This window comes from Arthrobacter oryzae, assembly GCF_031454875.1.
Classification (GTDB): domain Bacteria; phylum Actinomycetota; class Actinomycetes; order Actinomycetales; family Micrococcaceae; genus Arthrobacter; species Arthrobacter oryzae_D.
This window is the reverse complement of the sequence record NZ_JAVDRQ010000011.1, coordinates 57,672-115,342: the sequence shown is the minus strand read 5'-3', so window position 1 is coordinate 115,342 and position 57,671 is coordinate 57,672. Positions and strand designations below refer to the sequence as shown.

The 57,671-nt window shown below is 62.5% G+C and carries 56 protein-coding genes (2 of these 56 cut by a window edge); 19 read left to right on the top strand and 37 right to left on the bottom strand.

The genetic code is table 11. The features are described 5' to 3' along the window. From J2805_RS18965 to J2805_RS18925, 9 genes are all read right to left on the bottom strand, one after another. Nucleotides 1-1,576 carry the 5' portion of a type IV secretory system conjugative DNA transfer family protein gene (locus tag J2805_RS18965; RefSeq protein ID WP_309979020.1) on the bottom strand. 143 nt of this gene lie to the left of the window's left edge, so only the first 1,576 of its 1,719 coding nucleotides appear in the window; its start codon is at nt 1,574-1,576; the stop codon falls past the left edge of the window. After that, a complete protein-coding gene (locus J2805_RS18960; protein WP_309979018.1) occupies nt 1,573-3,195 on the bottom strand; it encodes an ATP/GTP-binding protein in 1,623 nt (540 codons plus the stop codon). Before J2805_RS18960 ends, J2805_RS18965 begins: the two co-directional genes overlap by 4 nt. Next, nucleotides 3,192-4,754 (bottom strand): hypothetical protein, encoded by a 1,563-nt coding sequence (locus J2805_RS18955; protein ID WP_309979016.1) that lies wholly within the window; start codon nt 4,752-4,754, stop codon nt 3,192-3,194. Before J2805_RS18955 ends, J2805_RS18960 begins: the two co-directional genes overlap by 4 nt. A gap of 27 nt (nt 4,755-4,781) precedes the next feature. After that, complete coding sequence (locus J2805_RS18950; RefSeq protein ID WP_309979014.1) at nt 4,782-6,533, bottom strand: hypothetical protein; 1,752 nt, start codon at nt 6,531-6,533, stop codon at nt 4,782-4,784. An 88-nt stretch (nt 6,534-6,621) separates the two neighbouring features. Next, nucleotides 6,622-7,401, bottom strand: a complete 780-nt coding sequence (locus J2805_RS18945; protein WP_309979012.1) for a hypothetical protein — start codon at nt 7,399-7,401, stop codon at nt 6,622-6,624. Between the two features lie 3 nt (nt 7,402-7,404). Beyond that, entirely contained in the window at nt 7,405-7,749 is a 345-nt protein-coding gene (locus J2805_RS18940; protein ID WP_309979010.1) for a hypothetical protein, read from the bottom strand. Nucleotides 7,750-7,759: 10 nt separating this feature from the next. After that, nucleotides 7,760-8,947, bottom strand: a complete 1,188-nt coding sequence (locus tag J2805_RS18935) for a MinD/ParA family ATP-binding protein (protein WP_309979008.1) — start codon at nt 8,945-8,947, stop codon at nt 7,760-7,762. A 40-nt stretch (nt 8,948-8,987) separates the two neighbouring features. After that, nucleotides 8,988-9,521, bottom strand: coding sequence for a hypothetical protein (locus tag J2805_RS18930; protein ID WP_309979005.1), 534 nt, complete (start codon nt 9,519-9,521; stop codon nt 8,988-8,990). Continuing rightward, the gene (locus tag J2805_RS18925; protein ID WP_309979003.1) at nt 9,521-10,594 is read right to left on the bottom strand and encodes a M23 family metallopeptidase; all 1,074 of its coding nucleotides are present in this window, start codon (nt 10,592-10,594) and stop codon (nt 9,521-9,523) included. Before J2805_RS18925 ends, J2805_RS18930 begins: the two co-directional genes overlap by 1 nt. A gap of 295 nt (nt 10,595-10,889) precedes the next feature. Between J2805_RS18925 and J2805_RS18920 the strand changes: the two genes are divergently transcribed. Continuing rightward, complete coding sequence (locus J2805_RS18920) at nt 10,890-11,225, top strand: winged helix-turn-helix domain-containing protein (protein ID WP_309979001.1); 336 nt, start codon at nt 10,890-10,892, stop codon at nt 11,223-11,225. 266 nt (nt 11,226-11,491) lie between these two features. After that, nucleotides 11,492-12,562, top strand: a complete 1,071-nt coding sequence (locus J2805_RS18915; protein ID WP_309978998.1) for an alpha/beta hydrolase family protein — start codon at nt 11,492-11,494, stop codon at nt 12,560-12,562. Between the two features lie 2 nt (nt 12,563-12,564). Here the strand turns inward: J2805_RS18915 and J2805_RS18910 are convergent, their stop codons facing one another. The 3 genes from J2805_RS18910 to J2805_RS18900 all read right to left on the bottom strand — a co-directional run bounded on the left by J2805_RS18910 (nt 12,565) and on the right by J2805_RS18900 (nt 14,444). Beyond that, nucleotides 12,565-13,416 (bottom strand): hypothetical protein, encoded by an 852-nt coding sequence (locus J2805_RS18910; protein ID WP_309978996.1) that lies wholly within the window; start codon nt 13,414-13,416, stop codon nt 12,565-12,567. 63 nt (nt 13,417-13,479) lie between these two features. Next, nucleotides 13,480-13,926 carry a hypothetical protein gene (locus J2805_RS18905; RefSeq protein WP_309978994.1) on the bottom strand — a complete coding sequence of 149 codons (447 nt, stop codon included), beginning with the start codon at nt 13,924-13,926 and terminating at the stop codon, nt 13,480-13,482. Beyond that, the gene (locus J2805_RS18900; RefSeq protein ID WP_309978992.1) at nt 13,923-14,444 is read right to left on the bottom strand and encodes a hypothetical protein; all 522 of its coding nucleotides are present in this window, start codon (nt 14,442-14,444) and stop codon (nt 13,923-13,925) included. Before J2805_RS18900 ends, J2805_RS18905 begins: the two co-directional genes overlap by 4 nt. Nucleotides 14,445-15,109: 665 nt before the next feature. On the opposite strand from J2805_RS18900, the gene J2805_RS18895 reads away from it, so the two are divergent. After that, nucleotides 15,110-15,343: a hypothetical protein gene (locus J2805_RS18895; protein WP_011689691.1), complete on the top strand. Its 234-nt coding sequence runs from the start codon at nt 15,110-15,112 to the stop codon at nt 15,341-15,343. A 193-nt stretch (nt 15,344-15,536) separates the two neighbouring features. Next, on the top strand, nt 15,537-17,387 hold the full coding sequence (locus J2805_RS18890) for a MarR family transcriptional regulator (protein ID WP_396134422.1): 1,851 nt from the start codon (nt 15,537-15,539) through the stop codon (nt 17,385-17,387). Between the two features lie 137 nt (nt 17,388-17,524). On the opposite strand, the gene J2805_RS18885 is transcribed toward J2805_RS18890, so the two are convergent. After that, nucleotides 17,525-18,223: a hypothetical protein gene (locus J2805_RS18885; RefSeq protein ID WP_309978985.1), complete on the bottom strand. Its 699-nt coding sequence runs from the start codon at nt 18,221-18,223 to the stop codon at nt 17,525-17,527. Next, a complete protein-coding gene (locus J2805_RS18880; protein WP_309978983.1) occupies nt 18,220-19,161 on the bottom strand; it encodes a ParA family protein in 942 nt (313 codons plus the stop codon). Before J2805_RS18880 ends, J2805_RS18885 begins: the two co-directional genes overlap by 4 nt. Nucleotides 19,162-20,291: 1,130 nt before the next feature. On the opposite strand from J2805_RS18880, the gene J2805_RS18875 reads away from it, so the two are divergent. After that, entirely contained in the window at nt 20,292-20,900 is a 609-nt protein-coding gene (locus J2805_RS18875; RefSeq protein ID WP_309978981.1) for a recombinase family protein, read from the top strand. Nucleotides 20,901-20,986: 86 nt separating this feature from the next. Here J2805_RS18875 and J2805_RS18870 read toward each other — a convergent pair whose 3' ends face one another. Next, nucleotides 20,987-21,706, bottom strand: coding sequence for a TetR/AcrR family transcriptional regulator (locus J2805_RS18870; RefSeq protein ID WP_309978979.1), 720 nt, complete (start codon nt 21,704-21,706; stop codon nt 20,987-20,989). A gap of 102 nt (nt 21,707-21,808) precedes the next feature. Here J2805_RS18870 and J2805_RS18865 point away from each other — a divergent pair, with 102 nt between their 5' ends. From J2805_RS18865 to J2805_RS18855, 3 genes are read left to right on the top strand one after another with little or no spacing between them, the layout of a single operon-like run. Then, entirely contained in the window at nt 21,809-22,615 is an 807-nt protein-coding gene (locus J2805_RS18865) for a DUF4386 domain-containing protein (RefSeq protein WP_309978977.1), read from the top strand. A 5-nt stretch (nt 22,616-22,620) separates the two neighbouring features. Next, nucleotides 22,621-23,214 carry a hypothetical protein gene (locus J2805_RS18860; RefSeq protein WP_309978975.1) on the top strand — a complete coding sequence of 198 codons (594 nt, stop codon included), beginning with the start codon at nt 22,621-22,623 and terminating at the stop codon, nt 23,212-23,214. Next, the gene (locus J2805_RS18855) at nt 23,211-24,170 is read left to right on the top strand and encodes an NAD-dependent epimerase/dehydratase family protein (protein ID WP_309978973.1); all 960 of its coding nucleotides are present in this window, start codon (nt 23,211-23,213) and stop codon (nt 24,168-24,170) included. Before J2805_RS18860 ends, J2805_RS18855 begins: the two co-directional genes overlap by 4 nt. A gap of 428 nt (nt 24,171-24,598) precedes the next feature. On the opposite strand, the gene J2805_RS18850 is transcribed toward J2805_RS18855, so the two are convergent. Together J2805_RS18850 and J2805_RS18845 are read right to left on the bottom strand one after the other, a co-directional pair. Beyond that, nucleotides 24,599-25,081, bottom strand: a complete 483-nt coding sequence (locus J2805_RS18850) for a tetratricopeptide repeat protein (protein ID WP_309978971.1) — start codon at nt 25,079-25,081, stop codon at nt 24,599-24,601. Between the two features lie 263 nt (nt 25,082-25,344). Next, entirely contained in the window at nt 25,345-25,602 is a 258-nt protein-coding gene (locus J2805_RS18845; RefSeq protein WP_309978969.1) for a hypothetical protein, read from the bottom strand. Between the two features lie 489 nt (nt 25,603-26,091). On the opposite strand from J2805_RS18845, the gene J2805_RS23975 reads away from it, so the two are divergent. Continuing rightward, nucleotides 26,092-26,733 (top strand): class I SAM-dependent methyltransferase, encoded by a 642-nt coding sequence (locus tag J2805_RS23975; RefSeq protein WP_396134430.1) that lies wholly within the window; start codon nt 26,092-26,094, stop codon nt 26,731-26,733. Nucleotides 26,734-26,750: 17 nt separating this feature from the next. Here the strand turns inward: J2805_RS23975 and J2805_RS18840 are convergent, their stop codons facing one another. The 13 genes from J2805_RS18840 to J2805_RS18785 all read right to left on the bottom strand — a co-directional run bounded on the left by J2805_RS18840 (nt 26,751) and on the right by J2805_RS18785 (nt 38,067). Next, nucleotides 26,751-27,287, bottom strand: a complete 537-nt coding sequence (locus tag J2805_RS18840; RefSeq protein WP_309978967.1) for a GNAT family N-acetyltransferase — start codon at nt 27,285-27,287, stop codon at nt 26,751-26,753. Nucleotides 27,288-28,358: 1,071 nt separating this feature from the next. Next, a complete protein-coding gene (locus tag J2805_RS18835) occupies nt 28,359-28,550 on the bottom strand; it encodes a hypothetical protein (RefSeq protein ID WP_309978965.1) in 192 nt (63 codons plus the stop codon). 254 nt (nt 28,551-28,804) lie between these two features. Next, complete coding sequence (locus J2805_RS18830; RefSeq protein ID WP_309978963.1) at nt 28,805-29,044, bottom strand: hypothetical protein; 240 nt, start codon at nt 29,042-29,044, stop codon at nt 28,805-28,807. A gap of 1,770 nt (nt 29,045-30,814) precedes the next feature. Continuing rightward, nucleotides 30,815-31,357, bottom strand: coding sequence for a GNAT family N-acetyltransferase (locus J2805_RS18825; RefSeq protein ID WP_309978961.1), 543 nt, complete (start codon nt 31,355-31,357; stop codon nt 30,815-30,817). Nucleotides 31,358-32,532: 1,175 nt separating this feature from the next. Then, entirely contained in the window at nt 32,533-33,519 is a 987-nt protein-coding gene (locus J2805_RS18820) for an SDR family oxidoreductase (RefSeq protein WP_309978958.1), read from the bottom strand. Nucleotides 33,520-33,620: 101 nt separating this feature from the next. Continuing rightward, a complete protein-coding gene (locus tag J2805_RS18815; protein ID WP_309978956.1) occupies nt 33,621-34,460 on the bottom strand; it encodes a helix-turn-helix transcriptional regulator in 840 nt (279 codons plus the stop codon). A 251-nt stretch (nt 34,461-34,711) separates the two neighbouring features. After that, nucleotides 34,712-34,990: an ATP-dependent DNA ligase gene (locus J2805_RS23970; protein WP_396134419.1), complete on the bottom strand. Its 279-nt coding sequence runs from the start codon at nt 34,988-34,990 to the stop codon at nt 34,712-34,714. A 42-nt stretch (nt 34,991-35,032) separates the two neighbouring features. Then, on the bottom strand, nt 35,033-35,317 hold the full coding sequence (locus tag J2805_RS18810; protein WP_309978954.1) for a hypothetical protein: 285 nt from the start codon (nt 35,315-35,317) through the stop codon (nt 35,033-35,035). A gap of 44 nt (nt 35,318-35,361) precedes the next feature. Beyond that, on the bottom strand, nt 35,362-35,505 hold the full coding sequence (locus J2805_RS18805; RefSeq protein ID WP_309978952.1) for a hypothetical protein: 144 nt from the start codon (nt 35,503-35,505) through the stop codon (nt 35,362-35,364). A gap of 55 nt (nt 35,506-35,560) precedes the next feature. Continuing rightward, entirely contained in the window at nt 35,561-35,962 is a 402-nt protein-coding gene (locus J2805_RS18800; protein ID WP_309978950.1) for a hypothetical protein, read from the bottom strand. Continuing rightward, nucleotides 35,963-36,283: a hypothetical protein gene (locus tag J2805_RS18795; RefSeq protein WP_309978948.1), complete on the bottom strand. Its 321-nt coding sequence runs from the start codon at nt 36,281-36,283 to the stop codon at nt 35,963-35,965. 44 nt (nt 36,284-36,327) lie between these two features. Continuing rightward, nucleotides 36,328-37,626 (bottom strand): Y-family DNA polymerase, encoded by a 1,299-nt coding sequence (locus J2805_RS18790; RefSeq protein WP_309978946.1) that lies wholly within the window; start codon nt 37,624-37,626, stop codon nt 36,328-36,330. A 9-nt stretch (nt 37,627-37,635) separates the two neighbouring features. Beyond that, nucleotides 37,636-38,067 carry a LexA family protein gene (locus tag J2805_RS18785; RefSeq protein ID WP_309978944.1) on the bottom strand — a complete coding sequence of 144 codons (432 nt, stop codon included), beginning with the start codon at nt 38,065-38,067 and terminating at the stop codon, nt 37,636-37,638. 275 nt (nt 38,068-38,342) lie between these two features. Here J2805_RS18785 and J2805_RS18780 point away from each other — a divergent pair, with 275 nt between their 5' ends. The 3 genes from J2805_RS18780 (at nt 38,343) to J2805_RS18770 (ending at nt 41,689) form a co-directional block, all read left to right on the top strand. Beyond that, a complete protein-coding gene (locus J2805_RS18780) occupies nt 38,343-38,969 on the top strand; it encodes a hypothetical protein (RefSeq protein ID WP_309978943.1) in 627 nt (208 codons plus the stop codon). A gap of 24 nt (nt 38,970-38,993) precedes the next feature. Then, the gene (locus tag J2805_RS18775; protein ID WP_309978940.1) at nt 38,994-41,438 is read left to right on the top strand and encodes a S26 family signal peptidase; all 2,445 of its coding nucleotides are present in this window, start codon (nt 38,994-38,996) and stop codon (nt 41,436-41,438) included. A gap of 68 nt (nt 41,439-41,506) precedes the next feature. Next, nucleotides 41,507-41,689: a hypothetical protein gene (locus tag J2805_RS18770; protein WP_309978938.1), complete on the top strand. Its 183-nt coding sequence runs from the start codon at nt 41,507-41,509 to the stop codon at nt 41,687-41,689. Nucleotides 41,690-42,130: 441 nt separating this feature from the next. On the opposite strand, the gene J2805_RS18765 is transcribed toward J2805_RS18770, so the two are convergent. The 5 genes from J2805_RS18765 to J2805_RS18745 form a co-directional block, all read right to left on the bottom strand. Then, nucleotides 42,131-42,583, bottom strand: coding sequence for a GNAT family N-acetyltransferase (locus J2805_RS18765; RefSeq protein ID WP_309978937.1), 453 nt, complete (start codon nt 42,581-42,583; stop codon nt 42,131-42,133). Between the two features lie 4 nt (nt 42,584-42,587). Then, entirely contained in the window at nt 42,588-43,277 is a 690-nt protein-coding gene (locus tag J2805_RS18760) for a helicase associated domain-containing protein (protein WP_309978935.1), read from the bottom strand. A 154-nt stretch (nt 43,278-43,431) separates the two neighbouring features. Next, entirely contained in the window at nt 43,432-43,713 is a 282-nt protein-coding gene (locus J2805_RS18755; RefSeq protein WP_309978933.1) for a winged helix-turn-helix transcriptional regulator, read from the bottom strand. After that, on the bottom strand, nt 43,710-44,114 hold the full coding sequence (locus tag J2805_RS18750; RefSeq protein ID WP_309978931.1) for a VOC family protein: 405 nt from the start codon (nt 44,112-44,114) through the stop codon (nt 43,710-43,712). The genes J2805_RS18755 and J2805_RS18750 overlap by 4 nt, the downstream gene beginning before the upstream one ends. A gap of 1,740 nt (nt 44,115-45,854) precedes the next feature. Beyond that, nucleotides 45,855-46,865 carry a hypothetical protein gene (locus J2805_RS18745; protein ID WP_309978929.1) on the bottom strand — a complete coding sequence of 337 codons (1,011 nt, stop codon included), beginning with the start codon at nt 46,863-46,865 and terminating at the stop codon, nt 45,855-45,857. Nucleotides 46,866-47,935: 1,070 nt separating this feature from the next. Between J2805_RS18745 and J2805_RS18740 the strand changes: the two genes are divergently transcribed. The 7 genes from J2805_RS18740 to J2805_RS18710 all read left to right on the top strand — a co-directional run bounded on the left by J2805_RS18740 (nt 47,936) and on the right by J2805_RS18710 (nt 55,491). Further along, a complete protein-coding gene (locus J2805_RS18740; RefSeq protein WP_309978928.1) occupies nt 47,936-48,727 on the top strand; it encodes a hypothetical protein in 792 nt (263 codons plus the stop codon). Between the two features lie 361 nt (nt 48,728-49,088). Continuing rightward, a complete protein-coding gene (locus J2805_RS18735; protein ID WP_309978927.1) occupies nt 49,089-49,709 on the top strand; it encodes a recombinase family protein in 621 nt (206 codons plus the stop codon). A gap of 356 nt (nt 49,710-50,065) precedes the next feature. Next, nucleotides 50,066-50,974, top strand: coding sequence for a DNA-processing protein DprA (gene dprA, locus J2805_RS18730; protein ID WP_309978925.1), 909 nt, complete (start codon nt 50,066-50,068; stop codon nt 50,972-50,974). 564 nt (nt 50,975-51,538) lie between these two features. Further along, complete coding sequence (locus tag J2805_RS18725) at nt 51,539-52,564, top strand: DUF4192 domain-containing protein (protein WP_309978923.1); 1,026 nt, start codon at nt 51,539-51,541, stop codon at nt 52,562-52,564. A 183-nt stretch (nt 52,565-52,747) separates the two neighbouring features. Then, nucleotides 52,748-52,900, top strand: coding sequence for a hypothetical protein (locus J2805_RS18720; RefSeq protein WP_309978921.1), 153 nt, complete (start codon nt 52,748-52,750; stop codon nt 52,898-52,900). 417 nt (nt 52,901-53,317) lie between these two features. Beyond that, entirely contained in the window at nt 53,318-54,658 is a 1,341-nt protein-coding gene (locus J2805_RS18715) for a ParB/RepB/Spo0J family partition protein (RefSeq protein ID WP_309978919.1), read from the top strand. 224 nt (nt 54,659-54,882) lie between these two features. Beyond that, nucleotides 54,883-55,491, top strand: coding sequence for a hypothetical protein (locus J2805_RS18710; protein WP_309978917.1), 609 nt, complete (start codon nt 54,883-54,885; stop codon nt 55,489-55,491). A gap of 631 nt (nt 55,492-56,122) precedes the next feature. On the opposite strand, the gene J2805_RS18705 is transcribed toward J2805_RS18710, so the two are convergent. Together J2805_RS18705 and J2805_RS18700 are read right to left on the bottom strand one after the other, a co-directional pair. Beyond that, nucleotides 56,123-57,304 (bottom strand): hypothetical protein, encoded by a 1,182-nt coding sequence (locus tag J2805_RS18705; RefSeq protein WP_309978915.1) that lies wholly within the window; start codon nt 57,302-57,304, stop codon nt 56,123-56,125. Nucleotides 57,305-57,366: 62 nt separating this feature from the next. Then, nucleotides 57,367-57,671, bottom strand: partial view of a nitrilase family protein gene (locus J2805_RS18700; RefSeq protein WP_309978913.1) — the end only. 592 nt of this gene lie beyond the right edge of the window; 305 of the gene's 897 nt are visible here — the last part of the coding sequence; its start codon lies off the right edge, out of view; it ends in the stop codon at nt 57,367-57,369.

The window sequence follows — 57,671 nt, the reverse complement described above, 5'->3', positions numbered from 1 at the left end:
TGTAATGCATGAATGCTTCCCCCACCGGCAGTTGCTGAATCTCGCTGCCGCGGATCACGGGCCGTTCTTCGTCGCTGATCGTGCGGGATGACCCGTTCCGTCCCTGGGAGGTGGAAACCCGCTGCTTGCGGGTGGTCCCGGCTGCGCGGGCGATCTTGTCGAGTTCATCGAGTTCTTCCAGGCCCGGCAGGAACAGCCGGATGGAGGAGGTGCCGCGGATCGCCGTGGCAGCCTCGGAGCCCCACCGTTGGCGGTTCTGCGCGAATGACTGGCTGAACCCGATGATGCGGATCCCGCGGCCGCCGGAGTCCGAGAGTGCGCCGGCCATGTCCGGGATCGCGGCAACGTTCGGCGCTTCATCCAGGACCATCGTCAGCACCGGCCATAGCCGGCCCCCGGGCAGGTTCTGTGAAATGCGCTGGCCTTTGCGGAACATGAAGTCGGCGAACATGGCCACCAGCGGTGCTACCGGCGACCGCTCACCGTCGGTAAGCAGGTACATGGTGTTCGGTCTGTCCAGGAACTTCTCCATATCGAACCCCTCGCCCTTATCCGGGCTCAGAATGTGCATCGCCTTGGGCGAGGACAGCGGTTCGAGCAGCCCAGCCAGTGTCTCCTGAATGGAGTCAACCGTTTCCCCTGCCCGGGATTCCGTCAGCGCCCGCAGCCGCGTGGTGAAGGCCGCCGGGGCCTTGTGCTGGGTGAGAATGTCCAGCGGTTCGGCATTCGAGAAATCGTTCGTCCACTTCACCACGTCCTCGATGCCTTTCCCGCCCAGGGCTGCGGCGTGCAGGAACCGGCCGAGGATGGCTGCTGCCTTGGAGTTGAAGAAGTCGCCGTTTTTCACGTCCCCCATGGGCTGGGCACCGGCCCAGGCCTTCCCGCGCGCCAGGGCTTCGTCCGGATCTTCGCAACCGTCGATGACGTTCCACCGGACTTTGTTGTCCCAGCCTGAAATGTCCTGAAGGTCAAACACGGACACTTCCCCTTTGCGCTGCCGGGCTACGGCCGTGAGCATCAGCAGGTCATTCTTCGTGGACGTGGCGATCACAGCACCGGGTGCGTCGAGGACGATACCGACTGCCAGGAAGAGTGTTTTGCCGGAGCGCTGCGGGGCGAACACCCACATGGAATCCTCATGCTGAACGTAGAGGGTCTGACCGTCGAGCTTGCACAGCGCCACAATCATTTCGTCCTCGGTGGCCTCTGCGGGCAGCTCCAGGGATTGCCTGGCCTTGGCCAAGGCAGCCTTCTTGCCCATCCGCTTTTCCAGGTCCCTGTAGCGGGGCAGCCCGTCGTCACGGGTCGTCGTGGACCCGAACAGTGCGCTGAGAATCCCGGCACCAACAATGGCCAGCACGGACAGGACAATCAGGATCCACGTGGACGCGCCCGGCCAGACGAACTGACCGGCCTTGATCCTGGCCCAGAGAGCGGCGACGTCCGTCCACGGCATCCCCGTAGGCGTCAGCATCTCGCCAAGGAACGCCGATACCCAGGCCAGGGCCGCCAGCACCACGACGATCACGGCCAAGCCGATTTTCATGACGGTATCTGTCGAGGTCTTGCTGCTCATGCCGGTACCTCCATACCGGTCAGTTCTTCGTTAACGGCGATGGTGCTGGCGGATTTCATGGCACTGTCGGTGTCGGTCAGTTCAATTTCGAGCGGGCTGCGGATATGGATGGCTTCGAACGGGTCATGGCTGCCGATCTTGAACAGGCAGGTGCCCTTGACCAGCCGGGAGATGACGTCGGCGGATCCCGGCGGCAGGTTGAACATCTGCTCACAGGCCAGGGCGTCCGCGGTCTTCTGCTGTTTGTACAGCAGGACGGTTCCGCATTCCTTGAGCATGGCGATGGCCGGACTGTCTTCGGGAATGTCGGAGATGTGGTGGAACGCGAACTGGCACGAGAGGGACAGTGCACGGGAGAGCTTGGTGTTGCGCCGGGTCACGGTGGCCACCGAGCCCTGCACGGTGTGCCAGGCTTCCTCGATCAACAGGGTTGTCGGGACCGGTGTGCTCTGCCGGTACAGGGTGTTCGCGAGCCAGGTGTTGATGATCGTCATGACGATCGGCAGCGCCGGGCCGTCCTCCGGCAGCAGGGAGACGTCAAAGACGGTCAGGCCGCTGTTGAGCCGGATGTTCTCGCTGGTGGGTCCGTCGATGAGGCCGGCCAGGTCGTCCTCGATCATGCGTTCGAGTTCAAAGGCCGGGTCCTGGCCCCACTCGCGCAGCTCGTCCACGGTCAGCCCGGCCGCTTCCGCGACCTCCGGGGCCGGGGCGTAGAGGGCTTTGAGGATGTGCCCGATGTGCGCGATTTCCCCGGCAGCTTTGGCGTCGGCCAGGGCCTGGCGGTGGGCGACGCGGACGGCCTTGCCTTCCTTGGGGCTCATGGGCCGGCGGAGGGCTTCTTCCATGACGGCGCGGACGAGCATGGACTGACCGGCAGGGGTGGAAATCTCACCGTCGCCTGCTTCTTCATTCAGGCGGGCAGCGATGTCCGGATCCAGGATGTTGATCCGGGATCCGCCGCCGCCGATGCGGAACCGCACGGGGGCCACTTCAAGCTTTCGGGCCAGCGGCGTGTACTCGCCGCCGCCGATGTCGGTCTGGTACTTCTTATCGATCACGACGACGCGGCGGCCCAGAATGAGCTGGCGCAGTACGCCCCAGGTCTTCATGGCCGAGGACTTGGCCTGCCCGAGGTCACCGATGTAGCACACGTTCGGGGACTCAATGGTGTCCCCGTAGGCGGTGAAGGGATCATGCACGATCATCCACCCGGACCCCGCATCCACCCCGAACACCAGCCCGCGGTGGGACGTCGGAGGGGACGCGATGGCCATGTGCGAGAATTCCATTTGCCGTGTGGAGGACTCCACACCAGGTGCGGCCGGGTCATAGAACCCGAGCCGGGAGGCGAACTTCCACTTACGCTCGTGGTGCCAGCGCGTCGCGGCGTTGGCTTTCGATTCCGCCTGCTCCCGTCGTTGGGCTTCCTTCTTTTCCGCCTTTTTCGCGGCGGAGAAGGACACCGGACGGTTGCGGTCCAGGCCATCGGCCGTGGTCTGCGCCGCTGCAGCGTCCAAGGTCAACTGTTCGGCCCGTGCCTGGGTCCGGAGTGTCCGGCGGGATTTGCGGGCCACGGCCCACGGCAGGCTGAACCGCTTGACGTTGTTCGTGGTGGTCATCGGATTCCCCTTGTGAACGGCATGGTGGTGATCAGGGCAAGGTCGTTGCGGTGGTCCATCCAGTCAATGAACTCGATACCGGCATCGGAAGCGGCGGCCTCAACGATGTCGGTGGTGGACAGGATCTCGTCCTCGTTCTCCACGGCGAACGAGATGTACAGCGCGTAGGCGGCGCCGTGGTGCCCGGATCCGGGCTTCAGGTCCAGGAGGCGCTGGTGGGAGGCGTCCAGCAGGACATCGTCCGAACCGTCGGTCACGACACCGGACTTATCAATGGCCTTCTTCTTCGCCCGGTCCATCGCCGCGTCGGTACGGGCCTTGGAGCGGGCACTGCGGGCATCCTCAAGCTCCATGACCATGGACACCGAATGCACCACGGCCGGCTGGATGCCGCTGATCACCGCTTCCAGCGCTTCGACCGGGATGGCCTGGGGGCTGAACGCCGACGCCGGCACGTACCCGGTACGGATGCGCCAGTGGTTGTTGACGACCAGAGCCAGCGGAGAGGCCCCGCCATCAAGGTGCTGCCAGCAGTCCATCAGGTCCGCGCCCTCATAGTCGTCAATGTCGAAATCGGGGTCCTGCAGGTGGCGCAGCAGCGCAGCCATCGCCCGGGCACCGAGGGGGCGGAAGTCCAGGATCGAACCCATCATCGTGGCCTGGGACATGGCCGAGCGGACTTCCTGATAGATCGCCTGGCCGATTCCCTCATCCCCGCCACCGAGGGCGTCAGCACGGCGGAACAGAGCCCCGGAGCTGGGGATCCGGAACGTCTCATAGGTCCGATGCTGCTCGGACCGTGACCGCACCGTTTCGCAAAGCGCCCCGTAGGACTCCAGCAGAATGTGGGGCACGTTCCTGGCTACCCGCTTCTTCACCCACAGCAGGTGATCGGCTGAGTCCATCGGCACGGCCCGGGCCAGAGATTGCACATGCGTCACCAGGGACTGGCGGCGGGCCAGCCGGGCAAGGTACTGGCCGCGGGCCACATGCCCGGATTCCTTCCGGTGCTCCTCCCGGATTGCCGAGGACGAGCCGAGGATTTCCATGGTGACCGTGTAGTAAGCCTTTTGGATCTTGCCCTGATGGCGGAAGACCACCATCGGCCCTTCCGGAGTGTTCACCGTGAAATGGCGCACGGTGCCCACCATCAGCGGCGCATTGTCCTTGTGGCTGACCGGGATCTCGATCATGCCCTTCCCGTCCGCCCGGTGCCTGTCCTTCTTTCCGGCCTTGACCATCCGGGTCTGGGGCCGGGCCTTGACCGGGACGAAAGCCAGAGACTCGTTCTGGCGCCGCAGCTTCTTGTGTTGTGCCTCTACGAAAAGAGCACCCAGGGAACGGTGTCCGGAGAACTTGTTGGGCGTGGTCAGGATGACCCCGGCCAGGACCAGGACGGCGGCGATGACCAGGCTGACAACCTGGCTGCCGCCGGCCATAACCACCAACAGCGCCGTACCGACGGCCGCGGACAGGCCGATCCATTCCGGGGCTGTCCGGTTTCCACCGAACAGGCCACGGCGCTGGACCTCGCCGCCGACAACAACCATTCTTCCCATGACTACTACTCCCTGCCTGTACTGCTCTTACCGGCCACTGATGTGGTCGGTATCCGGTGCCATCGAGTGCGCGGCGCGCTGACCCCGGATCGAGGCCTGACGCGCGGTTTCCCGGCCCGCCAGCAGGAACGCCGTCGCGCCCCCGGCGGCGATCTTGACCGAGCCCCGCCCAACCGATGCCGCGCCGGTCCGCACGGCCTGAGCCGCTTTGCCACCGCCGGTCCCTGCACGGTCGGCCTTCTGCAGCTCACCTACCGTCCGGGTCTCCTGCGGAGCCTTGGGCTCCTGGGCGTTGGCGAGCCGGCCTGCTGCACTCCGCCGGCCCTGTGTCCCAAGGCCTGCTGGGCCCTGATCCCCACCCGCCAGGCTCGATGTTCCCTGCATCGTGTTTTGCGGGGCCATGCTGCCGCCCTGACCGGTACTGCCGGTGCGTGAGGTCCCGGACTGGATCTGGGCGGTCCTGCGCTGCCTGATGGCAGCAGAGAGACCCGTCCCGGCACCAGCGACCATCGCTGCCCCGGCAATGGACTGCCGGTTGGCGCCCAGGCCGGTGGAGGAGGACGGCAGGATCGGCACGTACTTGAACAGCAGCGAGGGGGCGAACGCCAGGACGAGCATTCCCGCACCTGCGATGAACACCGATGAGGCGTTCACCATGCCGTCGTCAACGCCTTCGCCGCTGAACGCCGGGCGGGAGGCGATGAAGCTGAACACCGCGCCCATCATCAGCAGCAGCAACGGCTTGGAGAGGGCAATGCCGAGCCACAGGGCACCGGTCTTGCCCACGCGCTCCCGGTATTTGGGATGGATCATGAAACCGATCATGAGAGCCAGACCGAGACCCAGCAGGTACAAGGCCAGCGGCTGCAACGCCAGCAGACCCAGAAGTGCCCACGCAGCAACGAACAACAGACCGAACAGGACCACGGCCGCTAAAGGCCCGAACGCGCCGCTGGACTCATACGAGGCGAACCGGGAAATCGCCACCCCGAAATCCGTTACCCGGCTGGAGGTCCAGAAAGCGACGGACTCAGTGATACCGGTAAGCCACCCGTTCACCACATATGCCAGAGCAGGGCCGAACAAAACCAGGATCATCGACACAGGCCCGTACCAAAGCAACGACTGCCGGGCCGAGTCCAGATCAATCTCCTCGTCCGATACGTCCTTCCAGAGCTTGAAATACATCAGCCCCATGATCAGGATCCCGATACCCGAGAACGCCCCCCAGGTAGTCCGGAATGAATCGTCAATCTCGAACGCGGAGACCTTCAGCAGGTCGTTCAGGACCTCGTTCGTGGCTTTCACGCCTTCGTCCTTGACAGTGTTGGCGAACTTTTCAAACCCGTCTTTCGCGTTGGCGATGAAAGCCACCGTGTCCACAGTGCCCAACACCACCTGACCACCAGGTGTCACCGCCAAAGCCGTACGAAGCACCGCCCCAGCAATCGGAACGAAGTCGTTCCATGCAGCTCCCTGAGCGCACCACGTGCTGGCCGTCGCAGGTGCACCAGCGCCGGACAGACCTGCGCAGAACGGCACGGTGTTCTTGCCGTCGTAGTCCAGCGCCTTTTCGGGCGTAGTCAGGAACGAGCCGAACGCCTTGGCAGAGGTGCCTTCACAGCCGCTGCCGCCCATTGCCCCAAAAAACCACGGATCGGCGCAGACTGACTTTGCCAGCTCGTGGTTGAGCCGGTCCCGGATCTGGTTCCGCTGGGCCTCCGGCAACCCGGCGAGGCGCTTGAGCTGGTCCGCGTTCAACTTCTCCGTTGTGTTCACCTCATCGGCCGCCTGAGCGGGGCCAGCGAACGCCACACCCATGCCAAGGAACAGCGCCAAAAAGACTGCGACGAGGCGGATCGTCCTGCTAGCGCTTAGCGTTTGCATACTCAACCCACCCCTCCCGGCTCTTGTCCTTGAAGAAGGCGGTGACCAGTTCATCCCGCAGGACCGGCGTGGTCTCACTTTCCATGTTGGTGCCCAGGCTCATCGGACCGCTGTCCTTGACCCGGCCACCGAAGTCCTCCTTGTCCGCGAGAATTGCGGCGTCGGAGACCTTCCAGTCACCGTCCCAGGCCAGCTCAAACGTGACCGTCTGAAAGACGCCGTTCGGAGCCTTGTTGACCCGGGCGGAAAGGGCTCCCGAGAACACCTGGACGACGGCCTTCTTCTTCTCTTCGCAGTTGGCAAGCCGGTACAAACCGCCAGCAGCTACGTCCGCGCGGGAGTACCACCCGCCATCAAAGGATCCGGGGACCTGGCTTTTCGCCTCGGCGAGCACGTTGTTTGCAAAAGTAGTCTTCTCGAACCATGGACCCGGCCTGGATACTTCAGTGAGGGTCCTCTTCTGCTGCGCCCAGGTATCAAGCTTTAGGTCCTTGATGAGGTGTGTGTAGTTGGCGGCGGCCTGGGCTGCGGAATCGCAAGTGCCGTTGTAGCCGGTGATGGTTTTGCCGTCACTTGCTTTCTTGGTACCGCCTTCGCCGATCTTGATATCGGAGACGGGAAACCCGAACCTCCCGGACGCCTGCAGCGAGCTTGGATCCGGCTCCCTGGCCGGCGCCGGGCGGTTGATCAGAATCACCGCAACAGCGACGGCCAGGATCGCTACCCCTACCGCCGTAAGTGCTTTCCAGTGCTTCCGCATCGGCTAGGCCCCCGCTGCGCTGGTCAAGGCCAGGATGCCGCCGAGGATGACACTGGCACCGGCGACGGCGGCGAAGGCGATCCCGCTCTTCTTCGCACCCGATGCGCCTTCCTCGATGTCGTCCGAGTGTCCGCGCTGCCGGGCAAAGCCCCACTTGGCCAGGTTCCAGAGGAACGCGGCCGCCACGAGAATCAGCGCCAAAGCCCAGATGCCGCCCAGGACAAGCTGGATGGCATTCTGGAACTTCACGCCGAACACGCTGATGTCAGGGGTGACCCCGCCCAGGGGGTTCTCGGCAGCGGGGACGGCAGAACGGATAATGATTTCGCTTGCGATGGTGCTGAACATGGTCATGGTCCTATCGGTTGATGGTCTTGGTTGAAGTAGTGCGCTTGTTGTCGGCGGCCAGGAGCCCGGCGGCGATTTCGGCCGAGGCCCGTTCGAACGCACGGCGGGCGGGGTCTCCGACGAGCTGCCAGTCGATGATGGAGCCGGTATCCAGCGCCCCGTCGTAGGGAATATCGATCAGCACCCGTACCGCGGAGGCAAGGTTCTCCCGGAGTTCGGCCTGCTCGGCGGCGGAGACCTTCGCCCCTCCGCCCTGGGTGACCAGGACAACCGCATTAGCTACCAGGTCTTTGTAATGCGGGTTGCCGGTGCGCTCGGACATGGACTCGAGCTGCTCGATCATCCGCAACGCGGAGACGACCGCGTTGCGCTTCAACGTCGTCGGGATCACCAGCTGGTCCGTGACCTCGATGGAAGCAAGCCAGTTGGCTGACCGGGTGTTGTTGCCGGTGTCCACGATGATGGTGTCGTAGAAGCGGCTGACGACCGTGTGGATGCGGTTGAACTCGTCGGCCCCGATGGATTTCATCCGGTCCGCATCCTCGTCCGCGACCAGGACGGAGAACTGGTTGTTGCCCTGATGGCGGGTGTAGTAAGACAGTTCACCCTTGCGGGCGGTGACCGTCTCAAAGGACTCCAGGACGTTCAACAGATCCCATACGGTCCGGGTGGAGTCGTTCGCATTGGTCCGGACGCCTGCGGTGCCCATCATCTCGTTGTTGTCCCACACCAGCGCCTGCTGGCCCGAGTGGATACCGAACGTCGATCCCAGGCCAACGCTGCACATCGTCTTGCCCACCCCGCCCAGGGGCTGGGCGACCATAATCTGCATCGGTCGCGAGTACACACGCTGGATCGCGGACAGGTCCGCCCGACGGGCCAACTCGGCCGCGCCGACCTTGGGGCTGATCAGGCCGAAGCTCACGACCCGCAGGAACGCCTGCCAGCCGGTGGCCGGTGGTAGCTGGTCGTTCACGTTCTCCTTACGCAGCACTGCTGCGCTGCGGCGGCCGCTGACCAGCGGCGCTTCGCGGTGATCCACCACCGTCTCAGGCTTCGACTCGGCTGCTGCCGGTTCGGCGTCCGGGACGGCGTGGATGATGATTGCCGGATCCGTTGCCGTTGCTTCGGGTTCGGTGTCGGTAAGACTTATGGTCGCGCGGCTCTTCCGTTCGCTGCCCTGCCAGTTCGTGCTCATCGGAGTGTTCCTCTCGCTCGTTTCAGGTTCGGTCGTTGGTTTATGAAGTCGGGTCTTGCGGGGAAATGGCCGTCACCAGCCACGGCTGCTGCTGGCCGGAACGGTGCAGGAGCATCTGCCACCTGCCCGCATCGGTGGAGAACGTTGCGGTGACCGTCAGCGGGTTGCCGGCGTCCCTGCTGATCGCCGGACCGTCCGTGACTTTCCGGATCGGAACACGGGCCGGGTCGATGTACTTCGCATCGTCGGCGTACTCAGGTGCGAGGTGCGGGGCCAGATCGGCGAACCAGGTCGTCTCCGGAACATCGGGGCGGGCGAACAGTCCCATGACCTTGGCAGCGGTGTCCTTCACCGCTTTCTCCGCTGCCGGGTCCCACGTCACTTCAGGGATTCCGTAGTGTTCATCCGCGCCGTGCTCGTGCCCGTCCTCGGCGTGGTGACTCTCCTGGCCGGCCTGTTCGGTGGTCACCGTGGGGGTGGAACCAGCTGCCGGTTCGGTGCCCGCGTTTCCGGCGCAGGCACTCAGGGAAAGCGCGGCGGCAAGTGCGGCTGTGAGGGCGATGTGCTTGCGCATCAGAGAATGCCTTTCTCTTTCAGGATCGGGGTCGGGTCGGTCGTGGGATTGATCGGGACCATGGGGTTTGGCAGGGCGCCGGCGAAGAACTCCATGTGAAGGTGGCGGCCGGTGACGTTGCCTGTTGCCCCTTCGGTGCCCAGTGGGGTTCCGGCGGCGACGGTGTCGCCTTCTTTGACCTTCACCGAGCCGGCTTCCATGTGGTACATGCCGATCGTGAGCTTGCCGTCCACGGTCTGACCGGTCACGCCGGTACCAAACAGGCCGTCGAGGTTGCGAACCTTGACGATCTTCATGTCCGTGATGGCCACGATCGTTCCCGGCCCTCCGGGGTGAACGAAGTCGATGCCGTAGTGGAAGTTCGCCAGCACTCCCCCGGCAGTGCCAGATGGGGCCGGGCGTGGACCGTAACCGCTGCTGTTGATCGCCCCTTCCATGGGCTTGACCCACTTGCCGGCCAAGTCTCCGACAACCTGGTTGCCCTCGGCCGGGCAGACGCCGGACGGGTCCACCGCAGCAGCGGACTCCCCACCCAGGGCCTTGAAGACCTCCGTGGCCTGGGCCCGGAACTTCGTGTAGTGGTTCGGGTCTGCGTTCCGCTGGGTCCGGTGGATCGCAATCGTCGGTTCGAGGGTTTCCCAGCCCTCCACTTTCTGCAGGGCCTTGAAGAAGTTAGTCGCCGAAATGGTGGGGTCCATACGGTCCGCATACGAACCCCACGCGCCGTTGGCCCGCTGCTGGAACAACCCACGTGAATCCGGCCCTGCCCCGTCACCGAAGTCAACAACGCGCAGCGTGGACTCACCGATCGCCGCTTGGATGCCGATCAGCTGCGCGGCGACGGGCAACTTGAGAGATTTGGCGGCGTTCATGATCGCCTGTGCACTCTTCGTCTGCTCGGCATCGAACCCGGCCACTCCCCCAGCCTGGGCCGGACCAGCGGCAATGCCGGCAGGTGCAGCACACGATGATGCTGCCTGCGCAGGGTCGCTGTCATCCAAAACAACAGTGACAAGGCCAACCGTCAGCAGCGCAACAATCGAGGCGCCGGTGATGGCTTTCCGGGCGGTCATCGCTTCGCCCCTATACGGCGTCTGGGGCGGGTAGGCAATGACGCGTTCATCGGCCACTGTGTGCCGAACGGCAGCATGTTCTTCAAAACCTGTCCCTCCCCCATAGGCATCGCTTCCCCGTCTACTGCCAGCTACCGACAATCAAGTCGTTGGGCTGGCCGCCAACTCTTCTCTCGTTCCAACCAAGCTGCCTGTCACATCGCCAGCAATTTGACTGTAGCTCAAAGTGCATCATTTAGCGATACACTTGCTTCTATAACTCAGGGCTATCCAAATAATCGGGCAAGATAGACGCATGCCGCGCCTCATCCAGCCCAATCACCCGCAACAGGTTGAGGCAGCCATCGAAGTTCTCGGAAACCGAGCCCACGCGGCCATCCTGCGTTACCTGCAACAGAACGGTCCGTGTACCACCGGCGAAATCCTCAAGGGAATCGTCCTGGACGGCAACAAAAAGCTGACCCGGCCCAGCCTCCAGCATCACCTGGAAGCGCTCGAAGCTACAGGCGCTGTCACGGCCGACTCCCCTGCAGGCCAACGGCACGGCAAGCGCGTGAAGTACGAGGCAAATATCGACGCCGTGGAGTTCGAGATGCTTCCCGCCTATGTCAACTACCTCCGCGGTAGATGAGCCCCGCATTCATAACAAGCTTTGTCAAAGAGCACCTTCTTGATTCACTAAGCACGTTACATGCCTGTAGTGAACATGTGCAACGCCTGTAGTGAGCATGGCTGATGCGCATATCAGGCACCGAAGGGACGTTACGATGTGTGGGTTCCGTTGTTCTGCCTTGATTGGCGCTGGAGGATGAAGACCTAATGCTGACGTCACGGCGCCTCCTGGCCTGCATGGCGTTCCTTGTGCCGGCCGCCGGGCTATCTGGGTTCGCTGTCATCATGGCCCGCAAGATCGTCAAGCGGGGCCCGAAGGACTACCGCCGGGCCGAGGTGACAGAAGACGGACGACGAATCCGGATTGATTTGGATGACTACACCAAAGCCCCGGGCGACTTCGGCGTGTTCGACCCTGCGACAGAGAAGTACATAGGAGTCGGCGAGGTCACGCTGATCAATGAGGATCAAAAGTACGTAGAGCGGCGGATTGATCCGGCCGGCTCCGCGCAGGGGCGTCTGGGGCCGATCGTCGATTGGACCCCGGATGTGTTCTTCGAGCCCTCTGCTGTCGGCGGACGCTACGAAGAGGTGGACGTCCCCACCGCCTACGGTGCGGCGCCTGCATGGCTGTTCGAGGGAAACACGGACGTATGGGTGATCCACATCCATGGCAGCTGGACGGACCGCTCAATCATGTTCCGAGATGTCCACGCTTTCAGTTCATTGGGTTTTACCTCCCTGGTTCCCACATTTCGCAGCGACGCGGAGGTCAGCCCACCACAGGCCGAATCGAGTCACCTTGGGCAAACTGAATGGCGTGATGTGGAAAGCGCTGTGACCTACGCCGTAGCTCATGGAGCCAGGCGCATCATCCTCTCCGGCTGGTCTATGGGTGGCACCATTGCCCTGCTCACAGCGGAGCGCAGCGCCCACCGGGACCGGATCGTAGGGATTGTCCTGGTAGGGCCCGTCACGAGCTGGCGTAGGACCATCACTGCAGGGGCGGCGCGGGCCGGCGTCCCGGCGATTGGTGCCGGCCTTGTCATGTGCCTGCTGCAGACTCCCCCATTCGCGAAGATGCTCGGGCTGGAGGAACCAATCGATTTCAATGCACTTGACTGGGTCGATGTACCTAACCGGGTGGAAGTCCCGACCCTGGTCCTGCAGTCCAGCGCAGATCTAGAGGTTCCCTGGGAGATCTCGGCCGCGTTCCAACGCGCGAATCCGGCCACCGTCACCCTGATTCCCCTACCGGAGGCGCATCATACCCAGGAGTGGAATGCCTCGCCTTCTACCTTCACCAACGAACTGACGAGTTGGATCAGCAAAACGATCTTGACCGAGCAAGGCTAGGTCTACGCGTCTAGCTTGGCCTCAATTTGCATGATCCTGCCCTGGACAGACTCCGGGAAGTCCATCAAGTTCACTCGCTCGTAGTTGTGCAGAACAATGAGGCTTTTGTAGACGCCATTTTCGAGCGTTTCATTGAATAGGTCCCACGCCGGACTGACTCGTGATCGATCTGCATTAACCCGCATCCTCAACGCAGTAAGCCAGAGCGCATCGATCATCCAGAGACGCAACCTCGGGAGCTGCTTCGACAGGAAAAGAATCAGCCACCCCGCCGCCGTCACCGAGAGGCCTACATAGAAAAGACGGTCAAACCAAGATCCAATCGCTCGGGCGAAGGCATGCCAGGGCGAGAAATGGAATAGCGCCACGTACGTAATGTGGCATGCAACAGCCACCGCAACTACGAACAGGCCCGCGGAGAATGTTGCGTACAGGCCCCTTGCCTTGTGCCGAAGCATGTAGATGATCCTGAGCACGGTGAACAACAGCGCGAGCATGTACGTGCCGCTGTACACGGCAGTTGCGAGCTGGTCCATGCGGGTATCAATGAAGTCCGCAGCCGTTGGGGCTTTGTCCTCAATCAGGGCGAAGCTGACAACCATGAGGGGAATGCTCAGCAACGGTGTGTAGTAGGTCCATCTGACAATGGGTACGTTCGCTAAACGCCGAACGCTGTCGTTGAAGAAGAAGATCGCCAGTAGCGCGAAGATGGCTTGAAGCAGGTTCGTCACGTTGACGCCACCGAGGTAGCGGTCGATATCCTCCAGCGGTGTAACCGTTCCCAGGACATAGAGCGCCGCGAGGCCGAACATCGATGCCACCCACGACGCCCGGGATTCCGCGACCTTGACCACCGAGGGGATCCGAAGGAGGCATAGGGCACTCAGCAGCGCAAAGAGCAATAGTTTCATGGTCTATCAGAGAAAAGGATCAGGATCGGACGAGCTGCGTGAGCGGGTCTTCTTCGACATCTCGAAAGCGAAATTCTCCACCCACCGTTCGACAGGATGATTCGGAACGGACCGGCAGGTGACACTAATTGCGTCCGCGGTTTCCCTCAGCATCTCTTCAGAGAGATCCGGCAGAGCCAGGGCAATCCGAAGGCTCTCCAAGTAGATATGTCCGAGCTCGTGATATATGCAGTGAAGTTTGTATTGCTGCGACTTCTGCGGGGGGAAATAGACGTTTATGCGATCTTCAAATTCGGCTTTGAAGGCCGTGAGCGCACCCCAGGACTCGTTGTACTCGATCAGGTTGATCGGCTTCTCGCAGATCACGGTCAAGCGTTCGACGACTTCCTTCATCGACGTCGTGCCGTTACCGCACAACTCCCGAACCTTGTCCTGAACCGGTGGGAGAGTCATTCATCCTCGCCGTTCATCGACGCATCGATGATCCTTGTGATCGTCCTCAGTGTTTCCGGCGAAGTCGCGCCCAGATTTCTCGCGGCGAAGTTCTTCACCTTGAGCTTGCGCATCTGCACCAGGAACTCCATCCGCGCTTCTACCTCGGGAGGAGTCTCACTGTTCAGATCACAGAGGTAACTGGCCGGTACGGCAAAAACGTACTCTGAGATGCCCTTCAGGAGTTCCTGGTCGGTCACCAGGCTGCCAGTGCCATTGATCAAGTATGACCACCGTGTTCGCGACAGGTGGATTCCGTGGGTCGAAAGTGCTTCTTCCACATGAGGGTAAGTGAGCGCCGTGTTGTTGTCCGACTCCCAGATATCTACCAGGATGCCCATGCGATCGGCCAGGCGCTCTTTCTTCTGTTGTTGCGTAAGGAACACGCTGCGGGCCCCATTTCCCATCGTTAAAGCTCCTTCAGCCCAGGTCAGCTGCTTTGGTGCGACCACTGCACAGAGCAGGCGGACAGCTGACACAAAATTTTACCTGATGACATTCATAGCGTATAGGCCATGAGTAACTACTGAGTTGTGCATGTGCGGAGCATGTCTGTAGGCTTTCGCTTACTTGAGTTCTTGGGGGATTCAAGTCGATGCCGCTGCCAACACGTCCTGTACATCTACAGGTCCCTGAAGCCGGGTAAGGGTGATCACGTACATGAAGGAATACCGCACGCCCAAGCTTATTGGGAAGAAGTCCCCATGAACTGCCTTGAGGTGCCAGACAGAGTGCCTTGTCACGTGGAACCAGACATGCCACAGATCGCTGGGGTCGCACCTGCCAGTGACCAACGAAGTCGCATGACAAGCTAATGCGGCCGCTGTCTTCAGTCGTGACGGTTGACCAATCGGACCGGTCCTTCTTGTCGTGGCTACCAATCGGGCGTGCGGACGTGGACGTGCCGATGCATAAGCCACTTTCGAAGCAAACGAATGCGACGCCGCCGCACGGACCCAGGGTAGGTGGGCTGCGACACGCGGAGCCGTTATCTGTAAACAAATCCCCGGATCCTTCCAAGGGCAGTGCTAATTTCGATTCAGTCGATAGCTGTAAACAGAAACGCATTATGTCGACGGCAAGCAGGATCAGCGATGAAGCAGTCACAACCTACTGGGTTGTGCGAGATTCAAAGGACATGACTATGAGCGCAGTAATCAATCGTGGAGGCGGGCGGCCGAGCAAGGGCCTCCGCAAATACATTGGCTTCCGCACGCAGGCTAAGACCGCGGAGGATGTTCAGATGATCGCTGCCGCCAAAGGCATGACCGTCACTGACTACGTTTCCTCGGCCGTCGACCGGTCCCTGCGCGAAGATCTGGCATTGCTGGATCATTTCGCGCATCAGGAGGAACTGCCGATCCGCATAGCCTCATAACAGAAGAAGGCCCGCACTAGGCGGGCCTTCGAAGCTGAAGATCCACGATCCGGGAAGCTTGCCGGCAAACAGATCGTAGATCGGATGGAAGACCTTCACAGGACTTCATTTGTGTTGCAAAACCGATCCTGCAAGATCGGTCCTTAGTCATTCCCTCGACAGGAACAGCATCATCGTACAACAGCACGCCCGTGTGCTGCCAGCCATATACGGCGCTGGCGTGTCGCACGAGCCATCCTCCACTCACAGCCCCGCTCAAGCGTGGGCTGCCTTGGCGCCTATCCTCGCAGGTCAGCCCCGAGTTCGCCTTTCCCGGGATGCAGGCAAGACATACCCGCAAAAGCACGAGCGCACTCTCAGTGAGACGCTGCCCACGCTCCCTGCGGCGGTCCGGATTTTCGGCAAAGACGGCACCTGTGCCGCGATTTTCCTCGACTTTGACTCGTCCATCGCCGGTATTGACTGGGTCGAAGCCGACGTCCGGGCAGTCCAGACGTGGCTGCACTCTGTCGGTGCCCGCTGGATCGAGGACTACTCACCCAACGGCGGCCGGCACGTATACGTCCCACTCAAGCAGCGTGTCACCTTCTCTGAAGCGCGTGATCTCGTCGAGGCGCTGGGTACCCGGTACCGGAGCCTGGACAAGACCCCGCACCAGAACCTCCTGCACGGCTGCATGCGCACACCCGGCTCACCGCACAAGCGCGGCGGCCACCAAGAACTCGCGATGAGCCTGTCCATGGCCTACGACGTTGCCCGCCGGCCCAACACGGCCAACGTCTGGGCTGCGATGACCGATGATCTGGCGGGGGAGATCGCCGCCGTCCGTGCGCTCCGCCTTGAGACCAACTTCACCCCAATGGCCGAAGCGGCACCTGCGATCAAGCATCCGGCAGGTCGGATGTCCCGCATCATGCAACTGATGGCCCAGACCGGGCTATACGACACGAACCGTTACGCCTCTGATTCGGATGCACGCCAGGCCATCATTACCGGGGCCGCGGCCGCCGGACTGGAACTCGTTGACGTCGAACGCCGCATGATGCAGGGGACCTGGCCAGGGCTCGCTTCCTTCTATGCTCGCTATGCCTCCCGTCACCGTGTCCCGGCACTGCGAAGGGATTGGATCAATGCGGTCGCCTACCTGAGCAAAAACCCGTCTACTTCGAACAGAAATAACAATGTCCGCAGATCCCCCACAAGCCAGCCAAATACACAGCCCCAAGAACTAAAGGGCTTGAAACAAAATTCGAATCCCGATGCCGAGCATCGGTTCATCCGGACGTGGCGCAACGCACTTCGAATCAGGGAGGTGAACTACACGGAATCTCGGATAGGAATGGCACGAAGAATGGTGCTGAGATCCCTTGGGGAGGCGGCCCACATGACAGCATCTCGGTTCATTGAATTCGGTGTCAGGTCCATTGCAGTGGCCACCGGGCTGGATCACACCACGGTGGCACTGCACCTGAAAGCTCTCCGGACGGAGAAAGATCCCCTCATTACACTGGTCGAAGAAGCCCGCGGGACAAAGGGCGATCTGTATATGCTCACAGTTCCCGAAGAGTTGAAGACCTCGGCCGAGGATGCCTCCTGGCAGAAAGGAAAAATCCACGCACTTCGCCCGGTATTCAGGGAATTGGGGCTGCCGGCGGCTTTCGTCTACGAGGCTCTGGAGCATTCCCCTGCGTTGCCGATCACCGACCTCGTCCGGGTCACCGGACTCTCACGGTCAGCGGTCAACGAGGCTCTGGAATTACTCGCTGCCTGGAACCTGGTGACAAGGAACGGCGGCCGGGCATGGTCGGTGGTGGCAACGACGTCGCTGAGGCAGCTCGCCGAACACTTTGGCGTCCTCGAAGCCGTCGCCGCGCAGCTGCAGCGCTACCGGATCGAGCGGATCATCTGGCGCGAATGGCTTGCCAGCAACGTCAACACCGTCGCCGAGCTCCTCTCCCCTGGTGAGGATTACCCGTGGGAAGCCTTCGAGGGTCCGCCGGATGACTGGGCCTTGGCCGACATCGCGTTCAGCAGAACCGGGTAGGTCAACCGGCGAAGGTCTGCTCTTGGGCAGCCAGTCCCCCGGCAGGACCGAATTCCTGTAGCCCACAGTGGCATGCCATAAGTTATGCCATAAGGACTATGAGAAGTGAGGCTGGATAACCTGCTCGACGCGTAGCCTCACTCCCCCGCTGCTGGCCCCGCTTGGGTGTGGAGTTTGAAGACGGCCGAGACAAGGGCGCTCCGTGACGGGGCGCCGAACTCGGTGACTTTCCCATCTAGCCAGGCAACCTGCAGCCCGTCGAGGCGCAACTGGATCTGGATGCCGGCCTCTCCCCTCTTTCGGGGTGCGCGCCGAGGCATGCCCGAGCTCCTCGGCTCCGTGTCAGCAGTGAACTCCCCGGCGATCTGCTCGTCGGTCAGAGTCTCAAAGGCATCATTGAGGAGGTCGGCATATGTGGTCCGGCCCCGGTAGACCGCATCCTTGACCTCGGCCAGTAGCTGCGGCGGTAGGTACACGCCGACGTTGCGCAGCGCCCCGGACACCGTCTCGGACGCCTTCTGTACTGCAGCGGCCTTCTTGGCTGCCGACTGTCGAGGTGCGGCCTTCGGGGCGGCGGCGGGCTCTGGCTCGTGCCGCTCCCCCACTTCCGGGGCAGCCGGCTCGACTGTAGGCGCCTGCTCCCTCTCGGGCTTGGGTGCGGCGGCGGGCGATGCCTGAATGGGCTCCCGGACGGGGGGCTCGATGGACTCGTCGGGGGTTGTTGCTATTGCTTGGGCGCCCCTCCCCCGCTTCGGAGGCAAGAGTCCCTGCAGTCCTACTCCGCGGGTGGGTGCGACGGGCGCGAACGCCCCGGCAAGGCTCTGGCGGCCGCTCATGCCTGGTTCCCGCTCTCGATCTCGTTCAATCGGGCCAGGATCTCCCCGGTCAGCTGCTCGTATTCTTCAGCCAGTCCCCCGGCGTTGCGCGAGAAGAACCCGTCAGCCGGCTTCTCCCCCGCCCGCAGTGCCTTCAGGCGCTTCTTCTGAGCGTCCGTGACGGCGCCCTCCAGCTCGTGGAACAGCAGGCCCTTGCGGCGGGCATCGGCGCTGGCGCTTTCCAGGTTTCGGATCCGGGTCTCAAAGACCGGTGCGACGGTACCTAGCATTTCCTCCAGGGTGTCGCGGACGCTGCGTTCCAGGCGAAGCGAACGCGGTCCGACACCGAAGAGGACGATGCCGGCCAGCTGCAGGTTCGGGTTGCGGTCCCGGACGGCCATGAAGCGGCGTGCGATGCGCTCCACACCGTCGATACTCGCGTCGTCGGAGCGGGTGGGTATTACGACCGCACTGGAGATGGCGAAGGCACCCTCAACAAGGATCCGCTCCCCCGGCGGCGTGTCGATCAGGATAAGGTCGTAGTCGTCCGCCAGCGGCGCCAGGACGGCATATAGCATGTCGCCGAAATCACCGGCATCGGAGCGGCTGGAACGGGAAAGCATGATGCCCTGGATGTCCTCGAGCTCCTGCCCGCCGGGGATGACATCAAGGTTCTCCCGGACGTTCCGGAGGATCATCGGCGCGGTCCCGGCGATGAGTGCCTGGAACAGTTCCCGGCCGCTCTGACGTTCATAGCCGAGGTCCCGGGCCAGGTCACCCTGTGGGTCTAGATCCACCAGTAGGACGCGGGAGCCGGCCAGCGCCACGTACCCGCCAACGTTGGCCGCAGTCGTGGTCTTCCCCACTCCCCCTTTGCCGTTCGCCAGGGCAACGACCCGGTCAATTGCCCGTGTTTCTTGGGTTTTCTGGGGTACTGGGGCTTGCAGTGATCTTGCCATCGGCCGGTGACTCTCCTACGTGGTGGGCGGCGGGTGTTCCTGCCTTCAAGGCTATGTTCTCTACCGCTTGATTGACGGCAGTGACACGCATAAGAGGCCTCACAATATGTCCTGTCGAGCGGGTCATTGGACGACAGGCCGTAGGCATCGTTGGATTTCGTGTTTGACACTGTGCTTCATGCCCAGCAGGGAGTTATGTAGGAATTCAGGTTGATTCTCTTACCGGGCCTTCTGTAAGACGTCCTATGGGACGATGGTTGGCTCTCAAGCTGGCCATGCAATTGCCCTGAAGGTGTTATTTCCCATTTGGCGTGACGTGTGTGGTAAGGCAGTACGAACCATTGAACCAATAGTGGGTATGCAAGTGGTATTTTCTACTAGCGCTCCTGCTGGTCCCTCCGTTGGATTTCCTGCCCGAATACAGGTAAGCATCACCATTGGCCGTAGGGCCGGACGAGCTATCCGACGTGCAGCGTGGCGTCTTACGTGTCTTATGGCATGGCTTATGGCATGAAAGTTCATTGAAAGAATCCAGGTGTCCGAGCCATAGCGCTTACAGGGGTTCTCGCCCGCCAGCGTGCCAGTGGGAACGCCCCATGCTATCGGCCAAGCGGCGCAGCGGCACCGCGACGGGGGAGCGTTCCCAATTAACCCGGGCGTGCCGCCTCCTTCCTGATGGGCGTCCTTGATGTCGATGGTGACCAGCGGCCAGCCCCTGGCCGTCCGGCATGACCTGCGCCTGAGGGTGACGGAATATTTCAGCAGCATCCATTGGGAGCCGCTCCATCAGGGTGAGGCGCGGGTACGACAAAAGCCGGCGAATCCAGATATCAAAGCGGGTTATGCCAATCGTGCGCGCAGGTGGAGCCACACTGAGCGCCCGGGCGATCAGGGTTGACAAGCGAGCCTGCATCACGGCGAGGCAGTTCGCGCTTGCGAAGGTTGTAGTCAATAACGACCATTTTTGACTAGTCATTTCGACTTGCCGGAATCGGTGCCGAAAAATGGCGCTTTGGCCCGGTATTTTTGATCAGAACCCGTTGCCGGTATCAACGCCGGTCTGAACGCGGGAAAGAGGGTTTTTGACGTGTTTTCGATCATGCGTCGCCCGAGGACTGAAAGGCGGCCATGTGACCCGGAATGTGATTGGCTATGCCCGCGTCAGCACGCGGGGCCAGTCCCTGGATGCGCAGGTCGACGCGCTTGTGGGCGCCGGTGCCATCAAAGTCTTCATGGAGCACGCCTCCGGTGCGACGCAGGCACGGGCGCGGTGGCAGGACTGTCTGGAACACCTGCAACCGGGCAACATCCTGGTGGTGACCGACCTGACCAGGCTCGGGCGCAGCACTGCGGACCTGTCCGATATCGTGACGGTACTCGGGCGCCGGGGGATAGGCTTCCGGTCCCTGGCGGAACCCTGGCTGGACACGACCAGCGCGCACGGGAAGCTGATCTTCGACATGTTCGCGTCTCTGGCGGAGTACGAACGCTCCCGGTTGTCCGAACGCACGAGGGCAGGTTTAGCGGCTGCGAAAGCCAAGGGACGACTCGGCGGCCGTCCGCCGTCGATGACGGCGACGAAACTTGCGGCGGCCAAAGACCTGCGGCGTCAGGGAAAGAAGCTGCAGGAGATCGCGGAGACTCTCAGCGTGAGCATGTCCACCCTCACCAGGGCCCTCGGGCCGCGAACAGGCAAGCCGGCGTCTGAGTCCCAGGCCGTCGTTCAGAACGTTGCGTAAGTCAGTTCCGCACGCGGTCAGTGCGACGCCTGTTTTGGAACAACTTGTGAGACACGAAGGTTACGCGAGCCCGCTGGACTGGGCGGTTAGCTGGTAAGTGCCTTGGTTGTGTCTGCCTCTGGAATGGGCGCTGCCGTGATGCCGTCGAGCACTTTGCGGAGTCCCCACATGAATTGCTCGGTGGATATGTAGCCGGCCATGGTGCCGGCTGCGGCGGCGGAGAGGGGATGGGTTTCGGCCGGGATGGCGGAAAGGCCTGCCTGCCGTGCGGCTATCCGTTCTGCTTCCGGGGGCAACCGGTGTGTTTCTCCTGAGTCCGCGACTTCCAGGGCTATCGAGCCGAAGACGTAGACGATCAGCAGATAGGCCGCTTTGGCAGCGTCCCCTGGCGTGAGGCCGGTATCCACGAGAATCCCCATGAGGCGTTCGTTCAGGGCGAGTGCGTGTGGGCCGTTCATCGGGCCGCCAATCATCAGATTGACCGCCCCTGGATGGGCGGTGAGTCGCTCCCGCAGCTCCAGGGCGAGAGCTTCAATTCTTAGGCGCCACGGCACCTCGCGGTCCGCGAAGACCGCATGATCGACCAGTCCGAGCAGATGCTCAACAATGGCCTGAACCACCGCGGCTTTGTCAGGAAAGTATGTGTAGACGGCGTTCGGCGCCACGCCAACCCGCGCGGCGATGCCGCGGATCGACGCCGCCTTCATGCCGCCCTCATCCAGAAGGTCCAGTGTCGCCTCCAGGATCTCCTCCTGGGTTAGGGCGCGGCGGGGTCCGGGTCTGGATCTACGGACTGGTGATGCCATCGTTCGGGGTCCTGTCTCTTGACAATCTTCTGTACGTCGTACAGTATTTGTACATCGTACACTAATTGTACGGCGTGCAACATTCTCGGGAAGCCGGACACCATGACACCCACTTACACGGACAGGAACCTCCTACGGGCAACCGGCAGGTTGTTCGTCGTGAGCTCCCTGGCTTTCGCCGCGGCCGCCACAACCCTCTCGGTCACCTTCGACTGGCCCGATATCCTGCGGGAACCGGCCAGCACTGTGCTGCCGGCCTTCGCGGCCGGCGGACCCGGGCTGGTCTGGACCTGGTTCGCAACTGCCTGGACCTACGGACTCCTGGCGGTGCCGGTCCTGCTGCTCCCCGCAGCTCTCGGCCTCCGCGATCATCCGGCCATGCGCGTCGCCACCTACGTAGGTGCCGCCTCGGTGCTCCTGTCGCTCATCGGGTTCCTCCGCTGGGTCTTCGTCGTTCCACCCCTAGCCGCCTCATATGTCGGTGGCGACGCCACAACGCAAGCCGCCGTAGACGCCGCCTGGACAGCGCAGCACCAGTTCGGCGGAGCGCTCCTGGGAGAACATCTGGGCCAATTGCTGGTCATCGCGTGGTCAGTCACCCTCAGCGTGATCATCCTGCGCAGCGGGATCCTTCCGCGCTGGCTCGGTGCCGCCGGGCTCCTCGTCAGCATCATCTACGTACTGAACCAAGGCGACATCCTTGCCACCGCAGTCCCCGGCTTCCCGATCTGGGACCTGGCCGGCCTTCTCGGCAGCACCGGCTGGGGTTTGTGGGTGGCCGCCCTGGGCGTCTGCATCCTGATCCGCTCCGCCCGCCGCGCCAGCCCCACAGCCACCGCGCCCTCCGTTACTTCCTCTCCCTCAGAACCCACAGAACCCCGGCACCCAACGACCGGCAAAAGGAATTGATCCCCATGAACCGCACCAAAACATCCCGAACGACGTTCCTTCGCAGCTGGCTACTCTGGACCGCCGGGTTCCTCGCCCTGCCACTGGCCGGGTTCGCCGGAAGCGCGGTCATCGGACGCGTGGACGGGCCGCTTCCAGCCCTGGCGGGCGGGGCCATAGCAGGGCTCATCATCGGCGCCGGCCAGGCACTCACCAGCAGCGGCCGGCTGCAGGCCCGAACGTGGATCCCCGCAACAGCTATCGGCATGAGCGCAGGACTCTTCCTCGGCGCCGCGGCCGTCAGCTACCGCACTTCCCTCACCGATCTTGCCCTGATGGGGGCCATCAATGGCCTGGTCCTCGGATCCGCCCAAGCGTTGGCCCTGCCCGGTCGGATGCACCGGCGCTGGATCTGGGCCGCGGCGATGCCGGCATTGTGGGCTCTGGGATGGACCATCACTACCCTCTTCATGATTCAGGTCGGCCAGCAATTCATCGTCTTCGGCGCCAGCGGAGCACTCGTAGTCACCGCGATCTCCGGACTCCTGGTCCAGGTCCTCCTGCCCTTCCGGGTAGGGGAGCGGCGTGCCGGACAGGCGCCCTCGGCGGCAACCGCATGAGTACGGGACTGCACGTCATCTTCGGCACCGGAGCCATCGGTCTCGCCACCCTCGATGCCCTCCAGCGCCGCCGCCGGACCGTCCGGCTCGTGAACAGATCAGGACAGGCACCCGTTCCCGATGGCATCGAGGTCGCCGCAGGGGACGCCAGCGATCCGGTCTTCGCCAGCGAGGCGGCCCGGGGCGCCGCGGTCGTTTATCAGACCCTGAACCCGCCGTACTCTCAGTGGAGCGCACAGTTCCCCGCACTGCAGTCCGGTGTCCTCGCCGCCGCCGAAAGCAGCGGCGCCCGCCTGGTCAGCATGGAAAACGTCTACATGTACGGACGCCCCGATGGACGCCCCCTGACAGAGGACCGCGCGAACAACGCCCACACGAAAAAGGGGCAACTCCGGGCAAGGATGTCGCAGGAGCTCCTCACTGCCCACCGTGCCGGCCGCGTCCAGGTCGCCATCGGCCGCGCCTCCGATTACTTCGGCCCCCGGGGAGGCGCTCAATCCAACCTCGGCGACCGGGCCTTCCCCGCCGCCCTGACCGGGAAAACCGCCAATGTGCTCGGCGACCCGGACCAGCCTCATACCTACACGTACATCCCTGACATCGGCGAAGGCCTCGCGGTCCTCGGCGAACATCCCGACGCCCCGGGTGAAATCTGGCATCTGCCCAACGACCCCGACACCCGCACGACAAGAGAACTTGTCGACGTGATCTACAAACTTGCCGGCCAGCCCAGCGCCAGACTCCGAACCCTGCCGCCGCTGCTCCTGCGCGGCCTCAGCCTCTTCAACCCCACCATCCGTGAACTCCTCGAAATGCAGTATCAATTCGAGGAACCCTTCATCGTCGACAGCAGCAAAATCGCCGACCGGCTAGGCCTCACAGCAACCCCCATCGATGAGGCCCTCGCCGAAACACTTCTGAGTTACAGAGCTGATAAGTCCTCGGCCGTCCGGTAACCATCCTTAATCCTTGTCGGCCGATCGAATCAGGGATCCGGAATGGACCAGGCAGCCGGCACTCCGCACCACCGCTTCTCGCTTGACCCCTGGGATTCCCAGGGGCTCCCGGACTGACTAAATCCCTGCGAGTGTGTGAGCACACCAACCAGAGCTCAGTGTGGGAGTGTCCCCGGCTGAGGGTGTCCTGGTTCTAAAGAAGTGGGACGATTGCAGGGGGCGTCTGCACGGAATGTCAGAAGTGGTCTGCACTGGGACCGCTGGGAAAGACGCCGTCGGAAGGCGAACCCTGACCGGGCGAAAAGTGACTCTCTTTGACGCTGTAGATCAGAGAGTCGTCTCAGGGACGGGTCCGAAGGAAAGCTACCTTCACCGGGCGCTTGGCAGGCCGTGGACCCAGAGCGCGTGCTCAAAACGCGGGCGTCGACCTAGGCAGGAGATGGACCGAGCTCTGCCGCGTACCCGGTGACTGCGCGACGATAGAGCGGAAGGGTCTTGGCCAGGGCCTCGAGTGCAACACGGAGAGCTTGATCCGGCCGGCCGGAATCAAAAAGTGCCAGGGCGAGGAAGGCACGATGAGCGTCCCCGGCGACGTCATTTTCCTCCACATCCTCGAGCACTCGAATGGCCGCCTCGAACTCGCCCACGTTGCGCAATGAGCTGGCGAGTTGAATGAGTGCCTGAGGCCGTCGTCTGTCATCGAGACCAGCGTCTAGGGCAAGGCGGTATAGGGGTATCGCTTCCGTCTCGCGCCCCAGGAAGTCGTGAACAGAAGCCCATTCATACAGAGCCGCGGCATCCCCATCAGGCCGTTCATCGACGAGCGTCTTCATGTCCCTGAAGATTGCGGAGTCCGTGTCATCGGCCTGGGCCCAACACTCCTGCACGCGGCTTTCCCAGTTGTCCGTCATGCGCCGATTCTTCCATGGCGACACAACCTGCTGTGACCGCAAGTAGGTGGGGTCGTGAGCCGAACCCTGACCGGGCCGAAAAGATGGTCGGCCCGGTGTATCGGACGAAAAGTCAGTTCACCGCGAGAACGACACGTTTCGGCAGATAGCGATGGAATGCGGGCGGCCAGGCATCGCTGAGCCGGGGAACCTTGCCTCCACTAGGAGACATGGCTGAGATCAGCTTGCTCAGATCACGATTGGGGGGAATGACTGCTCGCGTCCTAGACCGGAGGTTGGTCGAGAGTAGAGCCCTGCTGGCGGCGACGGATTTCTTTTACTGTCAATACGGACTGAACAAGCCAGCCGACCCCAACGAGCACAGCTAGTACAGCCGGCCAACCAGACCAGGCGAACAAACCTATTGCGATCCAGACTATTCCGAATGCAATCCAAAGGTTTTTCAGCCACCTAAGATCGGCGGCCGAGCGCTTCGGAAAGCGCAGTGAGACCTTCATCCTGGCAACCAACTTGTCCCACATGGGGCTTCCTTCAGTCCACGCATGTTCGTGCATTCGATCGGCGGCCGAGCACTGGTCCACCTACCACCGAGAGTTGTGAAACGACCTCTCACAAGGAACTGTATGCCTCAGCTTCTCGGTCTGGAATGAGTGTCAACTACCTGTTTTTCTCGGCGGAGGCAACTGTCAGGAGTCGAACCCTGAGCGGGCGGAAAAGTGGCCGCCTCCTGCACCGGGCCCGTAACGGCGAAGAATGTGCGTTCCGAGAGTTAGCGACCCCTTGCGGGCATTCCCACGGGATGGAACTGGGACAGCCCTTCGTGATGCAGCCGAAGTCGGGTGCCTCTGTGGTGGACTGTGAGAGTGACTCACCCAAGCTCGGAAATTGGCCCGTTATCCCCAGCGACTCACCCCGGATCTGAAAGTGGGGCCTTGTTCTATGACCGTCCCGGCGTGGCCGAGCGGTACGGGGCTCACCGTCACGGCGGAGTTTCCAGCCCGAACTTCGTTATGGAGGAGCCGGCGCTGCTTGCTGAACTGGGAGACGTAGCAGGACTAAATGTCCTGGACCTTGGCTGTGGGGACGCCGCACTGGGGGCAATGCTGTTACAACAGGGATGCGCCAGCTACCTGGGTATTGATGGTTCCCAGGAGATGGTCACGCGAGCCGAGGTAACACTCCAGGACCATCGAGGGACAGTGGCCCTTCAGAACATGGAGGATCTGTCGCTTCCTGCCGAGAGTGTTGACCTCGTAGTTTCGCGGCTGGCACTGCATTATCTTGAGGACCTGGACGCCGTCCTGCGCGCCTGCCGTGCGACATTGCGTCCCGGTGGGAGGCTGTGCTTCTCTGTTCTTCACCCAGTCATCACCTCATCCGATGTGCACTCACACCCAGGACCGCGTGGAAGTTGGACTGTTGATGACTACTTCCTGAGTGGAGCGAGGGAGCGCTTGTGGATGGGCGACACCGTGACTTGGTTCCACCGGACCGTTGAACAGTACGTGGGCGCGATTACGGGTGCAGGGTTCAATCTGACAGCTCTAAGCGAGTGCGAACCAGTACCAGGCCGATTCGGCGGAGACGAATCCGAGTTGGCCCGTAGAAGGCGTGTTCCGTTGTTCTTGTTCCTGTCGGCTCGAGCAGCCTGAGGCTCGTCGGGCGCGCCCTATGGGAGGCATGAGTACATGTACATATCCCTGCGCTGGCCATCGATCTCCAGCCAGCTCCTCAACGTCCCTTCGCGGATGAAGCCAGCGTGCTCGGCTGCCCGCCACGAGCCCTCGTTCCACGGTTCGACGTAAAGCTCCAGTCGATGAATGCCTGATTGCGCCAGGCCCCAGGTGGAGAGGGCTTTCAGCGCAGTGGAAGCGACGCCCTTCCCTCGCTGGCTTGGTGCCACCCAGTAGCCGATACTTGCCCGCCCTTGGCTGAGGTTTTTCAACCACAATCCAATTTGTCCGACTGCCTGATCCGAGGTCGCATCTGCAATTGCAAACGAGTATCCGGACCTGTCAGCCAGACGCTGGTGCTGCCTTTGGATGAACGCCAACGCAGCCGTTTTTGACCCGCTAGCGGGAACAGTTGTGATCAAAGGAATTAGTGGATCTTCCGAAACTTCCTGGATAACTGCCACGTCGTCCGTGCTAAACGGGCGGAGCCTGTAAGGGAACGCAGCCAATACGGGCTGCTCCAGGGGGTTCATCCTCAAACTTTACGACGCGTCGGACGCGGAATAGCAACTTGCCCGACTGGGGTATGACGCGCCAGGCCCTGTCCCCGTGCTACGCCAAGGAATGGGACGAACTGTTCGTCGACAAAGCAGCCGGAGAATCATCGCCAGCGGCTCCGCACGTCCCTGCTGATCTCTGGCAGCCGGTAGTCCGCCATGCCGCTGCTGCCATATTCAAGAGGAACCTCTGCGGCAAGAAGCGATACTCCCGTTTCAAATAGCGACGAATGAGAATATGCTCCGTACAACAGTGCGAGGCCGCCGGTTGTCCGCCCGGGGAGGGCTAAATGACAAAACGAGAAATTCTCGGATCCATCTTGGGCCTGATAGTCAGCATTGGCGTGACGATAGTGGTCATGTCCCTTATGTTCCCTCCGGGCCATCCAAATTTTGCGGCAATGGTGGGAACGATTGTGACCGTTTTCGTTCTCTTCGAGGTTGCCCGAAACCTTTGGATTCTCAGAAAGCGCCGAAGTAACAGCCAATGACCTAGCTCAGATGCTCCGCACTGCCTTTGCGCGGTCCCGCATCGGCTGGCTTGTAGACCCAACCCTTACCGGGTTGAAAACTGGGCATCAGACACCGGATGCCGAAATGTGCATCCACCGCGAGCCCAAAGAGGAAGCTACCCTGACCGGGCCGCCAGCCGGCCGCCAGGGCGTATGGGCTGACTTGAATCATCTGCCGCCGAAGACAAAGTAGTAGAGAGCGAAGGCCCCTGCTACAGCCACAATAGATATCCCATAATTTCGGACAGAGCGCTTTCGTCTTCTTTGGTACTCGGCTGCTTCCTCGTCCGGCAAGAAGAGGTTGACCTTCGCTGCTCCTCTGGACAGAGGTCCGGCTGCAAGGATCATGCCAAGGCCAATGAAAGTGACAAGAGAAACGAAAAGCACCGCCGGCCCCATGCGCATTACCTCTTCTGTGGCTTGTATCGCCGTTGGATAAATCCTAGGCGCGAGCATACCGCCCGGCGCCCTTTACGTAGCCGGCATCATGGTCATGCAGGATCGTGAGCCGAACCCAGACCCGGACACTGCAGGCCTATTTGAGCTTTTTGATTCGGTCCATCATTGCAAGAGCCAAAGGAACTGCGATCACTGTGGTTACGGCAGTGGTCGCAATTGGCGACCAGCCGAGCGCCTTGCCAATTAACGCTCCGGAAAGTGAAATAGCAACAAAGATGAGGACCGTTCCCACAATGAGTCTCAGACGACGCTTCCTCAAATCAGCCATACCGAGACACTAGCGGAGGGCGCAGAAGAACGAACAGTCACGCGGTTTTCATTGTGGCAACCCTGAGCGGGCGGAATTTCGGCTCTACGGCGCGTGAATTACGAGAGAGGCGACGAAGAGCCAGCGAGAGGAAAGCTACCCTCAACGGGCACGACCTGGGCGAGCGGGCCGAGCGTGAGTTCAGCCGTTCGTTGCCAGATCCAAAGAGAACGCGCTGGTGGACCCTCGGGAGGCGTTCCGAATTGCTCTTCGCTTTATTGTTCTTCTTCGTGTTGTTGATATTCGTGGGGAAGACGCCTGAGCGTCCTAGCCCCTAGAAATAGACTGATGACGAGGATGACGGCGGCCGCTAGCAGGATCGCAACTTCTTCTGGTGCAGGGTCTCCCGTCAGCAGCAGAACTATCATCACGATCAGAGCAATTGCACCGATGGCGATAAGCGTTGAAAAGTACCACCTTGCGCGGCCCTCCCTCGGGTCAATCCATGGTTTCATCCGATATCCCGCTCTCTTTCTAAATTGAAGCTTCCCCCATGTGTCAGCGGCATTCAATAGAAACTAACGAGGTTCGGGTTCGAGGCGGCTGCTCCCGGTCGGTCACTCCTTGGCCCAGCGAGCTGATGCTCAGCGAAGGACGTGCCGCGACGCTTATGGGAGGAGTCCCACCAGAGAACTTGACGTCGTCCGCAAGGGTAAGGCGCAACTGGCGCAGATTACGAACCCTGACCGGGCGGAAAGCAGGGCTCCTTAGACGAGCGAAGGCCAGAGAGCCGACTCGTGACGAGCAGAGTAAAAGCGACAATGAACGGGCAGGGATCCAGCGCATCAAGGTTGATCGCTAGAGCGTCCCTCATCCCCAATGGTGGGCGCCTCACCCGGCTTTGTGTTTAGCCATCGTCCAGACTTCGCGCTGTCGCTACGATGAGGCCATGCAGCAAGTGATAACACAGTCGATAGTGCTCTCACTGATCGGTATATTACTGGCTATTCCGATGGTGATATTCGTCACGAAGCATCCACGATGGATGAGCGAGCCGCTGGATACCCAGCGGAAAGCCCTGATTGTGCTGTTTTTCATAGGGCTGTTTTGCGAACTCGCAGGAGGCGCCATGCTCGTAACTGCTAATTACTGAACTGCGGCAGCGCTCCCATGCAGAGTCCTGCAGCGCCCTGTGTGCAGCTGTTGATGACGGACTTTGGCGGCGCAGGACGCTCACCCCCTTACATCGCAGGCCGGCGGCCGTCAGCCGAACCTGCAAAGTGTCGCTGTGCTCCCCTTGACTCACCCGCGGCTTGAACGGAAGCTGTCCCTAACGACCCCAGAGAGATAAGTCATCTTTTTCCGGGTCTCCTCTTCGAATGCAGGATTCCATCGCGCGTCTAAGTAAAAGCCCAAGCGATCGTATCCATGGACAACTACCCGTGTTCCCCCGGGGGCGGAGTCAAGGGTTACTGTCATCCCAACGGGAACACTTCTTCGCCCCCAGGGCAGCATCGTTCCCCACAAACGAACCCACAGGTTGGACCCGGTTTTCACGCTGACTGTCGTGTCGTCAACGTGAGGATGCAATCCTGCTGACCTGAAACCAGCAGCCAGCGCACGAATACTTTCAGCCGGCCCTCGATCAACAAGAAATGAATCGTTCATTTCATAGATTGGATCCACAGTTCTCTCTCACTTCCACACGCATGGAATACCGCGCCAAACAGTGCCCCTGCGCGCCCCTCGGACTGCGACGCTAACCGCTCCGATGACGGCGCCCCAGAAGAACCTTCCCGGCTTTCCTCATCTCACATCTCACAATTATGGTCATATTCATTTTGAGTCCTTGGGTGAGCGTACCGACGAGTCACGGTGGGGACCATACCTTTGCTGCTCACATTTCGCTGGTAAGCGGACTGGGACCTGTTGTCCAACCCGCGAACTCCGCACTCCTGTCTGTACACCTCATGCCGAGGTACCTTTCCGGGCACCCGGGCGGACCCACCACCCCACGAAACACAGCGAAACATTTCTCGCATACCCGCCCGTACAAGCCGTCCCGTAAGCCGGTCGGGGTGCGGTACACCCCGAAGTGCTTAACGGCTACCGCAGCCGCGGGGTCGAAATTGGTCATAGAGCCCGCCCGTATGAACGCCCGTTAGAGGGGTGGTGTGCCAGAGGCGGCAAAATGTTGCCCGGCGACGAAAGTGTGGCGTCCCAGTTCCAAGGAAGTGGAACACCGAAACCGCGGCAGAGCAGCGAGGTCCCGCGTAGCGTGATTCCTAGCGTGAAGGAAGGCGAGAGTACATGTACATGTCCTTGCGCTGGCCGCCGATCTCTAGCCAGCTCCTCAACGTCCCTTCACGTATGAACGCGCTGCGCTCGGCTGCGCGCCAGGAGCCCTCGTTCCAAGGCTCAACGTAGAGCTCCAATCGATGAATCCCGGGTTGCGCAAGACCCCAGCTGGCGAGGGCACCTAAAGCAGAGGAGGCAGCTCCCTTCCCCCGATGACTTGGCGCCACCCAATAGCCAATGCTCGCCCGGCCTTGGCTGAGGTTCTTTAGCCACAGTCCGATTTGGCCAACTGCCTGATCAGTGGAGGAATCAGCAATAGCGAAGGAGTACCCGGTGCCATCAACTAAGCGTTGGTGCTGCCTTTCGATGAAGGCCAAAGCTGCCTGCGGTGAACCGCTGGCGGGAACCGTCGTGATGGCAGGAATCAGTGGATCGCTCGAGGCTTCCTGGACTACAGGAACATCGGCTGCCGTAAACGGGCGGAGCCTATAAAGGGATGCAACGAGTACAGGCTGATCCAAGGGATTCATTCTCAGACTCTACGCGGAGCCCCTCGGGGAGACACCGAAACTGCGACGGTCCCAGTTCCAAGGAAGTGGGACACATTTGTCCGATTATCCGTTGAGCCTTTCCGCCAGCCGTTTGCAACAGGAGGACTCACGGACAAGCGAGGATGTAGGCATGAGTTCACAGATGCCGATTGCTATCCGAGCCACCGCATATTGGAAGACACGTCGTTGGTTGAAGAGTCGTTATCTCAGCATTCGGTATGACGCGCGACTCGCGGACGGGCGCGAGGAATACGGCGTCAATTTGGACGCCGTGCTTCAGGGATCCCGATTCCCCGCGGACTACTGGTCCACGAAAAACGGTGCAGACCATGCGTGCCCGGAAGAAGGTACCGGAGCATGGGTGGACTACCCCTACGGCCGGCCGCTCTAACCAGCCAGCGCAGTAGGGGGCGCACCACAAAGAGTGTCCCGGTTCCAAGGAACTGGGACACGGGCAGTATTACCGCGCCCTTCCAACTAAGCCTTCCCACCCCTTCAATCGAAAACCTAGGCATGTTTGGGGTTATGGATCAGGAGAAGGGTGCCCGTCATCGGGCCAGAACGAAGCGACGACCTGCGAACGATGCAATTGCGGGGTTCGTGAAGGGACTTTGCCAAGCGGTGGGCTTGGAGGTTGGGCAACGCATACTTGACCTCTTTCGTTGAATCCGTACTCCGATGCCCTCTGGCTGTGGGACGTGTCATCAGGATGAGGGGAAGGGAATGGGCATGGGTTCGAGTCTTGATGCTTTCGCGAGCCCGCAACGCAGCAATTCCTTGCACTGCTGCTACCTTCAAGAAGAACTGTTGCGACGTTTGTGAGAAACCGCCTCTTCGGTCCGGCGCCGAGGCGCTGCTGCAGCGCGGAGAAGTTCAGCCGGCCTTGTGTCCAGATCACCGCTTCGCCGTCGATCACGCACCCAGGAGGCACCGCGGATGCGATGACCGCAACGAGTTCCGGGAAGTACCGGTTCTGTTGGGCCCAGAGGGGGTGTCGGGCACGTCCTTCACGTCGCGGTTTCTAGCATCCTTGGATGAGGTGCAAGGGGTGATGCTGCCGTGGTGACCTTCCGGCCGCCTCGAAAGGGACCTGGCCATTACCGACCTGATTGAGGGGCGTTGTCAGGCCCTCGGGTGTGGTGTGGCACGCGTGGTCAGAGGGTTGCCCGCATTCCTACGAGGTGCTCGGATACCTCCCATATACGGTGTGCGTCGTCCATGTCACGTAGGGGGGCCCATAGTTCTTTTACTGCGGGTGGGCCGCCGACGGTGCGTTTCGGTCCGAAGAAATGATCTCCGCCGTATTCGGGATCTGTTGCGGCCATGAGTGCGGGCAACGCGGCGCTCTGCGGGGTGCCCGCGAGGCCGATCTGGGAGAGGAAGCCGATGAGGCGACGCTCTGGAGGCATGCGATCGCGGCCCATTGCCGGCTGCGCCGCGAGCAGGTTGGTGGGCGAGATGCCGGGGTGTGAGATGTTACTGCTGATGCCCCATCCGTTGGAGCGGCTTCGTGCGTCGAGTTCCCGTGCGAACAAGCCCACGGCGATCTTCGACCCGGTGTATGCCTTCATGACGTCGTAGCTCTGCTCGTAGTTCAAGTCCTCCCAATTCATCGAGCCATTACGCGCGGCGACGCTGGTTTGGTGTGTGACGCGTGCCCGGCCCTCACGCAGGAGCGGCAGTAGGTTCAGGGTGAGTGCGAAGTGGCCGAGGTGATTGGTGCCCCATTGCAGCTCGAAACCGTCTCGGGTGACCTGACGTGTCGGCGGGCGCATGACGCCGGCGTTGTTGATGAGGATGTTGATCGGACGTCCTTCAGACATCAGCGTGGCCCCCAGGGCGGCCACGGATTCCAGTGAGGACAGATCTAGTGAGCGGATAGTCACCTTCGCGCCAGCGACGGCGGCGCGGATGAGCTGCACTGCGGCGTCGCCCTTCTGTTTGGACCGGACAGGCAGGACGACCTCCGCACCAGCCTGCGCCAGGCGGGTAGCGATGACGGTGCCGATGCCGTCGCTTGCACCGGTGACGATGGCGATTCGTCCGGTCAGGTCGGGTACGTCGAGGTCGTAGACATGTGCCACGAGAAGTTCCTTTGGTTGGTTTTTCCTTCGCAACACCTGATTGGTGGTTGTCACCATGATCCCCTGCTTGCTCTGGCGCATCCAGGACCTGTCAATCCATGGCTGGCGAAGTCACCTGTGCTGCGGGGCGCGGCTCCCTGAAGGATTCAGGGGGCGATTCAGGAGACGGTGGTATGCGTGCCGATGACGGTGAGGAGTTGTAGCTTCTCGTTGCTGTCACTTCCGGGCACGGCCGTGTAGACCAGCAGTCGATGCGACTGATCAGGATCGAGCAGTGTCTGGCAATGCAGTTCCAGGCGTCCGACCGATGGGTGGATGAAACGCTTGATCTCCGGCGGATGCAAGCCGACCTCCTGGGCGTCCCAGGCACGGCGGAAATCCTCGTTGTCCTGCAGCAATGCTGCTAGCTCAGCGGCCCGCGAGTTCGGCCCCCTCAGGGCGATGAGCTGGCGCAGCCCTGAGGCGTAGACCCGCGATAGTTGCTCACGCTCCTCTGGCGAATACGGGTCCCTGGCTGCCGGCTCGGTGAACCACCGGTAACCGATGCTCCGACCCGGACCAGTGCGCGCCGAAGCGTCACCGAGAAGGGCCATCCCCAGTGGGGTTTGGCGCAGGGTCTCTCCTACCTCAGTAACTATTTCGGCGGGCGTATCAGGGAGGCGGTCAAGGATCCGGAGCAACCCGGGACCCACGAAGTTACTGGCCGCTCCTCGTACTGGCGGGCTGTGTCCCGCGAGGCGGAAGATATGGTCGCGCTCACCCAGGGTCAGGTGCAGGCCCTGAGCGATGGAGGCGATCATTTGCTCTGAGGGGTGCGGGCCCGTACCGCGCTCCAGACGCGCGTAGTAGTCGGTCGACATGTGGCACAGTGCCGCCACTTCTTCACGACGAAGACCATTCGTCCGCCTCCGCTGACCACGGAAGAGTCCAACGTCCTCGGGCTGCAGCGACTCGCGTCTGTGACGAAGGAACGCGGCCAAACCTTCGCGATCAATCACGATGTCCTTCTTTCTGGGGCTAACCCTATTTGTATCCCGTGCACGACGCGCTATCCACGCCCTGACGATCCACCCTTTGAGGGACCTGCGTGCGGATGCGCCCTTGATTGTGAGTGCCTGCGCGGCCGGAGGCTCATTTCGGAGCAGTCATGGGATGCACCGCTGTCGAGACGACGTGGGGCATAGAGGGCACTCGAGAACAGCTGACCGCCATCGACCACTGACGAGATACGAATGCATGCGCCGGAAGCTCATGCACTTTCAACCGTTTGGCTTCGTGAATCAAGTGAGCGGCACTGTCGCGCACTGATAACTGGAGTCTCACCAGGGCAAAGGTCAGTACGACGGCGCTTCACGCCAACAGAATACCGGGTCAGGTCCTTGCCCTGCCGGGACCACAATATGGCCCCGTTATCGTCCCGGATGCAGATGCAGCGGTAACCGTCCCATTTGGGTTCGTAGCTCAGGTTTCCGGTCTGTGTTGTGGTCCGGGGCATTTTCGTGACAACCCGGGCGAGGGCGACTTTCACCGGCGGGGCCAATCCCGCCGGCAGCCCGGCGCCGGCCCTGGCTTAGCCGTCGTCAGCGAGGCCTTCGAATGCTTCGAGTTCCACCGCGTCCAGCAGCTCCGCGGTACTGTTCCCGGTGACCCTGGCTAACTCATCGAAGGCGATGAACCCGGACCGGGCCAAGGCGACGATGAGCTCTGCGAGGTATGAAGGGCCGTTGCGCTGCACAAGGTCAAGTAGGACCGCATGGATGCGGCCGGTCAGTTCGTTGGGGCCTTCGGATTCCTCAGCCGCGATGCGTGTGAGCGTCAGAGCGGCCAGCCGCGGATTGTCGTAGATGAGTCCCATGGCCTAACGCTACGCGTCCGCCGGCCAGAGGAAGCGGAAGGCAGCTAGTTGGTCCGGATCGCGATCAGCTTGTGGCCCTCCGGCACCTTCGCGTCCGGTGCCTGCCGCGCTTGCACGTAGCTGGCCCCTTCGGCGTCTACGCGCTCGTGCGCGCCGGAGGGATCTTCGATGGTTCCCGTAATCTTCACCGGATCATCATATTGGTCCGCAATCCGTCGGTGAAGGACTCCACGAGCGGCCCGGTCAAGGTTTTCGGGCCAACCGTGCACCGAAGGCGTCCAGGGCATGCGGCAAAGGACCGGCCCTGTTCCTGAGGAGATCAACAGGGCGGCCTCCTCCCAGATCCCTGGACGGAGTGACCATCCAGACCGTGAAGTAGTTGTGCGGGACGTTCAGTTCCATCGCGCGCTGGAACAGCCCGACGACGGTCGGGTGAAGCGAACCGCCGGCGAGGAACTGGAATCCCGGGCAGAAGGTGCCGTCGTCGATGAAGACGCGGACGAGCTGCTGCATTAGCGGTTCAGGGTCTTCCGTGAGCTCGGAGAGCCGGCGGTGAACCTGTTCTAGGCGCGGCAGCGTGAATTCTGTCCTGATCTCTTCCCAGGTCTGATCACTGATCTGTCCGGGCGTCACAGTCGAGGGCATTCAGCAACCGTCATCGATGGACTCCAGGAGCCACTGCGTAGCAAGCGGTTCCCGGCGCAGCGTGAACGTCCGCAGCGCCGAGTGGGAGCCAAGGACCTGGACGCGCCAGTATTCGACGCTGACCAGATCCCCGCTGCCGACTGCGGCGGTGCGCCGGGTGTCCCACCAGGAGTCGCGGGCGAACCAGTGCTGGGACTCCGTGTCGGGATCGACGATCCAGATCCGTCCGTCGTGCCGGACGGCGAGGGGCTTGCCTGCCGTGTCTAGGCGGACGTGTACGACCAGGGTAGTGCGGCTGGGGGCTTCGGGTGTGAGGGTCATGACTGTGTTCTTTCGTGGTGCGGTCGTGCGGGTGGTGTGGTGGTTTAGGCGGCTTTGACGAGGGGCAGTTCGTCCCAGTGGGTGGTGTAGCGGGGGGAGAGCATGTCCCGTTTCATGCTCCAGTCCAGACCGCCCTTTATTCCGGCGTAGCCGAGTCCGATCGAGCCGCGCCCGTACCGGCGGGTCACTTCCTCGAGGAGTGTTCCGACGCGGCGTTCCTCATGCGGATTCTCAAACAGGGACAGCGGTGCCTGGTTGCCGGTGGGCCGCAGGTCGGTGACCATGATCCCGGCCCGGGCGTAGCGGCTTCCCTCATTGATCATGGGCAGCAGTGCGTGGGCTGCCTTGGTCAGGATCACCGGGTCCGCGGTGGGCATCGGCAGCGGGATGCACACGGAGGGGTAGGAGGTGTCTTTCGGGTTGAAGTGGGAGGTGCCGGCGAACGCGGTGAGAACTTTGGCCTGCAGGTCGTGTTTGGCCAGCCGGGCCGAGGCCTGCTGCCCGTACACGCTCAAAACCTGCCGCATCCCGGCCGCGGTGGTGATCGGTGTGGCGAAGGAACGGGAGAAGATCAGCTGATCCCGCCCGATCCTTTCTTCCTCCATCGGAATGCAGGGCGTGCCCTGCAGTTCCAGGACGGTGCGCATCATGACCACGGAGAACCGGTCCCGGATCATCACCGGATCGGCCCGGGACAGGTCAAGGATCGAAAAGATGCCCATCGCGTTCAGGCGTTTGGTCAGCCGGGTCGCGACACCCCAGATCTCCGCCACGGACAGGCGCCCCATCAACCCCTCCTGTTCGGGCAATGGGACGGAGCCCCAGTGGCAGACCCCGCCGAACGCCGGGTTGTTCTTCGCCCATTTGTTCGCCAGCTTTCCCAGCGTCTTCGTGGCCGCGATCCCGACACAGACCGGAACCCCGACGTTCCGCCGCACGGCAGCCTTCATCGACCGGCCCAGAGCCAGAAGCTCGGCCGGGGTGCCTTTAACGCCGAGGAAAGCTTCGTCGATGCTGTAGACCTCCAGCCAGGCCGAGTACCGGCCCAGCAGCTCCATCACCCGGGCGCTGATGTCGCCGTAGAGCTCGTAGTTGCTCGACAGGGCCACGAGCCCCCATTCCTTGGCCCGCGGGGCGAGTTTGAACCACGGCTCACCCATCGGGATGCCCAGGGCCTTGGCCTCGGGGGAGCGGGTGACGGCGCAGCCGTCATTGTTGGACAGGACAATCACGGGCCTGCCCTCCAGTGACGGGTTGAACGCCCGCTCCGCCGAGGCGTAGAAGCAGTTCACGTCCACGTGCGCGATCTGCGGCATCCGCCGCATCACAGCTGGCTTAGACATGGCCTCGCCCTAAACGTAATGAAGGCATCGGGTGGCCACACCCCAGATAACGAGGTCGCTCAGGGCCGGGACGCGGATGTCCGGGTAGGCCGGGTTCTCCGCTTGCAGTACGACGCCGGTGGCCGTGATCCGCAGCCGCTTGATCGTCAGCTCCCCGTCCAGGACAGCAACAACGACGGACCCGTCCACCGGTTCCATGGCCCGGTTCACGATCAGCTCATCGCCGTCGCTGATCCCGGCGCCTTCCATCGATTCCCCGGACACGCGCACCACATAGGTGCTGGTGATGTCCTTGATCAGATGCTCGTTCAGGTCGATCCGGCCATCAAAGTAGTCCTGCGCCGGCGACGGGAAACCCGCCGCAACGGGTACCGGAGAGACCAGCACCGACAACAACGACACGCCCGCCTCTATCACGCGGGGACCGATAATAACGCCCACAACACACCTTTATTCGAATATATGTTCGATTCAATCAGTGTAGACCCTGGCCCGGACATTCAAGGCACCCGCTCAGCGGCCCGGCTCCGGTGTCAATTTAGGTCACATTATTCACAGTCCAGTCATGTCGTTTATGCCTGTCTGTAAATGAGGGATGTCGCTGGGCCTATGCTGGTCTTGTCAGCGCGCGGGGGCGGATGGAATTTGGGGGTCCATCTGGCGGACCGGGCGAAGATGAAGTATCCACCTTCCGGTCTCAATCAAAGGTCTCAGCCATGAAAATCCCCTCTCCTCGCACCCGCAAGATGGCGGCCTTCGGCGCCGCTCCTCTGGCCCTTCTGATCGCCGGCGGCATGGTCTGGCAGGGATCCCAGGCCGCATTCACGGCATCCACGCGCAACGCCGGCAGCTCCTGGAGCACCGGTAACGTCACCCTGACGGACGATGACCTGGGCGCTGCCGCGTTCACCGTGGAGAACATCGTCCCCGGCCAGACGGGCCAGAAGTGCATCGTGGTGACCTCCCAGTCCAACGTCCCGGGCGAGGTTCGGGCCTACACACAGAACCTGATCAGCTCCAAGGGGTTGGAGAACAGGATCTTCTTTGACCTGGAGCAGGGCACGGGCGGTTCCTTCAACGACTGCACCGGTTTCACCCCGACGGTCAACACCGTCCCGGAGCTGCCCATCTCCACCCTGGCCACGGTCAACCGGAACTTCGCCACCGGCGGCGCGTCCTGGCAGACCGCCGGCACCCCGGGTGAAACACAGAGCTACCGAGGGACCTGGCGCTTTGACACGACCGGTTTGAACCAGGAGGACATTAACGCCCTGCAGGGCGCCCGGGTGGGCATCGACCTGGTGTGGGAGCTCCAGTCGGACGAGTCCCCCACCGCACCGTAGCCCGGGGCAGCGGCAGCAATAACTGTGAACCGGGAGGAATCCGGGTCCGCCCGGGTTTCCTCCCGGTGGGGCCCGCTGTTTTCCGCTGACGGCTGGGCGCTGTTCCTGGCGTCCCTTGCGTCGCGGCTGTATCTGGGCGTGCTGTTCAGCCTTGCCCTTTTCGCGGTACTTCCTGCGCTGCTGGGCTGGCACGGCACCGTGGTCCAGAGCGGGTCCATGGAACCGCACATCAGTGCCGGCGACGTCGTCCTCGCGTCCGGCTTCAGTGCCGCCCAGAAGGTCCCGGTGGGCGGGGTGGTGGAGTTCACCAGCCCCGCCGAAGCCGAGCCCGGCGGGGTGGAAAAGACTCGGCTGCACCGGATCGTGGCTGAGAACCCGGATGGCACGTTCGTCACGGCCGGAGACGCCAACAAGGTGGTCGACAGCACTCCGCTGGAGCGGGCCCGGATCACCGGCCAGGCCCGCCTTCTGGTCCCGAACGTCGGGCTCCCCGGCCTGTGGCTGGGCAGCGGAAACCTCCCGGCCTTGACTCTCTGGGCCGTCATTTCACTGATTTCCCTGATCTGCGCCGTCTGCGGCCCACGCCCGCCCTCCGCCGCCGAGGGCAATGACGACGGCGATGGGCCCGATGACGGGCCGGAGGGCGGACCTCCGCCGCCCAGGCGCGGCCTGCGGGCCGCCGCCGCCCTGGGCGTGACGGCGGCACTGACCGTGCTCGTGATCGCCGGTGCGGCCGCTTTTTCGTCCGCTGCGTACACCGCCTCCACGGCCAACGCCGCGAACACGTTCAGCACCCCGGTGGACTGGGCACCGCCCACCGTGGCCCTGGCCAGCCCGGGAACGACCGTGAAGGACGCCACTGTCCTCACAGCGACTGCCGCGGACGCCGAAACCGGCATCCGCGACGTTGCGATTCAGTACCTGCCGGCCGGCGGGTCGGCCTGGACAACGATCTGCACCGCAGCGGCCGCACCCTACTCCTGCGGCTGGAACACGAAAACCGTCACCGACGGCCCGTACAGTCTCCGGGCCGTCGCCGCCGACAGGGCCGGCCACACCACGACCTCGTCCCCGGTGGACACCATCGTTGCCAACAGCCTCCTGGTAATCCTGGCTGATCCGGGCGAAATCCAGCGCGGCACCGTCAACCTCTCCACCACCCTCTACAACCCCGGGGCAGCCCTGTACACGGTCAGGGTTGAGTATTCCCTGGCCGGGGCGAACAACTGGAAAACCCTCTGCTCCAGCCTGCTCAGCCCTTACAACTGCACCTGGACAACGGCCCTGTTCGCCAACGACTACTACGACCTGCGCGCCGTCGCGACTGCCGGCACGACCAGCACCTACTCCGCCGCGCTGCCGGACATCCTGGTGGACAACCTGGCACCCACGGTCACAATGACCGATCCGGGCACCCCGCTGGCCGGCACCCGGACCTTCGCCGCGACCGCTGCCGACGCGCACTCCGGAATTGCCCAGACACAGATCCAGTACTCCCGCACCGGAACCTGGTCCACCCTCTGCACAATCGCCACGACACCGTACTCCTGCCGGTACGACACCACCACGCTCCCTGGCGGAACTTATAGCTTCCGGGCGGTAGCGACCGACGAGGCCGGGATCAGCACCACCTCGGCCACGGTGGCGAACCGAGTCATCGACAACACAATAGCTTCGGTCTCGGTCGAGGATCCTGGAGACTACCTAACGGGGACGGTGCCGCTGACCGCGGCCGCGAACTCCACAGCCGGGGTCAGCTCCGTGAAAATCCAGTCCGCCCCGGCGGGAACCACGACCTGGACCACCGGCTGCACCGTCGTGGCCGCACCCTACACCTGCAACTGGGACACCCGGGCCGTGGCCGATGGCCTCTACGATTTCCGGGCCGTTCTCACCGACGGCGCCGCACGGGAGACGGTCTCCCCGACCGTCGCCGCACGGCGGGTCGATAACAGCCCGCTGCGTGGAACTGACATCCAGACGGGCAATGGAACCGGAACTCCCGGCAGGCTCGGCACCGGGGACAGCATGACCTTCACCTACAGCCAGCAGGTCACCACCGCCACGGTGTCACCGGGTTGGACCGGGGCGTCCCTGCCCGTGACCGTGCGATTGCGTGACGGGAACCTCCTGGGACTCGGCAACAGCGGGGATACGGTGGACATCCAACGGACCGGCAGCTCGGTGAACCTCGGATCTGTGAACCTGAAACAGAACTATGCCAAGAGCCGCAAGACCGTCACCTTCAACGCCACCATGACCGCCGCCACCGTGACCCTCGGCGGTGTTCCGCGCACCGTCATCACCGTCACCCTCGGAACCGCGGCGTCCGGCGCAAATGGCGTGCGAACGGCCACCACCGCCTCGACCATGCTCTGGGCCCCGACCGCAGCCGTCACCACCCTGACCGGCACCGCGTCCTCGACAGCCCCGGCCACCGAGACCGGCCCGCTGGACCGGGAATACTAATGAATGCCACCAACACGATCATCACCCCGCAACCGGTACCGATGACCTGAAATTGGAAAGGACTGCACGTGAGACTGACAGCGCACATCAGGCTGGCAGCGGACGGCTGGCTTGAACTCGAAGTCGAACAGCTCCCCGGCCTGCAGGCCCATGCCCGGACCGTTGGCGATATCCCGGGAGCCGTCATAGCAGCGGCAGCCGCCCTGACCGGAAAAGCCGCCAGCGAATTCGAAGTCGAAGTCCGCTTCTAGCCGACACCGCCAACTTTGGCCGCGGCCCCGCGATGGCACCACTGACCGGACGCTCCCTGCTCGTCATGCCCCGCGGCACCGCACGTGTCCCACGACTCCCTTCGCGATCGGGTCGCGAGATCCAGGCCGTGTTGCGTCGATGAACCGGAATCTCCCTCCCGGCTTGGCCCGTATCCGCGCCCATCTCTTCGCCGCGGATGAAATCGAGATCTTGTCCTGACGGGCCGGCCGGGCTCCGACGGGACTGATAATAGATCTCCCGTTGAGTAGGAGAGTCACGAGGAGTCAGGTAGCTGACACTTAGTTCCGTCAGGCATTACCTTCAAATCGAGCCCTGCGACGATGGTTGGAAAAAGCCCAGCTTTGAGCTGTGCGGAGGACTCCACCTGACCCCCGATGGACACAAACCCGGACACGCCACCCCGACAGCGGCCGCGGGTGTCACCGCTTCAGGAACAGCGGGGGATAGGTGCCATTCTGTTGATGGCGTACGTGGTCCCAGCCCAGGGACTGCCAGAAGGCGTCCTCGCTTTCAGGCGGCCGGGCGAACATAGTCCTGTCGGGATGCTGCCGGCGCAGCAGCTCGATGGCCTGTGTGCCGAGACCCTGGCGGCGGTACCCGCTGGCGACTTCCATGAAATCGATCTCCAGCCCACTGCCGGCGTCCGGGACCCCGTAACCGGGGTCCACGTCCGGGTGATCGACGACGATGAGGCGGACGACTTCCTGCCCGGCCCTAGTGAAGGTGTAGAACAGGTCCGAGGGGGAGGCGGCGATGACTTCATGGGCCTGCCAGCAGGCCTGTTCGAAATCCTTCGATGCCTCATACGGCGAGATCACCGAATGCCCGTGCGGGGCCGGCCAGACCTGCCTGATCACCAGTTCATCGTTCACAGGATCAATCTAAACCCGGCTCGCCGTGGCTGTCCGGTGAGGGCCGGGCTTTCCTGCCGCGGGTCCGGCCCGCGGACCAGCCAGGCACCGCCGCATTCAGGGCCGTCTCCTTCGCCGGGTCGAGCTCGCCGCGGCGCAGCTTGTACCGCTGGGTGTGCAGCCAGACACCCAGATCATGTTCCGTGTCCGTGACGGTGTTCTTGTGCCGGGGCCAGTCCTGCCCCGCCGCCCGGTAGGCGGTGAGCTCGGCCAGCCGCTGCTGCCAGCGTTCCTCGTTGGTGGCCGCGCGCTGGCCGTCCTGCCAGCCGGGCAGGCACGCCAGCCCATCCCGGACCGCCGGGGCAAGGCGTCCTTCAGCGGCGTCCCGGCGGCGGCGCTGCAGCCACGCGGCCAGCGCCCGCTCGGCTACTTCGCCGGCACGGGAGGAGGGGTATCTGCCCTCGGCCTGAACCATCGCGATGAGATCATTCATCTGCTGTACTGTCCGGGCGGTGACCCGGGCCCGCGGTTCCCCGGCTGCCGCGTCGTGGGCTCCCCGCAGTTCCGAGTCCTGTTCCCTGGCGATGGAGAGGTGATAGGTGACCAGGCTGGGCGAGGCCTTCACCAGTCCGGCGATCCGAGCCGGCGTGAGCCCCTTCCGGTACATCAGCACCCACTCGGCATCGGGGGCGCGGCGCTGGCTTCTGCTCGTCACAGAGGCAATCCTGCCACGCGCGGTCGTGCGGGGGCCGGCTTGGCGGCCCTGGAAATCGCCGGCCAGTGGGCGCACCCCCGTTCTCAAGGGCCCCGGGGTTCCGTTCGGCTGCGCTCCAACCAGTAAACGGGCGTATCGCGATTCCGCGCCACGCCTAGGTCTCATTCCTGCCCCAGCGTCCTAGCGCGATGATCGCCTCACGCAAGGCAAGCCCGCGATCGGTCAGCGCATAGGCCCGGGTGTTGTGCCGTAGCGGCAGACGGGACAGTACCCCGGCCGCTTCGAGCTCGCGCAGGCGGGTCGCGAGAATGTTCGTCGGCACTCCGAGGTCGCGCTGCAGATCGCCGTAGCGCTGCGGCCCGTCCAGCAGCCGCTCCACGATGAGCAAGGCCCACCGTGCTCCCACGATATCGAGGGCCGCGGCGAGGTCGCTCACTCGGTCGGATCGGCGTCCGGTTTCATCCAAAACGGCGAGTAATGGTAGCCGTCAGGGTCGTCGAACTGGCGCTGATACATGAAGGGGTAGTCGTCGATATCACCGATCCGCCCGCCGGCGGCACCGGCGCGCTCGACGAGCTCATCGACCGCCTGACGGCTGCCGAGGTCGAACGAGACCGTGACCTTCGAAGGCGTATCGGGTCCGCCGACCAGCTCCTCGGCGCCCCCTACGGTCGCATACATCTCGCGGCTGCCGAGCATGACGTACTGCTCGGGCGCGATCGCGAAGCATGACACGTTGTGATCGGACATTTCCGGGTTGAGGGTCCAGCCCAGGGCGGTGTAGAAGGCGGTCGCGCGCTCGACGCTTTCGACCGGGCAGGTGATGAAGAGGCTCATGCTGCTCATACTTGCAAAATGCAAGTGTGACGTCAAGATCTCGGCCGCGCGGTCCGCAACTTGCAGGTGTGTAGGAGCACCTTCAGAGGTGCGGGCGAGTAATAGGGACCAGACTGTGCGTTGGGCATTGGTGCAGAGAGGGATCGGTTCACGGGCGGTGCCATACCCAGCTTGGCGGGAGTGGTGGTTTTGGGACCACTGAACCGGTGACGCTGGCGGCAGATACTCTCTGACGCTTCAGCCCTTTGAGTCGGGGGATCTCGTTCACGTTTCGAACTGTGACTTTCAGCGGTAAATGGCGGTGTTTTGGCGGCGCTATTTGTCGCGCTCCCTTGGACCGGCCAGGTTGTCTCGATACCCTAGCGTTTCGAGTCATTAGGGTTACGAGACACATCTCGTCGGATAGGAGAAGGGCTCGGCTATCACCGGAATCTCAATGCCACCGTCAACGCATTCTGCTTGGCCGGCACATGCCTTGCTGTTTAGAGCGCTGTATTGGGAAGCGGCCCCCGGGCATGGGGTACTGAGCCCTAGCATCGGGGACACAACAGCCTGAGGGGGCAGCGCCCTGAACCGTCCATCACTTTCTGTCAGTACAGCCATAGGTGTGTTGATCGAACGGAGCACTTCGTGATCCTTGCTGTAATCCTTGCTTGCGAGATCGGATTCTGGCTAGTTGTCCTGGCCGGACTGGCCGCCCGGTACCTAATGGGTTCCCGACGCCTGGGCACAGCCCTTCTGGTAAGTGCGCCACTCATCGACATTGTGCTCTTAGGCGCCGTCACCGCTCACTTAGCAACGGGTGCCACGGCATCCTGGCACCACGGGCTGGCGGCGCTCTATATCGGGTTCTCTGTAGCCTACGGCCACCGCATCATTACGTGGGCAGACACGCGCTTCACCCACCGCTTCTCCGGAGGATCCTTACCGGCCAAGCCGACCGGGTCAGAGTACACAAAACAGTGTTGGGCCGACCTTGGCCGGACGATGGCCGCTGCGGTTATCGCGGCAGGAATCATCGCAGCAATCACATGGTGGGTAGGTAACTCATCCCGCACGCAAGCGCTCACCGCGTGGTACGCCGTTTTGGGCGTCATTGTCGCGATCGAGTTTGTTCGGGCAACCAGCTATAGCATCTGGCCGCGGAAACCAGTGAAGTCGTCGGAGCGAGGCGATAGTTCCGGCCAACCGGCCGAAGCTCTGCCAGATGAAAACGTCGCTCATTCCTAGGGATTTGAGGCGCTTAAGTTAAGAGACAAGCCAGACCGGACAGACTCAGGGGCGGTCTGCCTACGGGGATCGCTATCTGCACGCATAAAGTAGGCCGCCCACAACGAGCCATCGAGTTACGGTGCGGGCTTGTTGTTGTCCTCTCCGATCGGCCTGATAACGGAACGAAAAAGCTCCAAGGCTGGCCATTGGAAAACGGCCAGCCTTGAAGCTTTTCTTCAGTTGCGACTCAAGCCTTCAGCACCGACAAATTTAACCTGCGTGGTTCGCCCGATGAGCTCTTAAAGCATCTTCTCTAATCCAGTTTCTGGTCAGGAAGAAGTCGAGAACAAGAGACGCAGGAAAGGCAATCCAGAAAGCCCACAAAGGAAGGAGCCCCGAGAAAACCAATGCCATGACAACGAGGATTACGGCGCCGGACGCGTAGTTATAGATCCGCCGACCGGGAGTAGCTCCCAAGGCTTCTTGCCGCTCGCGAAAGTAGTTCAACATGCAGTCCCTCCAAGGGAATTAACGGCAGTATCCGCCAGTGTATCGGAAGGCCATGGCGCCGATGGGCGCCGGGGCAATCTGGATACATTCCCTTCTCCAGTTAGCAACGACTGCCTGGGCAGAGATCTGAACAGCCGAGATGGCACAAGCCCAGAGGGACACCGGTGACCATTTGCCTGCCCAGCTGCATACTTTGAGGACACCCGAGGCGACAGTGGACACTGATGTCTCGTACCGGTTGAACTTGAGGACAGGGAACCAGCCAACCCACCCGAACTGTGGGTCGGCCACGACAGGGTATGCGACCCCCGCCGAGTGGTGATCGACTGTCTGTACGAGGTTTCCGTTCCTGATCTCGTAGCGCGTGGGAACGTCATTCCCGTTCGCGTCATTTGCCCAGGCAGACATGAAAGCACCAATGGTTGTCCCGGTGCCGTCGACGACGAAAACAGCTCCTGCCTGCGCCGGAGCGTCATCGGTCTGCGGCATATCTGCTGCTGCTACCAATTTCGCGCCTTCTGGCAGGTTCAGGTCGTGAGTGATTTCGGTGGCAGCAGTGCTATCTTCCAAGATCGCGTGAATGCGGAAGCCCTCAGTGGTCGCCTGCACCGTGTGTGAGGTATCGCCAGCGGACTCGTAGACCACGCTTCCGTCAGCAGCTAGGACCCCACTGCTCTCAGTGGCTGCGCCCGTTCCCACGGTGATCGTAAGCTCTCCCTCAGGAGTGGCAAAGGTAGATTCCACAGGCTCGGTGGCGTCGAGCGGGATGGTGACTTCAATCTGTCCTGATGTGACGAACGAACCGTCACCCGCCTCGGCTGCTGGCACTTCATCGGCCTGGAGCTCGGGAGCTGTTGCTGTGCTTACGATGCCCGCCAACGCATTCGCCGAATCTTCTGACGTCGCAATATTCTCCTGGACGTTTGGCGTATCACCACTGGCGTTTTCGTCCGAAGCCAGAGCAACATTAACCGGTACTAACAGTGATATGGCCAAGACCGCGGCCGTAGTGAGTGCTCGTGTTTTCATTTTCTCCCCATATGCGCACTCCCCAGCGGAATGCTGATGCATCCTTACAAATTTCTAGGAATTAGTAAAGCGATTGGCAGAAAACATGCGTGCAGCGCTTTATGTTTCTTTCGGAACGCGGTCATCGCTTCTTAGCTTCAAGGTAGTTAACTATCGTGCCAAAGGGATTTTGCGGATTTGATGCGGTTACTGGTGGTGTCGTTGTAGCCGTCGGCGTAGGTCCAGGGGTTGGTGGCTGCTTTGGTCCGGTGGTGCCTGTCGTCTCTCCCCAGGAGTCGTAGCTGTAGGTGGCGGCTTTGGCTTGGGCGCTGCCGGTAAGAACCATCCCCGCCCAGCTGCCTTCAACTTGTGGGGTGAAGCGAGTTGGCCCAGCCATTCCAGTACGTTGCGGTGTGGCTCTCCTGGCGAACCACACGGTCGGGCACGTCGCTCTTAGAGGGCCACATGCTGAGCTGATAGGTGTCGATTGGCTCCTCCGTTTCAACGATTGTGTCGACTGCACGGGCAGAGTCCATTCCCTTTGCCGCGTAGCGGAAGCGGTAGGTGCCAGGAGCTAGATCCGGCCAGGGATCCGCCGCCCCCGGGGCATTACGAAAAGAATGTTTTTGGTCTGGCGCCGTCGGACCTGCCCGGGCTACAGCTCCGGTGAAGCTCCCGACCAGTTGACTCTAGGCCGTCTCAAAACCCTTGGGATACGAGACGCCTCACCGGGGGAATAGACGTCTGACCTGTACAGTCGCCGATTTGCTGCGGAGGCTTGGACGCGCGATGACACGGGCAATTCTCGTAACTATGTCTCATAACCTCGAAGCAAAAATCGAGTACTCATCCTTAGTTATGAGACAGGTGAGCGGCGTGGCCTAGCGTCTTGAAAAACCACGGTATGTTAAAGGGTGTTGTCACGTGGCAATACCTTGGACGAGGTTCATAGCTCTTCCAGGGACGCGAATCCTGAGACCGCCACCATCGAGGCGGTACTAGGTGTCACTGCCCCCGCTTGCGGGGGCACTCAGGTCTTCCTCGGGGTGCCGGCCTGGTCGGCGCCCCGGGCTTTTGGGGAGGGTGAGCCCGTGACCACGATCATTGCATGGGCCGGAGTAGATCAGCGCAGCGTTTCTTCGGTTTACATAGCTAGCGACAGCCGCATCTCCTGGGGCAACTCCCACCGTTGGAACCAGGGGAGCAAGACATTCGCTGCTCCCAGTACCCCAAACATCTTCGGTTACTGGGGAGACGTGCTTTTCCCTTCGATGGCTTTGCCAACAGTCGTAGATCAGCTCGGGGCGGGCGTTATGCGACGGCGCGGTTCGGCCTTTGGCGATATTACAAACAGCATCCGGCGCCTGTGGACCGACTATCCACAACGAGAGCACAAGGACTTCGGAATCGTCATGGCCACCCGACGACGAGACAACATGGATGCAGTCTTCGAGCTGGCCGTCGTGACATTCGAAGCCGCTACTACAACCTGGGACATCCGAGAAATCGAAATGCCTCGGTCCTCGGCGCGTCTACATATAGCAGGGAGTGGCGCCAGCGAAGTTCGCAATGCGGAGACCTTATGGAAGGAAAGCGCCCAAGGTGGAACGAGCCGAGCTGTCTACAGCGCATTCACTGAAGCATTAGCACAGGGAACGGACCCGTATTCAGGAGGTCCCCCGCAATTGGTGGGGTTGCGCCGAATTGGCTCCGGAGTCCGCTTTGGCACCGTGTATCAGGGAAAGCGATACATCGCTGGTGCTCGTGTCACGCAACGAGCCGCGCGTATCGCTCACGTGGAATGGTTCAACGAGCTGTTTGAACGAACCGATGGCGGTCGGGCGACGCGTTTACGAGAAGCTCAACGCCACACCCCCCGGTGAGTTCCAACCGCTAGCGCCCACGGGAGCTCCAGTGCATCCTTAGCCGAGTAAACACTTGGGGCTCCATTACGACTGAGGGCACGAGTAACTGATGAGACGCCGACGCTAGGTATCTGCTTTGGAGGGGCTTAGGCTGCTTCCCCGGAGCTGTCCCCCCGCATTACAACCTTCACTCACGTTGGAAAGCGCTCACGTCAGTTCGCCGTCTTGGAAAACAACAGCTTTTCGAGACATGGATCGGGCTCATCGGAAGCCCGAGCGAGTGGTGGAAACACTGGGCTGTCCCCGTTTCGCAAAGCCGTCTCACTGCAATTTGTCTCGCTGGAGGCATGGTGGGGGCTTTTCAAGTCAGAATTGCTTTGTGAGGCTACTGGGTTATACCCGTGTGAGTACTTCAGGCCAGGACGCCCGGCTACAGCTGGACGCGCTGGTTGCCGCTGGGGTGCAGAAACGTGACGTCTTTGCCGACGTGACCTCCGGTAGCAAGACGGCGATCGAGCGGCACGGCATGAAAAGGCTCCTCGAGTATGCGGAGGAAGGCGACATCGTTGTTGTGTGGCGCGTCGACCGCTTGGGCCGGTCGCTGATCGACGTGCTGAACACGGTGGCCCTGTTGCGCGGCCGCGGTGTCCAGGTCCGGTCCATCTCCGATGGCATTGACCCGGCAACCTCGTCAGGCCGGCTGATGTTGAACATGCTCGCAACCCTTGCTGAGGATGAGCGCGAGCTCATTGTCGAGCGGGTCAATGCCGGCATCTCCGCAGCACGACAAAACGGCACACGCTTCGGCCGCCCGCTGTCCGATCCGGGGGTCATCGCAGACAAACTCGCGATCGCCCAGGACGCCCGCGCCAAGGGGCGCACCGCCGAAGACGCCGCCCGTCTCGTTGGATGGAGCCGCGCAACGCTCTACCGCCACCAGCAAGCCCGTGGTGCAAGGCGAGAGCACCACATCGTAGCCCGGCAACCATGCGCTGCCTGAAGACTCCGGGTTCCGGCCTCGCTTAGCCAGCGCCCGGGGCTACTGCAAGGACCTCGCTTCGCTCGGGCTGTAGAAGCGTTTTTCTGTTTTTTGCTGCTGTCCTCCGGATGGTACGTGCCCGCTCCACCGGCGCAACCGTCCTGCGGACGGCTGCGCAGCCGATGCCTTGGGTCGGCGCTTCGCTTATTTCCTCCCACAACCCATCCGCTGCTTGCCCTTCGGGTTGCTCCGGCTCCGTCGGGCACAGCTACGCGATTCTCCGCCAGCAGGCAAAAACAACCCGGGGGAGAGGGAAAGCTGGCCGGTCACCAAAGCCGCCCCACCCACCGGATCCTCAGCAAAGGACGAGAGAAACCATGAACGATCGCACTGCACGCGCAGCCCTGACCCGACTCTTCGAACCCGGCGACCGTATCGGTCGGGCCCTCGTGGGCAGGCTCGGCGCGTACGCCGCGTTGAGGCTTGCCACCGGCGCGCAGCCCGTACACGCCATTCCGGAGGCCACGGTCGAAGAACTGTCAGAGGCCCTGAAGCGGTGGGCTCCGCGGGTTCCCGAGGTCGACCCGGAGAAGGACCTGGCCACCATCGAACGCCTGGGCGGCGGATTCCTCATCCCGGGAGATGAACACTGGCCGGAAGGCTTGGACGATCTGCCCGACGCCCCGTACGGGCTTTGGTACCGGGGGAACATCGACAACGGCATCCCGGCGCCTTCGAAATGTGTGGCCCTGACCGGTTCCCGGGACTCAACCAGCTACGGCGCCTCAGTTACAGGGGATATGGCGTACGGGTTGGCCCAACGTGGAATCTGCGTGATCTCAGGGCTGGCCTACGGCATCGATGCGCACGCGCACCGGGCCGCGTTGGCCGGGAGCCAGGGAGAAGGACCGGCGACCCTTGCAGTACTGGCAGGAGGCCTTGACCGGGACTACCCGTCAGGTAACGCTGACCTCGCCGCCGCGATCCGCGGCAACGGCCTGACGCTCTCAGAGCTCCCGCCCGGTTCCGCCCCGACCCGGTACAGGTTCCTGCAGAGAAACCGCATCATCGCCGCCCTCGCAGGGGTGACCTGTGTCGTGGAAGCCCGCTGGCGCTCAGGGGCGCTGAATACCGCCCACCACGCCGAAACCATCGCCCGGCATGTCGCGGCCGTCCCCGGGAGCGTGCACAGCGCCAACTCCGCAGGATGCCACCGGCTCTTGAAGGAAGGCGCGGCGGTGCTGGTGTCCGATGCGGCCGAACTGGCCGAACTCCTCGCAGACTAGTCCCTGCAGGTGGCCGTCCCGTTGCCGGGGCGGTCACCGCTGGCGGTCCGCCGTCGTGGCCGGCTGGCGCGGCGGGTCGGCTGCGGCGGAGCGCCATACGCATGCTCAGTGCCGGCGACCTGGGCGCGCGGCCGCCGAAGTCAGGGACTCCGAAAGAAGACCCGGGGTGCTGATAAAGGGTTCGCAGGGCTCACCCAAGGAAAGGGCGTCCGCTGACGCGGCCGGCTGTTGGGGCCAGGACGCACCGTCGCAGAGCTCCGGACCCCCTGGCCCTCTTCTGTCTACGACGTTTTGGCTGCTGTCCTGACGGATTGTACGTGTCCGCTCCGGCCCGTCTAGCCCCTCCTTCGTCGGGGCCTTCGGTGCACGAAATATCCCTGCGGCGCTCCTTCGTCGCTGATTTCCTTCGGGAATTTCCCGCCCCTTGCCCTCACGGGTAGACAGGCCTCCGTCGGCCACAGCTCCGCAAGCTTCGCCAGCAGCCAAAACAACGGGGGGAGAGGGGAAGCTGGCCGGTCACCTAATCCGCCCCGCCCGCCTAATCCTCAGCAAAGGACCTTCAACATGAACGACGCAATCCGCATCTCCAGCCCCGCCGACATTCTCGGATTCATCCCGCACTCCCTCGGGTTCGTGCCGCGGGAATCCTTCGTGTTCCTGACCATGCGCGGCAAAACGCTCGGCGCGACACTCCGCGTCGACGCCCCCGCGTTCGCCGAACCCGTCGGTTTCGCCCGCTCCATGGCGGACTACCTCGCACTGGACACTCAGGCCACGGCGGTGCTGCTGGCCATCTACACAGCCAGCACCCCCGCCCTCGGACAGCCCCGGCCCTTCCACGACCACGTCGAGGCCGTCATTGAGACGCTGGAGGGTGCAGGTACCCCGCTGCAGGACGCGTGGCTGGTCACCCCATCGCACTGGCAGAACCTGCTGTGCGACAGCGACGCCGGGTGCTGCCCGCCCGAATCGCTGGAAACCATCACCGACGGGCAACTGAACGCCGAACTGGTGTTCCGAGGCAGCAGCTACCAAAAGACCCCCGGCACCAGCTACCCGCCGTTCGCAGGCCCGGCAGACATGGAGGAACAGATCCGTCATGCCCTCCCGGGAGTGCTCGGCGCGGACCTGCGCCCGGGCCGGGAACTGTGGGCAGAGGCCCTGACCCGGGACGGCTGGATGGATCCTGAGGCAGCGGTGGAGTTGTTGGCGTGCTTTCAGCGCCCGGACCTGCGCGACACGTTGCTCTGCAACGTGATCGACCCCGAGCTGCCGGACGCCGAGGACAGCGGGAATCTGCTCGTGGGGGAGGGTATCGCCCCGGACTGGGACCGCGTGGACCGGGCGCAGGAAACCGCCCGGGACCTCATCGACGCCGCGCCGGAAGGCTACCGGGCGCCCCTGCTGACCTTGATCGGATGGCTGGCGTACCTCAAAGGCCAGTCGTCAGTCGCTGCGGACCACTTCAAGCTTGCTCTGGCTGATACACCGGGCTACAGGCTCGCGGAACTGATGGACCAGCTCGTGAGCCGGGGCACCATCGCCCCGGTCGCGAAGAACCAGGCAACCGCCTACAAGCGGCACCGCTAAAAGCAACGGGGCCGGACCGGGAAAAACGGTCCGGCCCCTTGGGTGCGTCGGCGGCCTCCCCCGCATGCGCTCCTCCGGCCGCCGATCACGCTGCCGCGGGCGCAGCACCACAAGCGGGCAACGGCCGGACGCCGGGCTACAGTGGAAAGGGAACACGATCCACCAAGAGCCTGGGAGCCGAACATGAGCCACGAGTACATCCTCACGGAGGATGACGCAGCACCCGCCGATGCCACCCATGCCCAGGACGTCCTCGAGCTCTCGATGGTGACCATGCCGCAGCCAGGCGCCCCCATCGTTGATATCTCTTGGGAGAAATCCCCGCTGGACCCATAGGTTTCCGCAGCGATGACGCTGCAGCACAAGTTTCCTTTTGCTGAGGGAAAACTGAGGCCGGCCCCAAGGGGCCGGCCTCAGCCCTCTTAAACGCTGAAAAGGGCCTCGCTTCGCTCGGACTGTAGAAGCATTCTTTTCTGTTTTGGCTGCTGTCCTGACGGATTGTACGTGGCCGCTCCGGCCCGTCTAGCCCCTCCTTCGTCGGGGCCTGCGGCGCACGAATTTCCCTGCGGCGCTCCTTCGTCACTGATTTCCTCCGGGAATTTCCCGCCCCTTGCCCTCACGGGTAGACAGGCCTCCGTCGGCCACAGCTCCGCAAGCTTCGCCAGCAGCCAAAACAACGGGGGGAAGAGGGGACGCTGGCCGGTCACCAATGGTCGCCCCACTCACCCCAATCCTCTGCAAAAGGACAAACCCATGAACGAAACACCCACGCTTGAAATGCTCGACCCGGCCAGCCTGACCGTTGATATCAACGTTCGCAAGGACGCGGCCCTGACCTCCGACTTCATCGCGAGTATCAAGGAACACGGTGTAATGGAACCGGTGATCGCCCACCGCAAGGACGACGGAACCGTGCATGTCCTGATGGGCCAGCGCCGCACCCGTGCCGCCGTCGAAGCCGCACGCGAGGCTATCCCGGTGATGATCATCAACAGCCCCGAAGAAGCCGAACGCATCGTGACGCAGGTGGTGGAGAACATCCACCGCGCAGAACTGACCGAAGCCGACGAAGCCGACGCCTACCACCAGCTGTCCCTGATCGGCGTATCCGCCGCCTCGATCGCCAAGAAGACCGGCAGGACCAAGACCACCGTCGAAAGTGCCCTCAAAGCCAAGTCCACTGACACCGGAACGGCCGCCCTGGGCAAGGGTTACACGGTCGAGGAAGCCTTGATTCTGGCCGAGTTCGAGGACGACGCGGGCGCGACCGAGGAACTGGAATCGGTGATTCGGGGTGAAGCTGACATGCTCCTGCACGTCACCCAGCAACTCCGCGACAAGCGGGACCGCGCCGCCGCGCTGGCCGCAATGACCGCCGAACTGGAAGCGGCAGGAAACACCGTCGTGGAAGCCGGGTACGACGGCGACAGCGAGAACGCAAGGGTATCGTCGCTCAACCGTCCCGACGGCGAACCGGCCATCGACGAGGACGCCAACGCCGTCGCTATCATCACCAGCTACAACGGCACGCACAGCACCGTCCCGGTAATCGCCGGATGGAAGGAGCTCGGATACACGCTCCGCTACGGCGGCTACGGCACATCATCGGCCACCAAAGGCCCAATGAGCGAGGAACAGAAAGCCGAACGAAAGACCCTGATAGAGAACAACAAGCTGATGCAGTCCGCCACCACGGTCCGCCGCGAATGGGTCAAGAACCTGCTGACCGGGAAACAGGCCCCCAAGGGCTGGCAGTACTTCACCGTCCACGCCATCACCCACCACTCGGAAACCGCCAGCGGATACGAGGGCGAGGTCGCCGCTGAAATGATCGGAACGAAATTCGAAGAGTCCACCCAGTGGGCATGGAACCCGCTCAGGGACCACGTCGCGAAGACCACCGCACGCCCCGAGTTCGCCCTGATCGCGCTGATCTGCGCCGGGTACGAAAAGACCATTGCCAAAGACTCATGGCGCTCACCCAGCCAGACCCACAGAGACTACCTAAACCAGTTGGTCACATGGGGATACACAGCAAGCGAAGTCGAACAGATCATCATCGACAGCGACCACAAGACCGAACCCGCCGCCTGATCTGAAACACCCTTGCCGGGCGGCACCCCACCGCCCGGCAAAGGTCCCAGCTCACCCACCACGAGATGGCCAGGAACCTCCCAGACGTCGGGCGGTCCGCCGCCCGGGCGAACCACAGCAGCCACTCACCAGCGGCGGACGGCCATTCCCTGATAACCCGGGTGCCGCGCTGCACCACTGCCATCAGCCGACAATGTCCGCCCCTCAAACCTAGGATGACAACCATGAAAGCCCGACTGAACCTGATCACTGCCGGCACGACCAGCTTCCGATACCTTGCCTACGCTGGAGCAGCAGGCGGCATCCTGGGGATCATCACCGACCCGGCGGAAAGTGTGGCCCTGTTTGCGTTGGTGCTGTCAGGCTGGGGCCTGATTGCGGTGCTGGCCCTGATCATTTTGGCGGTGACCCGGCTATACCTCACCGGCCCCCTGCCGAAACTAGGCCGTCCGACCGGTACACACGCGAAAATTCTCCTTCTCGCCATGCTTCTGCCGTTATCGGGAGGCTGGTCTGTCGACTTCTTCTTCGTCAGCATCGGACTCATCCTCTGCGGGCTGACCGTTCGCATCGGACTCGCCCTCCGCCCGGTCAACGAGGAGGACGAGGCGCCGAACCGGGGCAATGACCACCCCGATCAGACGCCCGCCGGGCGGTTCACGAGAGCACTCGCCCGCGTGCTCGACGACAGCCGGCCGCCGCTGCCCAACCTGACGCCCGGCGAAGTCGCCGGCGGACCTCTTCGGCCGGAACGGCGAAATACGAATCGACCGCAAATCCCAAACGGCAACCGTGGCCAGGGACGGCTACCGTGCGACGTATCGGCTCAGTGACGGGGCGCGACTTGGCGGCGCCTGAGCAGGTCTTCCAACAAGTCAGGCAGTCCATTCGCCCCGAGGAGAACCACCGCCCATCACACCGCACGCCTCACACGGATGTGGAGTCCTGGGTCAGCGGCAGCACCAGTCAGCCAAAACTGAACCCATAGATTTCCTTTGCAGAGGGAAAACCCAGGAGGGGCCACTCGGGTGAGTTCCAAGGGTGGTTGCAACACTCATGGATAAGTCCACTGAGCCTGACCTGCAGAAGGCCCTCGTTCAGATACTTCTGAACGAGGGCCTTCTGCGTCGTGAGCTTCACCAAATCGGAGAGTTCTCTTGCAGTCTTTCAGTGGACGGTCCGGCTTGGAACTGAGACCGTCCGTCGGTCTCCCGTGTGTCTAGTACGCTACCCAGATCTCGTCGGGTCCTTCACAGTGAAGAAGTCTCCGGCGATGTAGGCCATGGGCGGCTATCCAAACAACTGTTCGGTCTTGGTCGGCGTCGTCTATGACTCCAAAATATGTTTGCCCCGACTCAAGTTTCACATGCACGCGGTCACCGATTTCTATTTGGGACCAGTCCTGTCGAAATCCCTCTGGTGGGCGCATTCTCGCCTCGCTTTGCTTCTGATGCATTTGGGTGCCTAGCCGATACCTGAGCTGAGGAATCCGAGGGTGGGCAAGATGATTGCCGTTGAAATTGCCATCGACAAGGTGTTTCCGATGAACGGGTGGAAATCCTTCGGGAGGCGAGCAGAGATTGTCCTGGCGATGGGTGGCGCAATGATCGCTCCCAGAACTGCTCCGCCGACGATGCTCAGCCATGAGCCGTTGAAGGTCAGAACGGCTGCTGGTGCCACAGATACCAGTGAAACGTATGTGGGGGCCCAGCCACCGTTTCGATACCAGCCCCGCCATAGGACGACGCCAATTGCTGAGGTCAGCGCCTGGGCGAAGATGATGTGGGGAACAAGGTTGGAGCCATATGAGGGCAGGGCCGGGTTGAGTACAAAGGCGATGGATACCCCGAGGATGACGCCAATGCTGGCCAGCTCATTGGCGAAGAATTGAGTCTCGGTGTAGTCGGAAAGGACCCGTCGTGCTGCCCAAGCGACATCGCTCCGGGTGGAAGGTGCTGGGATTGTGTGGGCTTGCGGTTCCGTCGGCGTGTCCGCCGGCTTCGGTATTGAGAGCCACGGGAGCTTTCGGGCTATCAGGAACGTCAGGGCGGCGCCGACGGACATGGCGAGGACGTTCGCCACGACGGGTGGCAGCCCCAGCGGAGTGGTTACAGTCGCTATGAGGAGCATGGCCACGGGCGTTGTGGTCAGGGCACCCAGAACCGCTCCGGTGATGCAGACTTTCCAGCCCCGGCCGTAGACCAGAACAAGGGCCGAAGCAACGCAAACGAAGGGCACAAATGTGGGCTGCCATCCTCCGGCCAGAGTCCAATCAAACGCGATGTTGGACAGCAACAGACTCAGAGTCGCTGCAGTAAGGATCCAGGGCCACAATCCGGTGCCATAGGACAGAGGCGCACCACCCCAGCGCTTGTTGCGACGGCTCGCCCACCAGGCCAGTCCGGCGCCGGCGAGCAGTCCGGCCGCCGCAAGGTCTGATTTGTAGAACTGTGGTTCAGTCATGTCTCCGAAGAACCACCTTATGGCGTCCACTGGAGACTCGAGCACAGCACCCGGCCACTCGGCAAAGCCGGATCCGAGTCGAGGGGACTGCTGTACCAGAACGTTCAGGAGCAGGGCCAGCGCCCCAATAATAGCGACGATGCCGAAGGCTCCCACGGCTGTGCCCACAGCACTGCGTTCCATGCGCGGGGACACTTCGCTGGCCTGGCTTTGGCTTATTGACGAAGACATAGTAATGGAGGCCCTTAACGTGGGAGGGGTGTGCCGGCGGTGTAGCCAAGCAGTGGGTCGTAGAGGTCCGTGCGCCGGTCCCGTGCAAGGTCGTTGTGGCTGTTCCAGATAAGGGCAGAGCGTGATGCAACAACGTCGAGGTCGGCGTAGACGATGGTGTCTTTCTCCGGATCCGCGATCTCACCGATCGGCCAGCCGTTAGTGCCGGTGATGAGGGAGCAGCCAAGGAATTTGCCGCCCCGTTCCGTTCCGACCCTGTCTGCGGCGACAATCGGAACGTTGTTGACGTGTGATGCCGACATGGTGAGATAGGCAGCCA

Bases quoted from the DNA above. Each gene is read 5' to 3' on its own strand.
- J2805_RS18870 (WP_309978979.1), bottom strand. From the start codon at position 21,706: ATGGCATCACCAGTCCGTAGATCCAGACCCGGACCCCGCCGCGCCCTA.
- J2805_RS18955 (WP_309979016.1), bottom strand. From the start codon at position 4,754: ATGGGAAGAATGGTTGTTGTCGGCGGCGAGGTCCAGCGCCGTGGCCTG.
- J2805_RS18925 (WP_309979003.1), bottom strand. From the start codon at position 10,594: ATGACCGCCCGGAAAGCCATCACCGGCGCCTCGATTGTTGCGCTGCTG.
- J2805_RS18880 (WP_309978983.1), bottom strand. From the start codon at position 19,161: ATGGCAAGATCACTGCAAGCCCCAGTACCCCAGAAAACCCAAGAAACA.
- J2805_RS18810 (WP_309978954.1), bottom strand. From the start codon at position 35,317: ATGGGACTCATCTACGACAATCCGCGGCTGGCCGCTCTGACGCTCACA.
- J2805_RS18905 (WP_309978994.1), bottom strand. From the start codon at position 13,926: ATGACTCTCCCACCGGTTCAGGACAAGGTTCGGGAGTTGTGCGGTAAC.
- J2805_RS18780 (WP_309978943.1), top strand. From the start codon at position 38,343: ATGAAAATCCCCTCTCCTCGCACCCGCAAGATGGCGGCCTTCGGCGCC.
- J2805_RS18750 (WP_309978931.1), bottom strand. From the start codon at position 44,114: ATGAGCCTCTTCATCACCTGCCCGGTCGAAAGCGTCGAGCGCGCGACC.
- J2805_RS18945 (WP_309979012.1), bottom strand. From the start codon at position 7,401: ATGCGGAAGCACTGGAAAGCACTTACGGCGGTAGGGGTAGCGATCCTG.
- J2805_RS23975 (WP_396134430.1), top strand. From the start codon at position 26,092: ATGGAGGAGCCGGCGCTGCTTGCTGAACTGGGAGACGTAGCAGGACTA.
- J2805_RS18855 (WP_309978973.1), top strand. From the start codon at position 23,211: ATGAGTACGGGACTGCACGTCATCTTCGGCACCGGAGCCATCGGTCTC.
- J2805_RS18830 (WP_309978963.1), bottom strand. From the start codon at position 29,044: ATGAAACCATGGATTGACCCGAGGGAGGGCCGCGCAAGGTGGTACTTT.
- J2805_RS18885 (WP_309978985.1), bottom strand. From the start codon at position 18,223: ATGAGCGGCCGCCAGAGCCTTGCCGGGGCGTTCGCGCCCGTCGCACCC.
- J2805_RS18705 (WP_309978915.1), bottom strand. From the start codon at position 57,304: ATGGAACGCAGTGCTGTGGGCACAGCCGTGGGAGCCTTCGGCATCGTC.
- J2805_RS18860 (WP_309978975.1), top strand. From the start codon at position 22,621: ATGAACCGCACCAAAACATCCCGAACGACGTTCCTTCGCAGCTGGCTA.
- J2805_RS18915 (WP_309978998.1), top strand. From the start codon at position 11,492: ATGGCCCGCAAGATCGTCAAGCGGGGCCCGAAGGACTACCGCCGGGCC.
- J2805_RS18930 (WP_309979005.1), bottom strand. From the start codon at position 9,521: ATGCGCAAGCACATCGCCCTCACAGCCGCACTTGCCGCCGCGCTTTCC.
- J2805_RS18845 (WP_309978969.1), bottom strand. From the start codon at position 25,602: ATGTGGGACAAGTTGGTTGCCAGGATGAAGGTCTCACTGCGCTTTCCG.
- dprA (WP_309978925.1), top strand. From the start codon at position 50,066: ATGAACGATCGCACTGCACGCGCAGCCCTGACCCGACTCTTCGAACCC.
- J2805_RS18960 (WP_309979018.1), bottom strand. From the start codon at position 3,195: ATGACCACCACGAACAACGTCAAGCGGTTCAGCCTGCCGTGGGCCGTG.
- J2805_RS18935 (WP_309979008.1), bottom strand. From the start codon at position 8,947: ATGAGCACGAACTGGCAGGGCAGCGAACGGAAGAGCCGCGCGACCATA.
- J2805_RS18835 (WP_309978965.1), bottom strand. From the start codon at position 28,550: ATGGCTGATTTGAGGAAGCGTCGTCTGAGACTCATTGTGGGAACGGTC.
- J2805_RS18800 (WP_309978950.1), bottom strand. From the start codon at position 35,962: ATGCCCTCGACTGTGACGCCCGGACAGATCAGTGATCAGACCTGGGAA.
- J2805_RS18820 (WP_309978958.1), bottom strand. From the start codon at position 33,519: ATGGTGACAACCACCAATCAGGTGTTGCGAAGGAAAAACCAACCAAAG.
- J2805_RS18795 (WP_309978948.1), bottom strand. From the start codon at position 36,283: ATGACCCTCACACCCGAAGCCCCCAGCCGCACTACCCTGGTCGTACAC.
- J2805_RS18940 (WP_309979010.1), bottom strand. From the start codon at position 7,749: ATGTTCAGCACCATCGCAAGCGAAATCATTATCCGTTCTGCCGTCCCC.
- J2805_RS18920 (WP_309979001.1), top strand. From the start codon at position 10,890: ATGCCGCGCCTCATCCAGCCCAATCACCCGCAACAGGTTGAGGCAGCC.
- J2805_RS18895 (WP_011689691.1), top strand. From the start codon at position 15,110: ATGAGCGCAGTAATCAATCGTGGAGGCGGGCGGCCGAGCAAGGGCCTC.
- J2805_RS18720 (WP_309978921.1), top strand. From the start codon at position 52,748: ATGAGCCACGAGTACATCCTCACGGAGGATGACGCAGCACCCGCCGAT.
- J2805_RS18725 (WP_309978923.1), top strand. From the start codon at position 51,539: ATGAACGACGCAATCCGCATCTCCAGCCCCGCCGACATTCTCGGATTC.
- J2805_RS18865 (WP_309978977.1), top strand. From the start codon at position 21,809: ATGACACCCACTTACACGGACAGGAACCTCCTACGGGCAACCGGCAGG.
- J2805_RS18790 (WP_309978946.1), bottom strand. From the start codon at position 37,626: ATGTCTAAGCCAGCTGTGATGCGGCGGATGCCGCAGATCGCGCACGTG.
- J2805_RS18850 (WP_309978971.1), bottom strand. From the start codon at position 25,081: ATGACGGACAACTGGGAAAGCCGCGTGCAGGAGTGTTGGGCCCAGGCC.
- J2805_RS18745 (WP_309978929.1), bottom strand. From the start codon at position 46,865: ATGAAAACACGAGCACTCACTACGGCCGCGGTCTTGGCCATATCACTG.
- J2805_RS18710 (WP_309978917.1), top strand. From the start codon at position 54,883: ATGAAAGCCCGACTGAACCTGATCACTGCCGGCACGACCAGCTTCCGA.
- J2805_RS18825 (WP_309978961.1), bottom strand. From the start codon at position 31,357: ATGAATCCCTTGGATCAGCCTGTACTCGTTGCATCCCTTTATAGGCTC.
- J2805_RS18840 (WP_309978967.1), bottom strand. From the start codon at position 27,287: ATGAACCCCCTGGAGCAGCCCGTATTGGCTGCGTTCCCTTACAGGCTC.
- J2805_RS18715 (WP_309978919.1), top strand. From the start codon at position 53,318: ATGAACGAAACACCCACGCTTGAAATGCTCGACCCGGCCAGCCTGACC.